Raw genomic sequence first — 54,825 nt, 5'->3', positions numbered from 1 at the left:
GGCCGGTGACCTCCCCGAGGGCCAGCACCATCCGGCCCCGCCCGTCCCGGGGCTGCACGGCCAGCGCGGCCACCCGGGGCGGCACGGCGCCCTCCTCGACCGGCACGATCAGCACATCGCCCTGGCGGTACATCAGTCCTCCCTCGCCGTACGACCGGACCCGGCGGACGCCGTAATCCCGGGCTCCGCCACACCACCTGCGGTCACGCTCCGGAGCCACGACCAGAACGTAGGGCAAGGGTCTGACAACGCGCCCGGCCGACCACCCGGCCACCGGATTGTCGGACCCGGCTGGTAGACACGTGTTCGGCCCCGACCCCTGAGGAGCAGCGCATGACCGTCAACCAGCACATCGAGCAGTTCCACGGTCTCCCGGTCTTCGACTTCGTCCAGGCCATGGACGAAGCCGCCGGCGACGGCGACACGGCGGCCTCGCGGTTGCCGGAGCCCGCGGCCGCCGCTTGGCGGATCGGCCTGAACTACGAGTCCGAGGAGGCCTTCACCGAGCGCTGGCAGCAGTTCCTGGACACCGTCGAGACCGAGCACGTCACGGCCGTGGTGATCGGCCCGTGGTTCTCCGAGGAGCCGGAGGGGCTCGACGCCGCCCTGGCCGCGATCACCGGTGCGGCGGACCGGCTGCCCGCGCTGCGGGGGATCTTCCTCGGCGACGTCACCTACGAGGAGAGCGAGATCTCCTGGCTGGAGATGTGCGACGTCACCCCGCTGCTGACGACCTATCCCCGGCTGACCGAGCTGGTGGTGCGCGGCGGCAGCGGCCTGGAGCTGAAGCCGGTGCGCCACGAGGCGCTGCGCGCGCTGCGCTTCGAGGCGGGCGGCCTGCCGGCCTCGGTGGTGCGGGCGGTGGCCGGCTGCGACTTCCCCGCCCTGGAGCGGCTCGAACTCTGGCTCGGTGTCGACAACTACGGCGGCGACGCCACACTCGGCGATCTCGCGCCGTTCCTGGACGGCACGCGATTCCCCCTGGTGCGCCATCTGGGCCTGGAGAACAGCGAGTTCGAGGACGAGATCGCAGCCGCCGTGGCGCACGCGCCGGTGGTGGCCCGGCTGGAGTCGCTCAGCCTCGCCATGGGCGTGCTGACCGACCAGGGCGCCACCACCCTGCTGGAGGGCCAGCCGCTCACGCACCTGCGCGCCCTCGACCTGCACCACCACTACCTCACCCAGGAGATGCAGCAGCGCCTGCGGCAGGCCCTGCCGGGCGTCGAGATCGATCTCTCCGAGGCGGGCAAGCCCGACGACCAGTGGCGCTACGTCGCCGTGGCGGAGTAGCGGTCCTCGACCGCGTACGTCCACGACCGAGCCCCACCGACCCAGCCAATCCACCACACCCATCCCCCGGAGCCGACATGGCCGTCTCCCGCCACATCGACCGCTTCCACGACCTGCCGATCCATGACTTCACCCCCGACGACGGCACCCGCGCGGTGCCCGCCGTCGGCTCGGTCGCCTGGCGGCTCGCCCTGGAGTACGACGCGAAGCACGACTTCGCGCAGCTCTGGCAGAACTTCCTCGACACCGTCGACCCAGCCGGGGTGCGCGCCCTGGTGATCGGCCCCTGGTGGCACGACGGCTACGTCTCCGTGACCGCCGCCGTCGCCGCCATCACCGCCGACGCCGCGCGGCTGCCCGCCCTGGAGGCGGTATTCCTCGGTGACGTGACCTACGACGAGTGCGAGATCTCCTGGCTGGAGATGGACGACGTCACCCCGCTGCTGACTGCCTTCCCCGGGCTGACCGAACTGGCCGTGCGCGGCGGGATGGACCTGCACCTCAAGCCGGTGCGGCACGACCGGCTGGCCGCACTGCGGTTCGAGGCCGGCGGCCTGCCCGCCTCGGTGGTCCGGGCGGTGGCGGGCTCCGAGCTGCCGGCGCTGGAGCGTCTGACGCTCTGGCTCGGCGTGGACGAGTACGGCGGCGACGCCACGATCGACGACCTCGCGCCCTTCCTGGACGGCGCCCGCCTCCCGAGGCTGCGCCATCTCGGGCTGGCCAACAGCGCGTTCCAGGACGAGATCGCCTCCGCCGTCGCGCACGCGCCCGTGGTGGCCCGGTTGGAGACACTCGACCTGTCCATGGGCGTGCTCTCCGACGAGGGCGCCGCCGCCCTGCTGGAGGGCCAGCCGCTCACCCACCTGCGCGCCCTCGACCTGCACCACCACTACCTCAGCGAGGAGATGCAGAAGCGGCTGACCGAGGCCCTGCCCGGGGTCGAGCTCGACCTCGACGAGGCGGAGGACGCCGACGAGGACGACGAGGACCGCTATGTCGCGGTCGCCGAGTAGGCGGGTGACGACACGATGACACTGCGGCTGACCGTCCTCGGCAATCCGGGGCACCGGCGGGTGGCCCTGTTCGCCGCTGCCACCCGGGCCGCCGGGCTGCCCGAGCCCGCCGTCCTGCCCTGGCTGGACGTGCTGCGCGGCGACTACCGGCTGCCCGAGGGCGGTCTGCTGCGGATCGAGTCGCCCGGTGAGGAGCCGCGGGTCGACGAACTGCTGCGCGGGCCGGCGCTCGGCCCGTCCTACACGCCGACCCGGGTCGAGGGCACGGCCGCCTGGTACGCGGGGATGCTGGCCGCGCTGCGCGAGCTGGCCGGGCGCCCCGGCGTGCGGCTACTGGGCGATCCGGAGGAGATCGCCGTGATGTTCGACAAGCGGCGGGCGCACGCGCTGCTCGCCGCCGCCGGGGTGCCGGTGCCCTCGGCGCTGGGTGGCGAGGTCTCCGGCTGGGAGCACCTGCGCGGGCGGCTGGCCGAGGCCGGCCTGCGCCGGGTCTTCGTCAAGCCCGCGCACGGCTCCTCCGCCTCCGGGGTGATGGCCCTGGAGTTCGGGCCGCGCGGGCAGGTCCTGGCCACCACTTCGGTCGAGCTGGCCGACGGACTGCTGCACAACTCGCTGCGGGTCCGCCGCTACCGCAGCGAGCGGGAGGTCGCCGAGATCGTCGACCTGCTGGCGCCGGACGGGCTGCACGTCGAGCAGTGGATCCCGAAGGCCGCCCAGTCCGGCCGCTCGGCGGACCTGCGCGTGGTGGTGGTCAGCGGCCGGGCCACCCACGCGGTGGTGCGCACCAGCGCGCAACCGATGACCAACCTTCACCTCGGCGGTGCCCGGGGCAGCCTCGACCTGGCCCGGGAGGCCGCCGGGCCCGCGTGGCCGACCATGCTGGAGACGGCCGAACGCGCGGCGGCCTGCTTCCCCGGCTCGCCGATGGTCGGCGTCGACGTCCTGCCCACGGCCGGCTGGCGGCGCGCCCTGGTCGGCGAGGTCAACGCCTTCGGCGATCTGCTCCCCAACCTCACCGGCCTGCCCGGCGGCCCCGCCGAGGGCCTGGACACCTACGGCGCCCAGCTCGCCGCCCTCACCGGATACGCCGACGGCCGCACCGGAACACCCCGCCCCGCCCCGACGGACCACCAGATCACGGAACCCTCCCGATGGACCACCAGACCTTCCCCCACGCCCCGGCCCCCGAGACCCCGGCCCCTGACACCCCGGCCCCGACCGGATCGCCGGCCCCCGACATGAACACCGTCGTGGGCACGCACGACCTGTTGCTCGTCACGCTCGACACGCTCCGCTTCGACGTGGCCGAGGAGTTGGCCGCCGCCGGCCGGATCCCCCACCTCGCCGCCTTCCTCCCGGGCGGCCGGTGGGAGCGGCGGCACGCGCCCGGCAGCTTCACCTACGCCTCCCACCAGGCGATCCTGGCCGGGTTCCTCCCCACCCCGGCCTCCCCCGACGGCCCGCACCCGCGCCTGTTCGCGGCCCGCTTCGCCGGCTCCGAGAGCACCGCCCCGCGCACCTGGGTGTTCGACGCACCGGATCTGCCGACCGCCCTCGCGGCGGCCGGGTACCGGACGGTGTGCATCGGCGGCGTGGGATTCTTCAACAAGCAGGGCCCGCTCGGCTCGGTGCTGCCAGACCTGTTCCAGGAGAGCCACTGGGAGCCCGGGATGGGCGTGCCCTCCCCGACGTCCTTCGAGGAACAGGTCGCCCGGGCGGAGCGGGTCGCCGCCGAACAGCCCGCCGGGCAGCCGCTGTTCCTGTTCCTGAACGTCTCGGCGCTTCACCAGCCCAACTGGTTCCACCTGCCCGGCGCCACCCGTGAGCACGGCGACTCCCGGGCCAGCCACGCCGCCGCCCTGGAGTACGTGGACGCCCACATCGGCCGACTGTTCGCCGCGATGAGCGCCCGCCGCCCCTGCTTCGCCATCGTCTGCTCCGACCACGGCACGGCGTACGGCGAGGACGGCTACACCGGGCACCGGATCGGCCACGAGGTGGTCTGGACCGTCCCGTACGCCCACTTCACCATCCCGGCAGCCCTCCCGCCGACCGATCCCGTCACCGCTCCGTCCACCCCGGCCACCACCACCGAGGAGCGCGCATGACCACGGCACCCCCGCGCCCCGACTCGCCCTACCAGTCCTACGTCTACGCCTACCCGCACAAGACCGCCTACCGCCCGCTGCCCGAGCGCCCGCGGCTGCACGAGCTGTGGGCCGGCGAGGCGCAGCACGCGCTCTCGCTCTACCTGCACATCCCGTTCTGCGAGGTCCGCTGCGGCTTCTGCAACCTGTTCACCCGGATCGGCAGCCCCGAGGGCCTGACCACCGCCTACCTGGACGCCCTGGAGCGCCAGGCCACCGCCGTCCGCGCGGCGCTGGACGCGGGCGCCCGGTTCGCGCTGGCCGCGTTCGGCGGCGGCACGCCCACCTATCTGACCGCGGGCGAGTTGGAGCGGCTCTGCGACATCGCCGAGCGGCGGATGGGCGCCGACCTGCGGGCGATACCGCTCTCGGTGGAGGCCTCCCCCGCCACCTCGACCGCCGACCGGCTGGAGGTGCTGGCCGCCCGGGGCACCACCCGGCTGAGCCTGGGCGTGCAGTCCTTCGTCGATGCCGAGGCCCGCTCCGCCGTGCGCCCGCAGAAGCGGGCCGAGGTGGAGGCCGCCCTCGGCCGGATCCGCACCGCCGGGTTCCCGGTGCTCAACATCGACCTCATCTACGGCATCGACGGCCAGACCGAGGCCGGTTGGCTGCACTCGCTGGACGCCGCGCTCGCCTGGCAGCCCGAGGAGCTGTACCTCTACCCGCTGTACGTCCGCCCGCTCACCGGCCTGGCCCGGCGCGGCGGGCAGGAGAGCCGGGCCGCCTGGGACGCCCGCCGACTCGCGCTCTACCGCGCCGGGCGCGACCACCTGCTGGCACACGGCTACCAGCAGGTGTCGATGCGGATGTTCCGCCGCGCCGCCTCCCCGCAGGCCGGGGCGAGCGAGTACGCCTGCCAGACCGACGGCATGGTCGGCCTGGGCTGCGGCGCGCGCTCCTACACCTCGCGGCTGCACTACTCCTTCGACTACGCGGTGAACGCCACCGAGGTGCGCGGAATCATCGACGACTTCGTCTCCACCGAGGACTTCCGGCACGCCGAGGTGGGGCACCGGATGAGCGGTGAGGAACCACGCCGCCGGCACCTGGTGCAGTCCCTGTTGCAGGCCGAGGGCATGCCGCTGGCCGACTACCGCTCCCGCTTCGGCGGCACCCCGGCCGAGGACTTCCCGCTGGAGCTGGCCGAGTTCACCGCCCGCGGCTGGCTCGCCGACGACCGGGACCACCTGGTGCTCACCCCGGAGGGCCTGGCGCACTCGGACGCGGTCGGACCGATGTTGTTCTCGCCCGAGGTCCGGGCCCTGATGACGGCGTACGAGGCGAAATGACCTTCCTCGGCCTGCCGTCCGCCACCCCGCCCGCGCCGTCCGCGCCTGCTTCGCCGTCCTCCCCGCCCGCGCCGTCCGGCCGGCCCACCGGGACCGACCGGGGGCTCGACCTCACCCTGCTCTACCGCGGCCCGCTCTCCTCCTGCGACTACGACTGCCCCTACTGCCCGTTCGCCAAGCGCCGCGACACGCCCGACCAACTGCGCACGGACCGCGCGGCTTTGGAGCGCTTCACCGACTGGGCCGCCGGGCGGGCTGGCAGCGGCGACACCCTCTCCCTGCTGTTCACGCCCTGGGGCGAGGGCCTGGTGCGATCCTGGTACCAGCGGGCGCTGGTCGAGCTGAGCCGGCTCCCGCACGTGCGCCGGGTGGCGATCCAGACCAACCTCAGCTGCCGCACCGGCTGGCTCGCCGAGGCCGATCTCGACACCCTCGCGCTCTGGGTGACCTACCACCCCGGTCAGGTCACCCGGGAGCGTTTCCTCGCCAAGTGCCGGGAGCTGGACGGCCTGGGCGTGCGCTACAGCGTCGGCGTGGTCGGCCAGCCCGAGCACCTGGCCGAGGCCCGCCGGCTGCGCGCCGAACTCGCCGCGGGCGTCTACCTCTGGGTCAACGCCGCCGAGGGCCGTACCTACACCGAGGCCGAGGCCGCCGACTGGGCCGCCCTCGACCCGCACTTCGGCTACAGCCGGCACGCCCATCCGAGCGCCGACCGCCCCTGCCGCACCGGCGAGTCCGTGCTGTCCGTCGACGGCGACGGCACCGTCCGCCGCTGCCACTTCGTCCGGGACGTCCTCGGCAACCTCTACGACGGCTCGTACCGCGCCCAACTCCGGCCACGAGGATGCCCGTTGCCGGTCTGCGACTGCCACATCGGCTATGTCCACCTGGAGACCCTGCCGCTGTACGAGCTGTTCGGCTCCGGCGTCCTGGAACGTATATCGCACGACTGGCCGCGGCTCCGCTGAAACCCGGTTGCCGGACGCCCGACAGGAGTGAAGGCGTGGGAACGACCGTGCAGGACCTCCGTGTTCCCGGAAACGGGCTCGCCATGACGGGCGGTGTGAGACATGCACCGACCTGCTCACGGCCGTGGCCGTCGCCGGCCTGCGGGTCCGCTCCCGCCTGGACACCCGTCCCCGGCACCCGCACGCGACACTCCCCGACCCGACAGGAGCCGACGCCGCCCTCACCGACCACCCCGCATGACCGCCCAGCCGCACCCCGGCACCCCGGCACCCGCCCGTACCTAGTGGCTTGGCTCGCATCGTTGGCCGGGTAGCGGGGACCACATCGGCCGCAATAGCGTGGTGGGTCGGGACAACGCTGGTCCGGCGAGAGAGGCGACATGGCCAGGACGGATTTGCGGTTCGCCGCCTACTCTCCGAACCCGGCCGAGCGGCATGCTCCGGTGACCGCGGTGGTGGCGGAGGCAACCGGGGAGGACGTGCCGACGCTGGCCATGATGCAGGCTCGGGCGCGCGGTGGTTCGGCGGGCGAATGGGCAGACCGCATCCACCGGGCGCTTCACCGTGAGCGCAGCCTGGTGATCACCGCGAAGGTATCCGGTGCAGCCGTCGGGTACGCGAATGCGGCGTTTCTGCCCGAGCATGCTGTGGACGGTGCCCCAGCCGGCTACTACCTGACCGGTGTCACGGTGGACCCTGACTGGCGGCGTCGTGGCATGGCGACGCTGCTGACCCAGCGGCGGATGGAATGGGTCTGGGAAAGAGGCTCGGCAGTCTGGTGCTTCATTTCCGCCAGGAACCGCGCCTCGCTCGACCTGCACCGGAAACGCGGGTTCAACCAGGTGACGTTCGGTGTCTCCTTCCAGGGCATTGAGTTCACCGGTGGTGAGGGTTGGCTTCTGCGGGCGGGCCCGCCGCGACCGTGACGGGGCGGCTGCTGCCCCGCCCGCCCAGCACGAGCGGACGGGGCGGCAGCCCGAGCGGCCTCAGACCAACCGCACCAGGCTCGCCGCCCCCGGTGGCGAGGTGGGCCGGCCTCGCCTTGACTGGGTCGGACCATGGCCCGGCTGCGGGAGGACCGAGGGATGAGGTCGGTGCGGAAGGCCTCCGGCCGCTGGAGGGAGCGGCTGGCCCGGGGGCGCAGGCAGGTGGAGCGGATGCGGGCCGAGACCGAGCGGCGCTTCCCGGTGATCACCGAGCTGACGGCCCGGCTGCTCTCCCCCGGTCTGCTGGACGCCGCCACCCGGATGGCCTCCCAGGTGTTCCTGACCTCCGTGCCGCTGCTGTTCGCGGTGGGCGCGTTCGCCCCGGTCGGCGTGCGGGACCAACTGGTCGCCTCACTCCGCTCGCTCTTCGGCATCTCCGGCGCCACGGACCAGCAGTTGCACCAGTCGCTGTACGGCAACGGCGACCTGCGACAGACCACCGGGTTCATCGGCGTCCTGATGGCGCTGCTGTCGGCGACCAGTTGCAGCCGCGCGGTGGCCCGGGTCTGCGAGCGGGCGTGGCGGCTGCCGAAGGCCCGCACCCGGGTGGCGGCGTGGCGGTGGCTGCTGTGGGTCGTCTCCTGGCTGGCCGTGCTGCTCTTCCAGGGCCCGCTGCGGGACGGCTTCGGCACCGGCTTCTGGCTCGGCCTGCCGCTCACCTTCGCCGCATCGCTCGTCGTCTGGTGGTGGACCACCCACCTGCTGCTCAGCGCCCGGGTCGGCTGGCTGCCGCTGCTGCCCGGTGCGCTGCTGACCGCCGCAGCGGCCACCGCGATGTCGCTGACCGCCCGTGTCTACATGCCGGGCGCGCTGAACCGCGCGCTGGCCCAGTACGGTTCGCTGGGCCCGGTGCTGATGATGCTGTCCTGGCTGATCGCGCTCTGCGCCGCCGTCACCTTCTCCGTCACGGCCGGGGCGGTGCTGGCCCAGGAACCGCCGCTGAACGCCTACCTGGGAGCGCCCGCCAAAGACTCGCCCGCGCCGAGTACGACCACCCCGGGCACGACCACCCCCGGAACGACCACCCCCGACGATCCGAGCACCCGCTGACCCGTCACCGCCGACGGAGCCGCCGACGGAGCCGCCGACGGACGCGCCGGCCCGTGGCGACCGGGTCCCAGGAGCCGGGGCGGCTCCGGGTCAGCGGGTAGCAGGCCAGGCCGATCAGCACGGCGCTGAAGTGGCCGATACTGGTGTAGTCCCGGCTCTGCGCGACGCCCAGGCCGTAGAAGAGCAGCACACCGGCGACGTACGCGTACCGCCACGGCCGCACGATCAGGTAGGTCAGCACGGCGATCACTCCGGCAAGCGCGTAGCTGACGCCGTAGTCGAGGGTGTAGACGGCCTTCGGCGGGGCGATGCCGCGGTGGATCGCCCAGCCGAGGACGCCCTCGCTGAGGTAGGTGGCGCCGACGTGCGCGGCCATCGCGACCGAGATCCAGCGCAGGGTCCCGAGCCAGCGTTCGGCGGGCACGTGGAAGAGGTTGTAGAGCACGAAGTAGCTCAGCCAACCGCCGCCCGCGATCCACAGCGCGCTGGTGACCAGCACGCGCGCCGGTGATACCTGCAGGTGGTGCAGGTTGGTCGAGCGCCGTTCCAGGATCCGGTCGGCGGTCGCGGTGTCGACGTGGTGGATCACCTGCGTGGTGGCGAGCAGGATCGCCAGCCACACGTAGGTGCCCGGCGCGTGGCGGACGCAGGCCCAGACGGCCAGGACGAGGCGCGCCCACCAGGGGCGCCGGTCCGTTCCGGTCGCGTTGGTGATGCCACCGGTCATCGGCGCCTCCTCGTCGTTCCCTTCACCCTCACCCGGGGCGTCCCCCGGCGCGTCGACGCGCTGCGCCCTTCGAGTGATCGCGGGCTCACGGGCCGGGCAGCGGCAGTTCGGGCCGGTCGGTGGCGATCGCGTGGGCGACGGCGTCGCCGAGGTCGACGTCGAGGTCGAGGTCGAGGTCGTCCTCGGCGAAGGGCGCTGGCAACCTGCTGCGGCTCGACGGCCAGGCCCGTTGCCGCGATCGGGCGAACTCGCGGGCCGCCTATACTCCCTCTGCCGACAGCAGGGGGAAGGGCGGAACGCGTGGACACGATCCTCAGTGTGGACCTACCGGTCGTGCTCGGCGTGGCACTGGTGGTGCGGCTGGTGAGCCTGCCACTGCTGCGGCGCTATCACCGGGACGTCCGGCAGCGGGCGTCGGCGGCCCGGGAGGGCGGCGGTGGCCCGAAGGGCCTGGCGTCGCTGTTCGGCGAACTCGCGGTGGGGCTCGCCTGCGGCGGCGGGCTGATGGCTCTGCTGACCTTCGTGAACATCGTGGGCGCCCGCGTCCTGCGGTTGCCGATCGACCCGGCCAACTCCCGGTATCTGGCCCTCGACATGCACCTGAGCCGCGGCGTCGCGCAGACCTACTACCTCGTAGCGGTGATCGCGGTCCTGGTGCTCTGGCTCCTGCTCTGGTTCCTGACCCAGCACCGCCTGCTGCGGGCCGGCATGCCGCCCGAGGTGTGGTCGTCCGGCTCGACCCGGCTCCGGCTGGCCGGCGGGTTCGTCCTGCGCGCGGTGCTCGGCGCGCTCGTGCTGCCGGTCGGACTGATCCTGGCCGCCCTGGTGTTCCAGATCGTCGCGACCGTGGTCAGCGGGCGTCACCGTCCCGTCGTCCCGGCCACACCGCCGGCCCCACCCGCGTTCACCCCCGTGTTCACGCCCGCGCAGCCCACCCCGTACACGCCGACTGCCGCGTACCAGCAGCAGCCCCCGGCGTACGTCCCGACGCAGGCCGGCCCGGTGCCCGCCGCGCCGCTGCGCACCGGGCCGGTCGCGCCGCTCGCCGCCGCCGGCGCGATCCCGCACCATCCGCTGCACCCGGGCGAACCGCGCACCATCGGCGGCTACCAGCTGCTCGGCCGGATCGGCTCCGGCGGGATGGGCACCGTGTACCTGGCCCGGCGCGAGGGTGCGGCGACACAGGTGGCGCTGAAGACCATCAACCTCGAACTCCTGGACAACGTCGAGCTGTTGCGCCGCTTCGAGCGCGAGGCGGAGGTGCTGGCCATGGTGCCCGGCGCCTACACCGCCCGGGTACTCGACGGCGGCGTGGACGGCGGTCGGCCGTACCTGGCGATGGAACTGCTGGACGGCCGTCCGCTGGACGCGTATCTGCGCGAGCAGGGGCCGGTCCGCTCCCCCGAGGCGCTGCGGGCCCTCGCGCTGGCGCTGGCCGTCGCGCTGTCGGGGGTGCACCGGCTGGGGCTGATCCACCGGGACCTCAAACCGGCCAACATCATGCTGACCACCGCGGGCCCACGGCTGCTCGACTTCGGCATCGCGGCGCTGGTGGACGGCACCCGGCTCACCATGACCGGCGGCGGTCCCGGCACCCTGACCTACATGGCGCCGGAGCAGTTCGGCGAGGACCGGGTCGGGACGGCCGCGGACGTCTGGGCGTGGGCGTGCTGCGTGGTCTGTGCCGCGCACGGCGCCAGCCCCTTCGCGGCGACCAGTACGGGCGCGGTGATCCGGCGGATCGTGGACACCGGCCCCGAGCCCGCCGCGCTGGCGGCGGTGCACGCCCTGGACCCGGCGCTGGCCGCCGTCGTGGTCCGCGCGCTGAGCGCCGACCCGGCCGGACGCCCGGCGGACGGTGCGGCGCTGCTGGAGTTGCTGACGACCCGTCCGGCACCGGGCGTCCCGGCACCGGACCCGGGCGCCGTCCGTGAGGAGATCACCCGCGGCTGGCGTACGCTGGCGATCTGACCGCCCGGGGCGGGCCGCCGGGGGCGACCGGGCGGCACCACCGGGAACTGCACAGCGAGGGCGACAGGCACGATGAGGGAGCGCGGCGCAGCGACCGCATCTGCGGGTATCGACGTCGGCACCACCGCCCGGCACCCGGCGCTGCGCGTGGCGGCCCGGCTGCGGCTCACCACGGTGTACGTACTGCTGCTGACCGCGACGGCCTGCTGGCTGGCCGGCCAGGGCCACGCCGCGCGGGCCCGTTTCGTCCGGCACAACAGCAGCAACGTCCACCACATGGAGGTCGGCAAGTGGTGGACGATGTTCACCAGCGGGTTGGTGGTCGACGGGGTGCCCGCCTGGGCGGGCATCGCGGCGGTGGCCGTGGTACTGGGCCTGGCCGAGTGGCGTTGGGGGCCGGCCCGGGCCGGCGCGGTCTTCGTCTTCGGGCACCTGGGAGCCACTCTGCTCACCGAGGGCGCCATGTGGGTGATGCTCACCGTCCGGATCCCGGGGGCGCTGTCCCGGGCGCGTGACGTCGGGATCAGTTACGGGCTGGTCGCCACCGCCGGCTGCCTGCTGGCCCTGGGCCCGGCCCCGCTGCGCCGGTTCGGCCTACCCGCGCTCGCGGTGGGACTGGCCCTGGCCTGGGCGCTGGACCAGCAACTGGCCGACGCCGGACACCTGGTGGCGCTCGGCCTCGGCGTGCTGGCCTCCCGGACGGCCTGGCTGCGCGCCCGTGCCCGCACCCCGGGCCCGCGCTCCGCCGTGCGCTGACGGCCGCGCGCCGGCCGTCCTGCGCTGCCGGCCCGGCACCCCTTCTCCTCCGGTCTCGCCGGGGTCTTGCCATCCTTTCCACGCCGAGTAATGCTGATTACATGATTACAACCTCGCCCGAAGAGCTCCGGGGGTGGTTCACCGGCCGCCTCCCCGCCGACCTGTTCACCGAAATCGTCGACATCACCGCGGACCGCGAGGAGATCACCGTCGTCGGCCGCATTCCCGAACCGGCCCTCGACGGGGCGGCCCCGGACGCCGAGCGCGAAGCGGCGTTCGAGGGCCGGATCGCCGAGTTCCGCGACCGGACCAGGGACGCCCGGATCGCCGTCGCCCGCGAGGCCGAGCGCCGATACGGCCGCAAGGTCTCCTGGGGCGCCGAGTGCGGCGACCTGCGGGGCATGTTCACCACGGTCTCCGCCCCCGTCATGACCCGGCTGCGCCAGCCCGAACGGCAGGTGCTCGACACACTGGTGGAGGCGGGCGTCGCCCGTAGCCGCAGCGAGGCGCTCGCCTGGTGCGTCCGGCTGGTGCAGCGCCACTCCGACTCCTGGCTCACCGAACTGCGCGAGTCGCTGGAGAACGTCCGCCGCCTGCGCGCCCAGGGGCCGGACGCCGACAGCGCCTCCTGACGACCCCACCGCCCGGCCGGGCCCCACCCCAGCACACTCCCGGGGTGGGGCCCGGCCGTCGCACGTTCCCCACGCCGGGCCGCCCCCCTTCCGCACCGGGGCCCGCGGCGGCGTCCAGCTCCTCGGCCCGGCCGGCCCGACCGGCCCGACCGACCCGACCGACCCGACCGACACGACCGACACGACCGACCGACCGACCGACCGGGCCACCCAACACCCTGGCCAAGCAGGCCAACACCCTGTCCAAGCACGCCACTTGACGGCGCCTACGGTCGATCGACCGCGGCGGGAGGCGGCGACACCGGCAGCCGCCCCCACCGACACGATCGTATGCTCTTGCGGTACTCTGCAAATCTATGCCAGAGTGCGGGCATCGGATACGCCGAATCCCCTCACACGTCGCTAAGTCAGGAGCCCGCGCCGCCGCGCGGGTCAAGGGTGCATGCATGTCGAAGGTCTTGAGCAAGCTGCCGGTCGGTGAACGGATCGGCATCGCATTCTCCGGTGGATTGGACACCTCCGTCGCCGTCGCGTGGATGCGCGAGCACGGCGCGGTCCCGTACGCCTACACGGCCGACATCGGCCAGTACGACGAGCCGAACCTCGCCGACGTCCCGGCCCGCGGCCGCGCCTACGGTGCCGAGCAGGCCCGCCTGGTCGACTGCCGGGCGGCACTGGTCGAGGAGGGCCTGGCCGCCCTCGCCTGCGGCGCCTTCCACATCCGCTCCGCCGGGCAGACGTACTTCAACACCACCCCGCTCGGCCGCGCCGTGACCGGCACCCTGCTGGTCCGCGCGATGCACGAGGACGAGGTGTCCATCTGGGGCGACGGCTCCACCTACAAGGGCAACGACATCGAGCGGTTCTACCGCTACGGCCTGCTCGCCAACCCCAGCCTGCGCATCTACAAGCCGTGGCTGGACCAGGCGTTCGTCGCCGAGCTCGGCGGCCGCAAGGAGATGTCCGCCTGGCTGTCCGAGCGCGACCTGCCGTACCGCGACTCCGCCGAGAAGGCCTACTCCACCGACGCCAACATCTGGGGCGCCACCCACGAGGCCAAGCGGCTGGAGTACCTGGACACCTCGATGGAGATCGTCAGCCCGATCATGGGCGTGGCCTTCTGGGACCCGGCCGTCGAGATCCGGACCGAGGACGTGACGATCGAGTTCGAGTTCGGTCGTCCGGTGCGCATCAACGGCCGGGAGTTCGCCGACGCGGTCGAGCTGGTGCACGAGGCCAACCGGATCGGCGGGCGCCACGGCCTGGGCATGTCGGACCAGATCGAGAACCGCATCATCGAGGCCAAGAGCCGCGGCATCTACGAGGCGCCCGGCATGGCGCTGCTGCACACCGCCTACGAGCGACTGATCAACGCGATCCACAACGAGGACACCGTCGCGACCTACCACACCCAGGGCCGCCGGCTCGGCCGGCTGCTCTACGAGGGCCGCTGGTTCGACCCGCAGGCGCTGATGCTCCGCGACAGCCTGCAGCGCTGGGTCGGCCAGCCGGTCACCGGCAGCGTCACGCTGCGGCTGCGGCGCGGCCAGGACTACTCCGTGCTGGACACCCAGGGCCCGAACCTCAGCTACCACCCCGAGAAGCTGTCCATGGAGCGCAGCGTCGACGCCGCGTTCGTGCCGAACGACCGCATCGGCCAGCTGACCATGCGCAACCTCGACATCGCCGACTCCCGCAGCAAGCTGGAGCACTACGCGGTGCACGGCCAGCTGGCGCCGTGGAGCGGCCTGATCGGCGAGCTGGCCCCGGGCGGGGCGGCGCCGATCGCGGCTGCCAGCCTCAGCGCCGAGGCGGTCGCGGCGGAGTCCACCGCGCTCGACAACGCGGCGATCGAGTCGGGCAACGACTGATCCGATGCCGTGACCACGCCGGAGGGCCGCCGCACCACACCGGTGCGGCGGCCCTCCGGTGTTCCCGGGTTACAGGGGTCGTTCCCGGGTTACAGGGGCCGTTCCCGGGTCGCAGGGGTCGTTTCCAGGTCGCAGGAGCCGTTCCCGGGTCGCAGGGGTGCGGCCGCCTCACCCGCATGGCGGCGTCGACCGCGCGGGGCGGGCCCGGCCGTCGCTGAATGGGGAGGGCGTGCGTTCAGCGGAGCGCGCCACGCCGGGCGGCACCTTCTCCGGACACGCGAGGGCCGCCGCGAGGAGGCGGGAGCGGGGATGGGCGAGGCGGTCGGTCCGATGCTGGCGTCGGCGGTGGGTATCGCGATCAGCCCGCTCACGCTGGTCGCCGTGATCCTGATCCTGGCCACACCGCGCGGCCGGGCCAACGGGCTCGCCTTCGCCTGCGGCTGGGTGGTCGGTCTGGCGGCGGTGGTGGCGGTCGTGGTGGCGGCGGGCAGCGCGCCGGGTGCGGGCGACGGCTGGCCGGACTGGTCATCCTGGCTCAAGCTCGCGCTCGGTGTCCTGCTGGTGCTGATGGCCGGGAGGCAGTGGCGCGACCGGCCGCGCGAGGGGCACGTCACCGCGCCTCCGCCGTGGATGCGGACGGTGGACCGCTTCACCCCGGGCAGGTCCGCCGCTCTGGCGGTGGTGCTGGCCGTGGCCGACCCGAAGAACCTGGTACTGGCCGTCGGCGGCGCGGCCTCCATCGCCACCAGTACGGCCGGCGACGGGGGCAAGGCGGTGGCCGCCGCGCTGATGGTGCTGGTCGGCTCGCTGTGCACGCTGGTGCCGCTCGGGGTCCACCTGCTCGGCGGGGGCCGCTCGGCGCGGGTCCTCGGGGAGTGGAAGGCCTGGATGGCCACGCACAATGCGGCGATCACGGCCACGGTGCTGGCCGTACTCGGGGCCGAGTACCTCGGCGACGCCATCACCGGGCTCACCGGAGCCTGAGCCCGACCCTGAGCCCGAACCCGACCCTGAGTCTGAGTCCGCGCAGCTCCACCGACGGACGGCCACCGCTCCCGACCGCCCCGCTCATCGGATGCGCACCACCCCTCTCCCCCGCACCGACCGCACGCCCAGCCGCCCGCCGTCCGCCCCCGGCCGGACCGCCAGCACGTCCCTGAGCGTCATCAGGATCTCGCCGTCGTAGCACTCCAGCTCCCGCGCCAGCTGCGCGGCGCCGCCCGGCCCGGCGTCCGGGGCCAGCGCGGGCAGGCGGCCGGGGGCGCTGAGGTCCTGGGCCTGGGCGGCCCAGCGCGCCGCGTCCCGGGCCTCGCCCTCGGCCGTGTAGTGGACGGCCAGGCAGTGCACGGCCAGTTGGTCGCCGTACTGGGCCGCGATCCGCCACCAGAAGACGCCGTCGGCGGTCCGGCCCATGCCGTAGAGCAGGCAGCCGAGGGTCCGGAAGGCCGTCTTCTCGGCGAGTTCGAGGTCCAGGGCCAGTTCCCCCGGTTCCACCGCGCCCGCCACGGTGGCGCACAAGTGCCGCAGGTCGCGCCGGAGTTCGGACCGGCCGCCGACCCACGGGGACTCGCCGAAGGCGTGCGGCGGACGCGCGGTGGCAGGCGGGCGGGCCGGCCGTTCGCGGGTGGCAGGAGCCGGCCGGCGGGCCGCGGCGAGCCGCTCGGCCAGCCGACGGGTGAAGGCCGCCGGGTCGTGGTCGCGGAACTCGCGCTCCAGCAGGGCGGCGTCCGCCCGCAGCAGTTCGGTGACCTTCACGGCGTCTGCCCGTCATCCGGCTGTTCCAGCAGGTACTCCAGGTGGCGCCGCCCGAGGCTGTAGTAGGTGCGGGCGGTGGTGTGCGCGATGCCGAGGGTGCGGCCGATGTCCGGGTAGGACAGGCCCGCCTGGCGCAGCCGGACGACGTCGGCCTGGACCGGTGCGGCGCGCGCGAGCTCCTCCATGGCCCAGTCCAGGGCGTCGAGTTCGGCGAGCTGGTCCAGTTCGTCCTGGCTGGTGTCGGGGCGGCGCTGCGCGAGGACGCGCTGCCGTTTGCGTTCGGCGCGGCGGCGCTCGCGCAGGAGGTCCACCACCGCGTCCTTGACGATCTTGAACGCGAAGGCCTGCGGGTCGGCGCTGGCCAGGGCGCGGCGCCAGTTCTTGTAGAGCGTGGCACCCGCGTTCTGGACGGCGTCCTGCGCGTCCTCGCGGTGTCGCAGACGCTGCTGGGCGTACCGGAGGTAGCCGGGGTTCTCGCGAGTGAAGAAGGCCTCGAAGTCGGCCGGCAGGTCGCCGAGCGGGTCCGCCCGCAGGCCCCGCTTCTCGCCCGGCCCGGGGGTGTTCAGCACACGCGCCCCCCTTTCGTGGGTCAGCTGGCCGGCCCACCGGGTGGCACGCCGACGGCCCCTGGGGGCTCGTGGTGTAACCGTCCGGGCGGCGCGGGTTGTTGACCGGATCGGGCGGACAATTGGCGACCGCTTCCGTTCAGTTTCGAACAGCGGCGCTGACCTGCCGGTTCGACCACGGCGGACGTCCGGAATCCAGCGGCACGTGACCCACATCACAGGTCGCGGACCGCCGACTTGACAAGGCCGGCGCCACCACGGCGCCGCCGGAAAGCCGCTACGGCACCGCCGTGACACCACTACGGCGCCGGCTCCACCACCGCCGAGTCCAGCGCGACGGTCACCCGCTCCAGCAGCGTGCGCAGCGCGGCCAGGTCCTCCACCGGCAGCCCGGTCGCGGTGAGCAGCCGGCGTGGCACCTGTCCGGCCCGCTCGCGCAGCGCCGAGCCTTCGGCGGTGAGGCTGACGGTGACCGACCGTTCGTCCTCCGGGCTGCGCTCGCGCCGCACCAGCCCGGCCGCCTCCAGCCGCTTGAGCAGCGGGGAGAGCGTGCCGGAGTCCAGTCGCAGGCGCTCGCCGATCCGTTTGACGGGCAGGTCGCCGTCCTCCCAGAGCACGAGCAGGACGAGGTACTGGGGATAGGTGAGTCCGAGGTCACGGAGCAGCACCCGGTAGACGCCACCGAAGGCTCGGGAGGCCGCGTTCAGCGAGAAGCAGATCTGCTGGTCGAGGCGGAGCAGTTCCTCGTCCGCCATGCCGGGAAGCGTGGTCATGGCCCCATGGTACCGATCGCGTTCACGCCACTTAGTTGTGCGCAATTGAATTGCGTGCTCTACTTGTCTCCGGAGGCGGCCGGGCGGCCGCCGCAGGACACGAAGGGAACGGATCATGGACGCGCTCTACACCGCAGCCGCCACCGCCAACGGCCGGGAGGGCCGCACCGTCAGCTCCGACGGGCAGCTGGACCTCGCGCTCGCGATGCCGCCCGCGCTCGGCGGCAACGGCCAGGGCACCAACCCCGAGCAGCTGTTCGCGGCCGGCTACGCGGCCTGCTTCGCCAGCGCCCTCGGCCTGGTCGGCCGCCAGGCCCGGGTCGACACCGGCGAGATCTCGGTCACCGCCGAGGTGTCCATCGGCAAGGACGGCGCCGGCTTCGGCCTCGCCGTCGTGCTGCGCGTCGAGCTGCCCGAGGCGCTCGCGGGCGAGACCGGCGAGCAGCTGGTCAAGCAGGCCCACGAGGTCTGCCCGTACTCCCGCGCCACCCGCGGCAACATCCCGGTCGAGCTGGTCGTCGAATAAGCCGGACAAGCCGAACACGTCGAACGGGTCGAGCAGTTCTCGGGCCGGACAGGCCCTGGCTGTTCCGACCCGCGACCGGGGCCCGCCGCACACCACCCGTGCGGCGGGCCCGCCGCCACCCCGGGTCAGCCCTCACCCGGCCCGTTCACCGAGCGGAGCGTGTCGAGCCTGTGCCGGTACTCCTCCGCGTCGATCTCGCCGCGCGCGAACCGCTCCGCGAGCAGTTGCTCGGGCGCCGGCCCGGCCACCGGCCCCGGCGGCCCGCCCGCGCCGGACCACGCCGCACCCGGAGTCGCCGGACCGTGCGGAACCGCCCGCGATGAGCGCGACACGTACCGGAACAGGGCGATGACGACGAGCACCAGCAGCGCCAGGAGCAGCAGCGCCCCGATCGCCATCACCCCGATGCCCCAGCCGCTCAGGGCGTGGCCGTGTCCGTGCCAGTACCTCATCAGGACCTCCTGCTCCGGCCCCGCAGCCGGGGCCCGCCGAGGCGATCGGCGCTTCACCACCATCGTGCGCCGCCACCGGGCCGAAGCGCTCTGAAGGAAGCCTGAGAAAACGTTCCGGCGCTCCGCGACCGGCCCGCCGGGGTAGCGTCTTCGTCCATGAACCAGCACCCGCGGGCCGACGACCGCTCGCCCGAGCAGCTCGTCGCGGCCGGGGTGCTACGGCGCCACGAGGACCGCCGCCCCCACCCGGCGCTCGGCCACTCCCCGATCGGCTACGTCTCCACCGCGCTCTGGGCCGAGCTCACCGCCCTCGCCATCGCGCCGCCCGCGGCCGACACCACCGCCACCGCCCTGCTGCACGCGATCGCCGACCGCGCCGTGGACGCCGCCCTGGCCCCCGGCAACGAGCGCGCCCCGCGCGACGACCTGTACGTGACCCACCCCGCGCACATCGGCGCGCGCCGCCGGACCGTCTGGTTCCAGCGCTCGGGCCCGCGCGGCCCGATCACCGCCGGCTTCGCCCCGTGAGGCGGGCGCTCAGCGCTCGACCTGAAGGCTGTGGCAGACCCAGCTGAGCCGGTCCGGCCCGCCCAGCGGCGGCCGGTCGTGGTACGTCCCGTCCGAGACCGACAGGTTGACGATCAGGTACGCGTGCCAGCCGGGGCCGACTCCGTGCAGGTCCGCGAAGACCAGCTCGTCCTCGACGTACCAGTCCACCGAGTTGGCGCCGAGCACCACCCGCAGACCAAAGGTCGCCCCCGGCGCGATCCCCGCGTCGGCGCCGTGCCAGTACCGGAACCCTCCCCGGACGTGGTTGGAGATCTCCAGCAGGTCCGGGTGGTCGGGGTGGTACTCGAAGGCGTCGACCTCGTTGCCGCCGTCCCGCCAGGTCCAGATCGCCGGCCAGGCACCCAGCTCGACGGGCAGCGTGATCCGTGCCGACAGCTCGTCCCCGGTGCGGACCTGGAAGCCGTCCGGACTGCCCTCGGTGGTGAGCAGGCTGCAGGTCCAGAGCCCGCCGACGGGTCGGCGGGTGGCGCTGAACACGCCGCCCGGGCAGTAGGCGCGGCCGAGGTAGTCGAGTTTGTGGTCGCTCCGGTTGGTCGGCCCCATCCGGGGATAGGCGCTGCTGCGCCCGGCGACCCACTGCCTGGTCGAAGTGAAGTCCGCGTCGAACACGACTGCCACGGCCGCCTCCCCAATGCTCCGGCGCCTCGACAGTCCGACCCGCCAGGCACACAGAGTGATTTACCCGATACGGTCCGCAGTATGCGAAGCGGTCCATCCGGGTCCGAGCCGGGCGGCGGTCGGCTCCTAGAACCGGCCGATCAGCCGACCTGCGCGGCCGCCCCGCCCGCGTCGAGCCGGTCGGTGACCGAGACCACCCCGTCCACCGAACGGCACAGGTTGAGCACGATCGACACCAGGTGCGCCTCCGGCACCGTGCCGCTGAGCACCACCCGGCCCTGGTCGACCTCGACGCCGATCTCGGCCGGGCTCACGCCGTCGATCCGGCCGAGCACCTCCTCGACGATCTCCCGCCGGATCACCACGTCCTCGCGCAGGAACACCCGCAGCAGGTCCCCACGGCTCACCATGCCGATCACCCGCCGGCCCTCGTCCAGCACCGGCAGCCGCTTCAGCCCGTGCCGACTCATCAGCCGGGCCGCCGCGACGATGCTGGTGTCGGGGGTGGTGCAGACCGGCTGCGTGGTCATCAGGTCGGCCGCGGTGACGGCGCCGCCCGGGCCGGCCGGCGCCGACTCGGGGGCGGGCAGCAGGGCACCCGGGTCCTCCTGCGCGGCTAGCGTGCGCAGGAGGTCGGCCTCGGAGACGACGCCCAAGGGCCGTCCGTCGGCGTCCACCACCGGCACCCCGGTGATGTCGTACTCGGTCAGCAGGGCCACGATCTCCCGGAAGCCGGTCTCGGGCGCGACCCGAACCACGGGGCTGGTCATCACTGATTCGACGGTGGCATGCCGCACGCCGGTTCACCTCGTCCACGACGCTGGTCCGGCCGCGCGCGGATCGTCCCGGCCGGTACCGGCAGCATCGCGCCCGGCGGCCGTGATCGCCAGGGGCCAACGGGCTGAACGGCCGGGACCATGGGCCCTGCTCTCCGAACACGGACCCGACATCCGTCCCCCGGTCCGGCGCGGGCCAGGCCGTCACCGGGCCCGGTCGACCCGCCACCGGCCCGGTTGGCGCACCTGGCGCTGCCCGCCGACCGGCCCGCCCCTGACCACACGCTCGCCGTCGAGCGCCCGGCGCGGGCGGCCGTCCAGGTGGAGGCGGTCCCGGACGGCGGCGCCCGGATCAGCCCGCCGCACTGAACCGGCCGGACGACTCGCCCGCGTAGTCCGGCAGTTCGACGCTGGAGACCTGCTTGCCCAGCGCCAGCATCCGGTCCAGGACCCAGCGCCGGTTCAACAGGCCGTTGCGCACCCGCAGGCCGGTGGCGGTGCGCGGCGCCAGGAACGGGCCGGTGCGATCCCCGCCCTTCTGGCACCCCTGGGCGTAGCGGCGCAGCAGCCCCTCGTACCGGCCGAAGGCGGTGCGGTGGTCCCCGCAGGCCCGGGCCAGCTCGCCCGCCAGGACGTACGCGGCCACCACGGCGGTACCGGTGCCCATGCCGCCGATGGTGGCGCCGCAGGCCGCGTCGCCGAGCAGGGCGATCCGACCGCTGGACCAGGTGGGGACGTCGGCGCGGCTGATCGAGTCGAAGTACAGCTCGGGGGCGCCGCGCAGGCTCTCCAGCAGGCGGGGCACCTCCCAGCCGAGGCCCGCGAAGGCGTCCCGCACCAGCGCCTTCTGCTGCTCCACGTCATGGCGGTCGTAGCGCAGTTCGGGTGAGGCGAAGAGGCAGAAGGCGCCCGCCCGGGTCGGGTCGCGGTGGTCGGCGCCGACCGAGACGAGCCGCCCGGGGACGTTGAGGCCGACCGAACCGGGCGGCAGGCCGAGGCCGCCCGGCAGCTGCCACGTGGCCGCGTAGTAGCCGAGGTGGCGGACGTAGCGCTGCTCGGGGCCGAAGGCGAGCCGGCGGACGTTCGAGTGCAACCCGTCGGCGCCGATCACCAGGTCGAACTCGCGCGGCGCGCCGTGCCGGAAGGCGACCCGCACGCCGCCCGGGGCCTCCTCCAGGACGGTGATCGAGTCGCCGAAGACGTACTCGGCGCGGGAGAGGCTGTGCCGGTACAGCAGTTGGGCGAGCTCGCCGCGCGGGATCTCCAGCTCGCCGCCCGCGAACTCGGCGGGCAGGTGCAGGAGTCGGCGGCCGTCGGCGCCCAGGAAGGTCATCGGGCTGCCGCCGGTGTCGAGCGTGCGCAGTTCGTCGAGGACGCCCATCCGCTCCAGCACGGAGAGGTGGGTGCGGCCGCGGAAGTCGACGTTCTGCCCGCCGCCGCGCAGCGCGGGGGCGAGTTCGACGACGGTGACCTCGAAGCCGTACCGGCCCAGCCAGTGGGCCAGGGCGGGGCCGGCGATGCTCGCGCCCGAGATCAGGACCTTGGTGCTCATGGGACCACTCCGTCCGAGGGGATCGATAAACTGTGTCCAGCGGACACTGTTTGTTGCTGTGTACGGTAGACACAGTTGGGCCGGACAGGCAACCCCAGGACGGGAGCGGAATGTGAGCGAGGCGGCGAACGACACGGTGCGGCTACTCTGGGGCCCCGCGGCCAAGCCGACCCGGGGGCCGAAGCCGGCCCTCAGCCTGGAGCGGATCGCGGCGGCGGGCGTCGAGATCGCGGACGCCGAGGGCCTGGGCGCGGTCTCGATGCAGAAGGTCGCCGGGCTGCTCGACTTCACCAAGATGTCGCTCTACCGCTACGTGCCCGGCAAGGCCGAGCTGGTCGCGCTGATGGTCGAGGCCTCCGTCGGCGAACCCCCGCAGGACCGGGGCGCCCTCGACTGGCGGGATCAACTCACCGCCTGGGCCCACCAGTTGGCCGAATCCTTCGTCCGCCACCCGTGGCTGCTGGACGCCACCGTCGGCCCCCGGGTGCTCGGACCCAAGGAACTCTCCTGGCTGGAGCGGGTGGTGGCCGCCCTCGACGGCCACGGACTGACCGGCCCCGAGCGGATGGACGCCGCTGTCCTGCTCGCCGGGCACGTCCGCGGCATCGCCGAGCACTCCCGCGCCGCCGGGCCGGACGGCTCCCCCGAGGCCGAGCTCCTCACCGCCTTCGGCCTGATGGTGCACCGGCACGCCGACCGCTACCCCGCCCTGGCCGCCGCCATGGCCGACGAGGGCGGGCGCGACCAGGCGCTGGACTTCGGCCTGGAGCGGATCCTGGACGGCCTGGCCGCACTGATCGACCGCCGGACGGGCACCGCGTAGCCCGCCGGTCGGGCCTCTGAACTGCTTCTTCACCCGCCGACATGCCCGTTCGGCCGATCCGGGCGATCATGAGACGAACCGCGTCTTCGGCGATACGGCGCACCGGTGCCCTCCGGCCGCGCCCGGAAGGTGGACTGCGATGTTCCAGCTCCTGTGGATTCTGCTCATCGGCTTCGTGCTGGGCGTGCTCGCCAAGCTGATCCTGCGCGGACCGCAGTCGATCCCCTGGTGGCTGACCATGCTGCTCGGTGCCGCCGGGGCCTGGCTCGGCAACGCCGTCTCCGGGTGGATCGGCGTCCGCCACACCTCGGGCATCGACTGGATCCGTCACATCCTCCAACTCGGCTTCGCCGTCGCCCTGGTGGCCATCGTCGCACCGGCCTGGACCAAGTCCCACCCGAACCGCTGACCCGCGCCGCCGGCCGGTCGGCCTCCGGCCGGCGGGGCGGGTCCGGTCAACCGACGTGGACGGCCGGACGGCGACTGCGGTCGGGTTCGGCCTCGCGCAGCACCTCGCGGGTGACGGGGGCGATCTCGCCCTGGCCGAAGAGGAAGAACCTGAGGAACTGGGCGAAGGGGTTGCCCTCGGTCCACTCGAAGTAGATGTGCGGCTGGTGCCCGGTGAGGTCCCGTACCCGCAGCAGCAGGGCGGCGAGCGCGTTGGGCACGCTGGAGCTCTGCAGCGTCAGCACCCGGTAACGGTCGTGCAGCACCTCGCCGCGCACGGTCAGTGCGGCCTCAAAGTCGGACGGGTCGAGCACGGTGACCTCGACGAACACCAGGTCGTCCTCGGCCGGGATGTCGTTGTCGGTCCGGATCTGGCGGATCTTGTCACGGTACTCCGCGAGGTCCCGGCTGTTCGGCTCGTTGGCGATCAGCCGCAGCGGGCGGTACGTGTAGTCCCGGACGAACCGCTCCGCGACGTCGTCCAGCACCACGTCGGTGACGCGCAGTTCGAAGGCGCGCTTGAGCCGGGAGAGGAACGAGACCAGCATGATCCCGGCGATGAAGCAGGCGCCGATCTTGACGCCGTCCGGCCGCTCGGCGATGTTCACGGCCGTGGTGTAGAGGAAGACGGCGGCGATCACCGCGAAGCCGACCCTCCGACGGCGCTGCCCGGCCTTGTGGGCGGCGATGGTGACCGCGATGGCGGCCGAGCTGATCAGCACCAGCACACCCGTGGCGTACGCACCGCCCTGGGCGTCCACACTGGCGTCGAACAGCCAGGTGACCAGGAAGGCGATCAGGGTCAGCACGATCACGGTGGGGCGCACCGCGCGGGCCCAGTGCGGGGCCATGCCGTAGCGGGGCAGGTAGCGCGGCATCAGGTTGAGCAGTCCGGCCATGGCGGAGGCGCCGGCGAACCAGAGGATGGCGATCGTGGACAGGTCGTAGATGCTCCCGAAGGTGTTGCCGAGGTTCTCGTGGGCGAGGTAGGCGAGCGCCCTCCCGTTGGCCTGGCCACCCGCCTTGAAGGCGTCGGCGGGGATCAACAGGGTGGTGATAAGGCTGGTGGTGATCAGGAAGCAGCTCATGATTGCGGCCGCGGTGGTGAGCAGCTTGCGGGCGCCGCGGATCCGGCCGGTGGGCTTCGCCTCGGTGTCCTCCGGGTCGCCCTCGATGTGCGGCATCACGGCGACGCCGGTCTCGAAGCCGGACAGGCCGAGCGCGAGTTTCGGGAAGACGATCAGTGCGACGCCGATCATCGCGATCGCGTTGCCGTGCTCGGCCGTGAGCGCGTCGGTCCAGTCACCGACGACGTGCGGGGCCTTCGCCACGTGCCAGAGACCGTTGGCCACCACCACGACGTTCAGCGCGAGGTAGACCGCGACCAGGACGACGGCCAGGCCGATCGCCTCGCCGAAGCCCTTGAGGAAGACCCCGCCGAGCAGCGCGATCAGGATCAGCGTGATCAGCACCTGCCTGCCGGTCAGCACGCTGTGCAGATGCGGGTTCTCCACCAGGTGCGCGGTCGCGTCGGCGGCGGACAGCGTGATGGTGATCATGAAGTCGGTGGCCGCGAAGCCGAGCAGGGTCAGCACGAAGAGCTTGCCCTGCCAGAACGACAGCAGCCGCTCCAGCATGGCGATCGAGCCCTCGCCGTGCGGGCTCTCCTGGGCGACCCGCCGGTAGACCGGCAGCGCGCCGAACAGGGTGACCAGCACCAGCACGATGGTCGCGATCGGCGACAGCAGGCCCGCGGCCAGCGCCGCGATGCCCGGCTGGTAGCCGAGCGTGGAGAAGTAGTCGAGGCCGGTCAGGCACATGACCCGCCACCAGCGCTGGCCCTTCACGTGCGGCGCCTGCGCGTGCGGGCCGGGGTGCTGCTTGGCCATGTCCGACAGGCCTTCCAGCAGCCAGGCCCGGAACCTCGTGGCGCGGGTCGCGGGTGCCACCCCTGGATCGGCCGAACCCGACGAAGCCACGTGCACCCCTGTCCACGAGTCGGCCGGCCGCGCGCGGCTTCCGGGCCCCCAAGGCCGCCGGACGGCGGGCCTGGTCAGGCTAGGGGACCGGATCCGCGCAGCCGGGCAACCGTCCGTCCGGACACGCCAGGGTGCCCCGGACGGCCCTCAGCGGTGGCGGGCGACGCCCCGCCGTGCCGGCGGTCCGGCGCGGCGGGCCCCGCCGGGTCCCCGGAATGGGTGAGGATGTCCGCGCGAATTGACGCACGTGCCCATATCCGACAGAGACGGACACCAGGGAGGCCGCGGTGGCGGAACCGAGCCGACGGGGGATTCTGGGCCTGGGCCTGATGACGGCGGCCGTCACCTCCTGCGGCAACCGCGCCGCGGGCCCCGACCCCGCCCCGCACCCCTCCCCCGACGCCGGCGGTCCGACCGGCGCCCAGCACGTGGGCCCGCCGGCGGAGGGTTCCCTCCCCGGCGCGCCCGACTGGGAGATCACCAACCCCGGCCCCTCCGACGCGATCGAGGGCTTCGCCGACCGGGTCAGCGTGCTGCCCGGCGAGCCGTTCGGCCTGCACGTCTCCACCCCGGCCGCCGCCTTCACCGTCTCCGCGTACCGCCTCGGCTGGTACGACGGCGCCCGCGCCCGCCTGGTCTGGCGCCTCGACCACGTCCCGGGCGGCAGGCAGCCCGCACCGCACGTGGACCCCGTGACCCGCACCGTGCTGACCGGCTGGCAGCGCACCCTCGCCGTGGACACCGCCGGTTGGCCCGAGGGCGCCTACCTCCTGCGCCTGGACGCCGAGGACGGCTCCGGCCAGCGCTACGTCCCGCTCACCATCCGCTCCGCCGCCACGGCGGGCAGGACGGTGGTGATGAGCGCCCCCGCGACCTGGCAGGCGTACAACGAGTGGGGCGGGTACAGCCTGTACAACGGCCCCACCGGCGGGCTGGCCACCCGTTCGCTCCGGGTCGTCTTCGACCGGCCGTACGACTACGACCACGGCGCCGGGCTCTTCCTGGTGTACGAGGCGCCGCTGGTCGCGCTCGCCGAGCGGCTCGGGCTGCCGCTCGCCTACACCACCGGGATCGACGTGGCCCGCGAGCCCGGGTTGCTGCGCGGTGCGAGCGCCGTCCTGTCGCTCGGCCACGACGAGTACTGGTCCCCCGAGCAGCGCGCCCAGGTGGTCGCGGCCCGGGACGCCGGTACCAACCTGGCGATCCTGGGCGCCAACTGCTGCTTCCGCCGGGTCCGCTTCGAGCCCTCGGAGCTGGGACCGGACCGGACGGTGGTCTGCTACAAGGACGCCTGGGCGCAGGACCCGGGCCACCGGGCCGGCGCCCCGGCGACCACCGACTTCCGGGCCGTCCCGAACGCGGACCCGGAGAGCGCGATGCTCGGCGTGATCTACGACGGCTACCCGGTGGACGCCCCGTACGTGGTCGGCTCGCCCGAGCACTGGGCGTTCGAGGGCACCGGCGTCACCGTCGGGGCGTCCTTCCCGCACCTGGTCGGCGTCGAGTACGACCGGGTCGACACCGCCTTCCCCACCCCGCGCCCGATCGAGGTGATCGCGCACTCCCCCGTGGTCTGCGAGGGCCGCGCCTCGCACTCCGACACCGCGTACTACACCGTGCCGAGCGGCGCCGGGGTGTTCGCCACCGGGACGATGCGCTGGGTGGAGGCCCTGGACGCGAACGGGCCGGGCGGCGGCAGCGCCGACCACGGGATCGATGCCCGGGCCGGCGACCTGGTCCGCAAGGTCACCGAGAACGTGCTGCGCGCCTTCGCCGCCGGCCCGGCCGGCCGCACCCACCCGGCCCGGGACAACCTCGCGGCCGTCTACGGCGGGGCGTAGCGGGCCGGTCGGCCAGGGGTCCAGGTGGTCCTACCGCCCGGGCGGTTGCCCGGGTCGCAGCCTCCGGGTCGAACGCCCGGGGGGAGGGGCGCTCTGCCGCACCGATACACTCACACGGTCTCACTACACAGTAGGTCGTCTAGGACAACCGTCCGGCGTGGCACGGGTGCCGGCCGGACAGGGCACGAGGGAAACAGAACATGGTCGAGGCCTCCCCGAAGGTCGTTGTCGTCGTCCCCACGTACAACGAGCGGGAGAACCTTCCGGTCCTCGCGGGGCTGCTCGCAGACCTCCCGGTACCGAACCTGCACCTGCTCGTGGTCGACGACAACTCGCCGGACGGCACCGGCGAGATCGCGGACAAGCTCGCCGCGGACTCCGGCGGCACGGTCGGCGTGCTGCACCGCACCGAGAAGAACGGCCTCGGCCGCGCCTACCTGGCCGGCATGGCCCGGGCCCTGGACGAGGACGCCGACATCGTGGTCCAGATGGACGCCGACCTGTCGCACCCGGCCTCGGCGATACCCGCGATGGTGCAGGCCCTGACCGACGACGACACCGCCGTCGTGCTCGGCTCCCGCTACGTGCCCGGCGGGTCGACCGCCGCGGAGTGGCCGTGGCACCGCAAGGCCCTCTCCGCCTGGGCCAACCTCTACGTCAACACCATCCTCGGCCTGGGCGTCCGGGACGCCACCGCCGGTTTCAAGGCCTGGCGGGCGAGCACCCTGCGGGCCATCGACCTGCCGACCGTGCAGAGCAGCGGCTACTCGTTCCAGGTCGAGATGAACTACCGGGTCGTCAAGCGCGGCCTGACGATCCGCGAGGTGCCGATCCGCTTCGAGGAGCGGATCGAGGGCGCCTCGAAGATGAGCATCGGGGTGCAGGTCGAGTCCGCGCTGGCGCCCTGGAAGCTGCGGCTGAACCGCCACGACGCGTAGCGCGCGACGGGTGGCGGTTCCTCCGCCCGGAACCGGCATACGGGTGCCCGGAGGGCCGCCCGGCGGTGTGAACGGCGGCTGCGGGGAAAGAAGGGCGACATGGCCCTTCTCCCGGAGTCACTCACGGCCCTGATCCGCCGTGGCGCCCGAGAACCATTCGTCGTCCAGACCGTGCGGGCCACCGTGGCCGCCACCATCTCGTACGCGGCGGCCACCCGGCTCAGCAATGAGCCGGTCCCGCTGACTGCTCCGCTCACCGCGCTGCTGGTGGTGCAGGTCACCGTCTACTCGACGCTCAAGACCAGCATCCGCCGGGTCAACTCGGTGGTGGTCGGCGTGCTGATCGCGACCGGCTTCAGCGCCGTGGTGGGGCTCTCCTGGTGGAGCCTCGGGCTGATCATCCTGGCCTCGCTGGTCGTCGGCCGGTTCGTCCGGGTCGAGGAGTTCGTCCAGGAGGTCGCGATCAGCGCGATGCTGATCCTGGGCGTCTCCGGGCTCGCCTCGCAGGCCTGGGACCGGGTGCTGGAGACGCTGATCGGCGCCGCCGTCGGCCTGCTGTTCAACCTGGTGTTCGCGCCACCGGTCTGGGTGGACACCGCCGGGGAGTCGATCGAGGACCTCGCCCGGCGGGCCCGCCACCTGCTGCTGGACATCGCCGAGGAGTTGGACGGGCCGACCCCGGTCGCCCGGGTCGCCGAGCGGCTGCACGAGGCCCGCCGGCTCGACCAGGCCATCGTCGACGTGGACGCGGCGCTGCGCCAGGCGGAGGACAGCCTGCGGCTCAATCCGCGGATCAGCGAGGGGCTGCTGTCCCGGCTGGTGCTGCGCACCGGGCTGGACACCCTGGAGATCTGCGTGGTGGTGATCCGGGTGCTGGCCCGCTCGCTGACCGACCTCGCCAAGCGGCGCGGGCCCGGCGAGCGGCTGTTCCCGGCCGACGTCGCGGTGGGCCTGGAGGAACTGCTGGCGCACGTCGGCGGGGCCGTGGTCAGCTTCGCGGTGCTGGTGACCACCCAGGTGAGCCGCAACGCCGAGGAGGCGGAGCGGCGGCTGACCGCCGAGCTGGCCGCGGCCTGGACCTGCCGGGAGAACGTCGCCCAGGCTCTGCTCCAGCAGGTGCGGGAGCACCCGGAAGCGTGGCAGCTGCACGGTTCGATACTGGCCGAGGTGGACCGGATCCTGGACGAGCTGGACCTGGAGCACCGCAGCCGGCGCCTGATGGAGGAGCTGGACCGGGCCTCGGTGGCGAGCCGGGAGCGGTTCTCGCGGTTCGCCGGAGTGCGCCGGTTCGTCCGTGGCGAGCGGCGGCGCCGGGCCCGGCCGAGGCGGGGGCGCCCGGCGGCGGGGGCCGGGCGCTGACCGCATCGCATTGTCGGATCATCGGACGTCACGGCACCGGCGCCAGGACACCGGAGTCAAGGCACCGGCGTCAAGGCATCGACCAGGGCTCCTGCGGGAGCGGGTGGCCGGTCTCCAGGTAGGTCTTCAGGTTGGACAGCACCGCCGACCAGCCCCGCTCGGTGTCCGCCCGCTCGGCCTCGTCGGCGAGGTCGTCGTGCGTGACGGTGAGCCGGGTGAGTTCGCACCAGCCCTGGATCTCGAAGGTGACCCGGGACGGCCCGCCCGGGCGCCGCTCCTGTGTCCCGGCCCAGGTGGTGACCAGCCGGTGCGGGCGGTCGGCGGCCTCGACGACGCCGATCACGTCGGCGATCCCGGAGCCGTCGGCGCGCTGGTGCTCCCAGGGCGCGCCGGGCAGCCAGGTGGAGACGTTGCGGTGCCCCCAGTAGAGACCCGACTCGTCGGCGTTGGTGAGGGCGTGCCAGACCCGCGCGGGGGTGGCACGGAGGTAGAGCGTGCTGCGGACGGCGGACGCGGCCATGGCCTCAGCCCCTGGCCGCGTCGAGCAGCTGCCGGACGTCGATCTTCTGCATCCGCAGCATCGCGGCGGTCACCCGGTCGGCCTTGGCCCGGTCCGGGTCGGTGATCAGCTCGTTGAGCACGCGCGGCACGATCTGCCAGGAGAGGCCGTAGCGGTCCTTGAGCCAGCCGCACGGGCCCTCCTGGCCGCCGTCGGCGGTGAGCTTGGCCCAGAGTTCGTCGACCTCCTGCTGGTCGGCGCAGTCCACCTGGAGCGAGATCGCCTCGGAGAAGGTGAACTCGGGGCCGCCGTTGAGCGCCACGTACGGCTGGCCGACGAGCTCGAAGACCACCGTCATCACCGAGCCGGCGGAGCCGGGGCCGGCCTCGCCGTAGCGGTTGACCTGGGTGATACGGGAGTTGGGGAACAGTGAGGTGTAGAAGGCGGCGGCCTCTTCGGCCTGGTCGTCGAACCAGAGGAAGGTGCTGATTTTCTGCATGCGCCCGACGGTAGCCCCGGGCGCCGCCCGGGCCGCCGAGCCACGGCCGGGGGTCACCGGATCGGCGCCCCCGGGCCGCGGCCCGGTGCCGCTAGTGGACCCAGCCCGCGTAGCGCTGGGTGAAGCGGCGACCGGTGTGGGCGGTGACGACGACGTCGTAGCGGCCCTGCTTGTCCAGCGGCCAGGCCAGGTTGACCTGCTTGCCGGGGCGGACCCAGACGGTCTGCGCGGTGCCCGCGAAGTCGTTGGGGGCGGCCGTGTAGGCGAGGTCGGTCAGGCCGTCGTTGACGAGCTGGAGGGTCAGCCGGCTGCCGCGCAGGTCGGCGGTGACGATCGGTACGGCGACGTCGTTCTGGCCGTCCCGGCCGTCGCGCACCACGGTGCCGGCGAAGCGGCGCACGAAGCCGTCCGGACCGTGGACGGTGAAGTCGTAGCGGCCGTTGGTGGCGGCGGCGTCCCAGACGTACTGGGCGGTGGCGCCGGGGGCGACGGTGTACGGGGTGCCCGCGAACGGGAACGCGATGTTGGGGTAGACGGTGTACGGGAAGGCCACCGAACCGTCGTTGCTCAGGGTGCAGACGACCTTCCCGGTCTTGCGGTCCACGTCCACGTCGGCCCACGGCTGGTAGGGCAGCGGGCGGTGCGGGCGCTCGCCCCGCTCCTGGACGGGCATCGACTGGGCGCCGACGGCCGGGAGGACGACGCCGGGCAGTTTGGCGCCCGCGTCGGCCTTGGCCATCAGGGCGGTGGTGTCGGGCAGCGACGGGATCGACGTGTTCGGCGCGGCGAAGTCGAAGCAGCTGGTGAGGTCGCCGCAGACGGCCCGGCGCCAGGCCGAGATGTTGGGCTCGGCGACGCCGGTGACCTGCTCCATGAAGCGCAGCACCGAGGTGTGGTCGAAGACCTGGGAGTTGACCCAACCGCCGCGCGACCAGGGCGAGACGACCCAGAGTGGGACGCGGTTGCCGAGGCCGATGGCGCGGCCCTGGGTGAACTCCTCGGGGGTGCCGGGCTCGGGGGTGGGCGGGACCATGTGGTCGAAGTAGCCGTCGTTCTCGTCGTACATGACCAGGAAGACGGTGTGCTGCCACACCTCCGGGTTGGACATCAGTGACTGGAGCGCCTGGTTGACCCAGTGCGCCCCGTACGCCGGGCCGGCGTCCGGGTGCTCGGAGAACAGGTACGGGGCGACCAGCCAGGAGATGGTCGGCAGGGTGCCGTCCTTGCAGTGGCGGTCGAAGTCGGTCGGGTCGAACTTCGTCATCGCGTTGATGTAACGCGGGTCGGTGGGCGGGAAGTTGTGGAACTGCTTGAAGTAGGAGAGGGCGTTGTCGTCGTAGTCGCCGGTGCGGTCGTCCTTGCTGGGGTTGTGGTAGACCCGCCAGCTGACGCCGGCCTGCTCCAGGCGCTCGGCGTAGGTGGTCCAGTCCGCGACGGGGTTGTCGGTGACCGGGGTGTTGTCGATCCACGGCCCGGTGGTGCCGTCGCGGCCGGGGCCGGAGGTGCCGGTCCACAGGTAGAGGCGGTTGGGGTCGGTCGGCCCGGCGAGGGAGGTGAAGTAGGCGTCGCACAGGGTGAACGCGTCGGCCAGGGCGTACTGGTAGGGGATGTCGTCCCGGGTGAAGTAGCCCATGGTGCGCTCGCCCTTGGCGGCGATCCACTTGTTCATCGCACCGTTGTTGATCGCCTGGTGGCCGGTCGCCCAGTCGTGGGCCAGACCCCCGGCGTTCTGCGCGTTGTACTTCGAGGTGTCCATTCGGTACGGCAGCATGGCGCCGCCGTCGCTGCGACGGCTGTCCGGCTGGCGGAACACGTCGGCGCCGTCCGGGAACCGGAGCGCCTGCTTGTCGCCGAAGCCGCGGACACCGCTGAGCGTACCGAAGTAGTGGTCGAAACTGCGGTTCTCCTGCATCAGCACGACGACGTGCTTGACGTCCTTGATGGTGCCGGTGAGCCGGCCGGGGGCGGCGTCGGCGGAGGCGGCCTCGACGGGGCCTGCGGCCAGGCCGGTCAGGGCGGTGGCGCCGACGGCCGCGGTGGCGCCGACGAAGGTGCGGCGGGAGAGCTCGGGCATCGTGAACTGGCCTCTCAGAGCTGGAAGGTGGCGACGGCGGCGGCGGTGTCGGAGGGCCACTCGTTGGCGGCGTCGTTCGGCTCGGGCTGCGGCCAGTCGGCGACCAGGGTGTGCGCCTCGACCAGCTTCAGCGGGCCGGCGTACTGGACGTAGTCGATGCGATCCTGCGGCTCGGGCTTGGTGCCGCGCTGCCGGCGGGTGGGCGACCAGGTGGCGCCCGGGAACTTGACCGGGTCGCGGTTCTCCTCGCGGAAGCTGTCGGTCAGCCCGGCGCCCTGAAGAGCGAGGCTGACCGGCCAGTTCAGCGCCCCGACACCGCCGTGCGCGGTGGCGGTGGCGGCCGTCCAGTCCAGGTGGGACGGCGAGGAGAGGGCGCCGGCGAGCACCACCGGGGTGTGCCGGGCGATGTCCGCGCGCACCGCGGCGGCCAGCGCCTTGGCCTGCTTCAGCCGGAGCGAAGCGGTCTCGGCGGCCTCCGTCTGGGCGGCGGTCCGACCGTCCTGGAGCGCGTACGGGCCGTAGTCCGCCTCGTCGAGGTGCGCGGCCCAGAAGCGGACGGTGCGGCCACCGGCCAGCTGCAGGGTGACCCCGGCGGCGGGCAGGTCGGCGGTCACCGGGGTGACGTCGACTAGCGGGTGGCGGCTCAGGATGCCGACGCTGCCGGGGCTCTGGTAGGCGTACCAGCCCAGGGCGTCGGCGAGGGTCTTCGCCCGCTCGCCGGCGGTCTCCTGCAGGGCGAGCACGTCCAGGCCCTGGGTGAGGACGACGCGCAGTTGCTTCTCCAACGCGTCGGTGTAGCCGGCGCCCGCGTCGTGCAGGTTCCAGCTGGCGGCCTTGAGGCGCGGCGGCGCGGCCGGATCGACGACGGGGACGAGGACGGTGACGGTGTCGGTGGCGCCCGCGCTGTCCTTGACGCCGACGACGGCCACCTCGGGGGTCTTGGCCGCCGGGGGTGCGGTGCCGGTGAGCGTCCCGTCGGCGGCGACGGTCAGCCAGGACGGCCCGCTGACCTTGCGGAAGGCGGCCGTCCCGGCCGGGTTGCCGGCCGGGCGGGACCAGAGGCCGCCGAGCTTGACGGACACCGCCGCGCCGGGGGCGACGGGCGTGGTGGTGACGGCGTCCACGGCGCTGTGCGGACGGACGACCGCGGGCTTGGCGCGGAAGCTGAACGGGGCGCTCTGGGCGAGGATGCCGTAGCCGTCCTTGGCGAGCAGGTAAGCGGTGTACGGGCCGCCGGTCAGCGCCGAGGTGTCGAGCTGGAGGTCGCCGGAGGCGGCGGGGGTGTACTTCCAGAGGAGGGAGGAGCCGGTGCCGGGACGGCGGTCGCCGTCGTAGATGCCGACCCAGTTCTTGGCGTCGGGGGCGTCGGTGCTCCAGTGGAAGGTGAGCCGGTCGCCTTCGGTGGGGTTGGCGGAGGAGGTGAGGGTCAGGGCGCTGCCTGCGGCCACGGTTTTCCTGTCCGCCGCCCGGGGCCCGGTCCGCCGGGGGTCGGCGCCGGGTCCGCGCGCGGCTGGTCACGGAGGCTGGGGAGGGTTGACGCCGCAGTTGGCTGTACAACTGCGGGCGGCCCTCATTCATCCGAAGGTCAGCGACCGGAACATGAACGACGCATGACGGAACATCGGGCGGTTCGGGAACTCCGTGACCGGCGGCGGGGAATCCCCCTCCCGGAACGCCGGAAAGGGCCGCGGCGGAGATCCGCTGCGGCCCTGGTGCTGCTCTGCTGCCCTGCTGCCCTGCTGCCCGACGGTCAGGCCAGGGCGAGGAACAGCTTCTCCAGCTCGGCCTCGCTCATCGGCGCGGCGTCCTCGTCGGCGGCGGCCATGCACTGGCGCATGCCGCTGGCCACGATCTTGAACCCGGCCCGGTCGAGGGCGCGCGAGACGGCGGCGAGCTGGGTGACCACGTCCTTGCAGTCACGCCCCGCCTCGATCATCGCGATCACCCCGGCCAACTGACCCTGGGCGCGGCGCAGCCGGTTCAGGACCGCGCCGACCGACTCCTCGTCCACCTGCATGTCCGGGCCGCCTTTCGCGTCGACTGTCGAGTGACAACTGTACCCGGTGGGGTATCCATTCCAGGGCGGGGCGATGCTCGCCTCGGGGCAGGCGCGCAGGCAGGCAGGAGCGCAGGCCTGCGGGCAGGCGGACAGGAGGGGCTCAACGGCGGGCGAGGCGGCGCTCACCGCCGGCGCCGGTCTCGTACGGCAGCCCGTAGTGCGCGAACACGGCGGGTTCGTCCTCAGCGGGCAGGACATCGTCGGTGCCGATCGCGGGGGCCTGCTTGACCTGGCTCTTCGGGAAGGCCACCCGAACGTAGCCCGGTCCGACCACCGCCCCGTCGAGCGGGACGAACACCAGGCGACGCCTGCCCGCCAGGCCGACCGTGACGGTGGCGACGAACGGCTGGTCGGTGGCCGTCTCCACGTAGACGGACTCCAGCGAGCCGATGCGATGGCTCTTCTCGTCGACCACCGGATGGCCGCGCCACTCGCGGATGTCTGCCATAGCGATCACCACGGCATCGACCTCCCGTCTCCCGTCCGGCATCTGCCTCCGCCGTCAACGTCTTCCGGCACCGGTTCACCGCCGGGACCTCCCATCCTCCGCCGGTACGCGCGGGGGCGCACGACGAACGGCGGGACGGACGGCGGGACGGACCGCAAGAGGTTGACCGGGCGGCGGTCGACCGGCCGAAAAGGGACATACAGGGGTGACCCGACCAACCGGCACGCGGGCCGTGACCTGCGCTTTACGCTGTCGCCCGAGGGAGTCACAAGCAGATCATCCGATCGTCAGCAGATGGGGGCGGCAACCGTGGGACACACGAGCATGTGGGAGCCCGGCGAGCCCGGGATCCCCGCCGACCTGAGGCCCGACATCCCGCACCCGGCCCGGATGTACGACTACTACCTCGGCGGGAAGGACAACTTCCCCGCCGACCGTGCCGCCGCCGAGAAGGCGCTCGCCGCCAACCCCGAGTTTCGCTCCACCGCGCGGGCCAATCGAGGCTTCCTCACCCGCGCGGTACGCTGCGTCGCCGATCTCGGCATCGACCAGTTCCTCGACATCGGCACCGGCATCCCCACCGCCGGCAACACCCACGAGATCGCCCGGGCCGCCAGCCCGGGCACCCGGGTCGTCTACGTCGACAACGACCCGATCGTGCTCAGCCACGCGCGCGCCCTGATGTCCGGCGCCGGCCCTGGGCGGACCGCCGTCCTCCAGGCCGACCTCCGCGAACCGTCCGCCGTGCTCGCCGTCGTCGAGGTAGAGGGGCTGCTCGACCTCTCCCGACCGGTCGGCCTCGTCCTCGCTGCCGTCCTGCACTTCCTGCGCGACGAGGACAAGCCGCACCAGGCGGTCGGCACCCTGCTGGACGCGCTCCCCTCCGGCAGTCACCTGGTCCTCTCGCACGGCACCGCCGACTTCATCCCCGCCGAGATCCGCGACCGCGTCACCGGCATCTACGACAAGGCCGCCGCACCCCTCGTCGGCCGCACCCGCGACGAGGTCCGCACCTTCTTCGACGGCCTCGACATCCTCGACCCCGGCGTCACCACCGTTCCGCTCTGGCGCCCCGACACCACCCCCGCCCCCGGCGCCGACCGCGTCAGCATGTACGGCGCGGTCGGCCGCAAGCCCTGACGCCTCCGGCAAGGAATATACCGACCGGTCTACTGATTTTCTGGTCGACCAGGCAATGGCCCCTGGGCGCCGATCGGCGATTCCTCCGGCGCGGACGGTGTCGCCGGTGCGATGGCGGCCGGGGCTGCGCCCGGCGGGGTCTGCGCTGGTGAAAGTGGCTTGCCGGGCGTGACGCCGGATGGGTAGCGTCGCCGACCATGACCCCGACTCTGCACACCCGGCGCCTGCTCCTCGCCCCCTACGTCCCCGCGGACGAAGAGGACTTCGTGGCCCTGTTCCAGGATGTGAGGGTGTCGCAGTGGATGGGTGACGGCCCTGCTTCCGAGGAGGCGGACCGGGCCCTGTTCGGGCGGATCTTCACGAAGGTCTACGCCCAGGACCTGTTAGATGTCTGGGCTGTTCGCAGGGACGGTGTGATGATCGGGCATGCCGAGATCAAGCCGACCGATACGGTCGCGGGCCACGAGATCGTCTACGCGCTCACCCCGGCGGCGTGGGGATCGGGCCTGGGGACGGAGTTGGCCCAGGCCCTCGTGGCCTACGGCTTCGACGCTCTCGCGTTGACCGAGGTGCACGCCACCGTAGCGGCATCGAACAACGCCTCGCTGACCTTGCTGGACAGGATCGGCTTCGAGCACGTCCGGGACATCAGCGAGGACGACGGCACCACCACGCGCGTACTGACCCGCCGCCTGGCCGCCACGGCCGGGTCCCCGCACGCCCGGCAGGGGTGAGCGGATCCCGGCCCGGCGGGAGGCTCGACGGATTGATCGAGGAGAAGCGCCGCCACCCTGCCGACGACCTGCTGAGCGCCCTGATTCGGACCACCGACGAGGATGCGGACCGGCTGACGCACACCGAGCTGCGTGCCACCACGTTCCTGCTGCTGGTGGCGGGCCACGCGACAACCACCAACCTGATCGCCAACGGTGTCCTCACCTTGCTCCACCATCCGGAGCAACTGCCCGCGCTGCGTGCCGACTGGACACTTCTGCCGGGCGCGGTCGAGGAGATTCTGCGCTATGCGGGCCCGCAGGTCTTCTCCACCCGCAGGTTCACCACCACACCCTGGCGGGTCGGCGAAACGGATGTCGTGATCCCGGGCGGTGGCGAGACCGTCATGGTCGCTCTGTCCGCGGCCGACCGAGACCCCGCCCGGTTCCCCCGCCCCGACACCTTCGACATCCGCCGACCCTCGCCCTCCCACATGGCCTTCGGCCACGGTATCCACTACTGCCTGGGTGCGCCGCTCGCCCGGCTGCAGGCCGCGACCGCTCTGAACTCCCTCTTCACCCGTTTCCCAGCTCTCGCTCTCGCCCCCGGTGCGGACCGGACGTGGCGCCGCAGTCTCATCACCCGCGGCCTCACACGGCTTCCGGTCCGCGTAGCGGGGTAGCTCGCCACCGTTCTTTGGGGGGGTTAATACCACCGACCGGGGCCACCACGCGCGGTTACTGTCGTCGGGACGGCCCCGGACAGGGGCGGTCAGCACGGGCCATCGCGCGGCAGACGCGCAGGACATGGGGGGACGAACATGGGCAGGTACCGCCGCTACGCAGGGGCACTCGTGGTCGCCGGGCTCGCCGCCGGGGTGCTCAGCGCCTGCAACCCGGTCGGGACCAGGTTCAGTGACGACGCGACCGTCTCGGACAAGATCACCGCCATCAAGCTGGACACCTCCGCCGGGGACGTCACCGTCCACGGGAAGGCCGGCGCCACCCAGGCCGCCGTCCACCGCGACATCGAGTACCGCAGCGGCAAGCCCGGCGCGACCACCCGGGTGGACGGCGGCGTGCTGGTGCTGAGCGGCTGCGGGCGCAACTGCTCGGTGGACTACACCGTCGAGCTGCCGCCGGGGCTGCCGATCAGCGGCGGGACGTCCTCGGGAGGGGTCAAGCTCTCGCAGGTCGGCGAGGTCTCGGTGCACACCAGTTCCGGCGACATCACGCTCGACGACGTGGCCGGGCCGGTCGACGTGCGCACCGACAACGGCGAGATCAAGGGCACCTCGCTCAAGGGCGACCGGGTCAGCGCCAAGACCGACAACGGCGGGATCAAGCTCACCCCCGGCAAGGCCCAGGACATCACGGCAAAGACCTCGAACGGCGAGATCAACGTGACCGTGCCGACCTCCTCCTACCACGTCACCGCCTCGACCGACCTGGGCGAGAAGCACATCGGCGTCCAGAGCGACCCGAACGGGAAGTACCGGCTGGACCTCGGGACGAACATCGGCGAGATCACCGTCAAGACGGGCTGACCCGGTCCGCCGGCAGGAGGCCCCGACGCGTTCGTCCCACGGCCCGCCGACCGGGGTCCGCGCTTCCCCGGCCCCGCCGGGGTGTGGCGGGGCCGGGGGCGGTCAGAGCCCGACCTGGATCTCGGCGCGGTGACGGATGTACTCGTCCGGGTGCGAGCGCGCGATGGCCACCGCGGCCTCCACCAGGTCGTGCAGTTGCGGCGGGTAGGCGCGCGGCACGAGGGGCAGCCCGGGGAGGATGCAGCGCCGGACGTCCAGGTCCTCGTTGGCGACGAACTCGCGCAGCGCGGCCTCGTACCAGGCGTCCCGGACGACCGACCCCTCGTCGGCGGCGGCCGTGTTGCGGCCGTCCCCGACCGACAGGGACGTCCAGTACCAGGCCCGGGCGGCGCCGGCCCGTTCCGCGTCGGTGCCGGTGTGCAGGTAGCCGAGCAGGGTCAGCCGCACCCGGCGCTGACCGAAGGCGAGCAGGGCGGGCTCGACGAAGCGCCGGTTGAAGCTCGGGTTGGGGTCGTAGACCGCCGCCTCCAGCAGTGCCTCGAAGTACTCCTCGGGCAGTTCGGTGCGCCCGGAGAGCGCCTTGTGGACCTCCCACCGGGCCGCACTCGGAAAGTCCGGCCCGTGCGCGGCGTCGACCCCGAGCAGGCGGAGCAAACGTGTCAACCGCAGGTCGAACGCCTGCGATCCGTTGGCCGTGCGCCCGGGCAACGGCTGGAGAATCCGCACCTCGCCTGCCGTGTCCTTCGTTTCCACGAACACCCCTCCTCATTCTGAGTCATCGGCAGACTACTCGCTGATACACCAGTTCGGAGGTCGTTTTCGGGCAGGCTGGAATTCAGATCCTCGATATATGGCCGGAGTTTGACGGTTGCCCAGGGCTGCTACCGCCTCGGACGGCGCGAGGTGGGCCCGGCCTGGCTGAACCGGTTCGGGCCAGACCAGGCCGGTTCGGTTCGGTCGAACCGGTCCCGTTCGGTCAGGCCGGACGGCCGGGCGGGACCAGGCCGGACTGGTAGGCGATGGCGACGAGTTGGGCCCGGTCGCGGGCGTCCAGCTTGGCCATCGCGCGGTGGACGTGGGTCCGGACGGTGAAGGGGCTGACGAACATCCGCTCGGCGATCTCCTCGTTGGTGAGCCCGGTGGCGGCCATGGACATCACCTCGCGCTCGCGGGCGGTGAGCACGGACAGGCGCTCCGCCGCGGCGTTCGCGCCGGCCGCCGGATCGGGCTGGGCGAGGAACTGGTCGATGACGGCCCGGGTGGCGGCGGGCGAGAGCAGGGCGTCCCCGGCGGCGACGGTACGGACGGCGGAGAGCAGTTCCGCCGGGTCCGCCCCCTTGCCGAGGAAGCCGCCCGCGCCCGCGCGCAGCGCCTGGGCCACGTACTCGTCGATCTCGAAGGTGGTGAGGATCAGCACCCGGGTGCCGGCCAGCTCCTCGTCGCCGCAGATGGCGGCCGTCGCGCCGAGGCCGTCGGCGCCGGGCATCCGGATGTCCATCAGGACGATGTCGGGACGGGTGGCGCGGGCGAGTTCGACGGCCTGGCGGCCGTCGACGGCCTCGCCGACCACCTCCATGTCGTCCTCGGCGTCGATCAGGACCCGGAAGGCGCCGCGCAGCAGCGCCTGGTCGTCGGCGAGCAGTACCCGGATGGTCATGTGTGGTCCTTGTCGTCTCGGGCGCCGGTGCGCAGCGGAAGTTCGGCCGTGACCAGGAAGCCCCCGTCGGGGCGGTGGTCGGCGGTGAACCGGCCGCCGACCGCGCCGGCCCGTTCGCGCATGCCGATCAGCCCGAAGCCGCCCTCGCCGGGGGCGGGGTGGGGCAGCAGGGCCTGTCGGGGGCGGGCGCCGGCCGGGGGACGGCCGTTGGCGACGCTGACGGCGACCCGGCTGCCGCTGTAGGCGAGGGTGATCTCGGCGTCGGCGCCGCGGGCGTGCTTGGCCACGTTGGTGAGCGACTCCTGGACGATCCGGTAGGCGGTGAGGTCGACGCCGGGAGACAGCGCGCGGGCCTCGCCCTCGACGGTGAGCCGGACCGGCAGGCCGGTGCGTTCGAAGGAGTTGATCAGGTCGGGGAGCCGGTCGAGGCCGGGGGCCGGTTCGAGCGGGGCGGGCTCCTCGGCGCGGCGCAGCAGGCCGACGGTGGCGCGCAGCTCCTGGAGCGCGGAGCCGGTGGCGTCGGTGATGTGGCTGAGCACCTCGCGGGCCTGGGTGGGGTGACGGTCCATGAGGTAGACGGCGATGCCGGCCTGGGCGTTGGCGAGGGCGATGTGGTGGGCGACGACGTCGTGCAGGTCGCGGGCGATCCGGATCCGCTCGTCGGCGACCCGGCGGCGGGCCTCCTCCTCGCGGGTGCGTTCGGCGCGTTCGGCGCGTTCCTCGATGGCCGCGAGGTGGGCTCGGCGGTTGCGGATGGAGTCGCCGAGGGCGCCGGGCAGCAGGGCCCAGGCGAGGACGCCGAGCCGTGCGCCGATCGGGCCGCCGCCCTCGCCGATCAGCGACGTGCCGGTGAGCAGGACGGCGGAGGCGATCGAGGCGCGCAGGGCGGTGGAGCGGTCGGTGCGGACGGCGAGGAAGTAGAGCGTGAGGAGCAGCGGGGTGGCCAGCCCGGGGGTGAGCCGGGGGGTGGTGGCGACGAGTGCCATCGTGCAGATCAGCGTGATGACGACCACCAGGCGCGGGTAGCGGCGGTGGGCGAACACGGCGACGGCGGAGACCAGCGCGATGGCGCCGCTGAGCGGCCGGAAGGGGATGACGTGGCCGGTCTGGTCGACGTTGGCACCGGCGAAGGTCATCGCGACCAGCACGACGCCACCGACGGCGTCGAGCAGCCGAGGGTGGTCGCAGCGCAGCCGCTGCCAGGTGTCGCTCATGGTGGTGCTCTCCGGGTCGGGGGTGCCCTGGCGGCACCCTCGCCGGGTTCTGCCAGTTCGTGCCGAACCGCGCCCTGCCGGGCGGGGTGGGCCGGGTCGGGGGCCGCCGTGCGCGTGGCGGACCCCGACAGCAACGGTAACGGTAGGGATCGAACCATTGTCCAGGGCGGGGCCCGCCCCGTTGATCGGGACGGGCCCCGGCTGGTCCGCGGGACCGGCCTTACACGCCGACGGACTCCCGGACCGGAGCCGGTTCGGGGGCGGCGGTCTGCAGCTTGCTGCCCTCGACGTCGATGTCCGGTATCAGCCGGTCCAGCCAGCGCGGCAGCCACCAGGCGTGGCGGCCGAGCAGCGCGAGGACGGCCGGCACGATGGTCATCCGGACCACGAAGGCGTCGAAGGCGACGGCCGCGGCGAGGCCCAGGCCCATCATCTTGATCATCGGTTCGCCCATGCCGATGAAGCCCGCGAAGACGGCGATCATGATGAAGGCGGCGGCCGTGACCACCCGGGCGTTGTGCCGGAAGCCGGTGACGATGGCCTCACGGGGCTGCTCGCCGTGGACGAAGCCCTCGCGGATCCGGGTGACCAGGAACACCTCGTAGTCCATGGCGAGGCCGAAGACCACGCCGACCATGAAGATCGGCATCATGCTCATCACCGGACCGGTCTGTTCGACGCCGATCAGGTTGGCGAGCCAGCCCCACTGGAAGACCGCGACCACGGCGCCGAGCGCGGCGGCCACCGAGAGCAGGAAGCCGAGCGCCGCCTTCAGCGGGACGAGCACGGAGCGGAAGACCACCAGCAGCAGGACGACGGCGAGGCCGACGACCACGGCGAGGTAGGGCACCAGCGCGTCGGTGAGCTTCTGCGAGACGTCGATGTTCATCGCCGTCGTGCCGCTGACCAGGATCGTCGCCCCGGTGGCCGTCTTGAGGCCGGCGGCGTGGCCGCGGATCGTCTGGACCAGGTCCTTGGTCTCGGCGGCGCTCGGGCCGGTGGCCGGGACGGCGTTCAGCAGGGCGGTGTCCCCCGCCTTGTTGAACATCGGCGGGGTGACGGAGACCACGCCGGGCAGCCCGGAGACGGTCTTGGCGACCTCGCCCGCGGCGGCCTTCGGATCGGGCGTGCCCTTGGCGTCCACCATGACGGTCAGCGGCCCGTTGAAGCCGGGGCCGAAGCCCTCGGACAGCAGGTCGTAGGCCCGGCGCTGGGTGGTGGAGGTGGGCTTGGACTCGTCACCGGGCAGGCCGAGCCGCAGGTCGAGCGCGGGAGCCGCGAGCACGCCGAGGCCGATCACGGCGCCGAGCAGCACGGCGAGCGGGCGGCGCAGCACGAACCGGGCCCAGCGGGAGCCGCCGTTCTCCTTCTTCGGCCGGACGACACCGTTGCGGGCCTTGCGGGGCAGCACCCGACGACCGATGAAGCCGAGCAGCGCGGGCACCAGGGTGAGCGCGACCAGGACGGCGATGACCACGGTGCCGGCCGCCGCCATGCCCATCTTGGCGAGGATCGGGATACCGACCACGGAGAGCCCGGCCAGGGCGATCACCACGGTGAGCCCGGCGAACACCACGGCGGACCCGGCGGTGCCGACGGCCCGGCCGGCCGCCTCCTGCGGGGTGCGGCCCTCGGCGAGCTCGGCCCGGTAGCGGGAGACGATGAACACGGCGTAGTCGATGCCGACCGCGAGGCCGAGCATCATCGCGAGGGTGCCGGTGGTGGAGGACAGGCCGAGCGTGCTGCCGAGCGCGGTGATCAGGGCCATGCCGAGGCCGACCCCGATCACGGCGGTGAGCAGCGGCAGCCCGGCGGCGACGAGCGAGCCGAAGGTGATCACCAGGACGACCGCGGACAGCGCCATGCCGACCATCTCGCTGCTGCCGCCGGCCTCGGGCTTGGCCATCAGCGCGTTGCCGCCGACCTCGACCTTCAGACCGGCGTCCCGCCCGTGCTGGGCGGCCTGCTCCAGGGCGTCGGTGGCGCCCTTGGACAGCTCGCCCGCCTTGACGGAGTAGCTGACGGTCGCGTACGCGGTGGTGCCGTCCTTGGAGACGGCGCCGGCCTTGAACGGGCTGACCGCGCCGGTGACCTCCTCGCCGTGGGCGAGTTCGGCGACCGTCCGCTCCACCGCCTGCTCGTTGGGCGCGGCGGTGATCTTCTGCCCGGACGGGGCGACGAACACCAGGCGGGCCGAGGCGCCGTCGGCGTGGCCGCCGGGGAAGCGCTCGTTCATCAGGTCGAAGGCCTTCTGCGCCTCCGTGCCGGGCATCGCGAAGCCGTCGTCGGGTGCGGCGGGCGCCTTGGCCGCGAGGACTCCGCAGACGGCCAGCACGGCGACCCAGAGCAAGGTCACCAGCCGGCGTCGTGCGAAGGCCAAGCGGCCCAGGCGGTACAGGAACGTGGCCACGGGAGAGTGGACTCCTTCGGATCTCGGTCAGAGTGCGCGCCGCGGCCGGGCCGGCGCCTTTCGACGCGGACCGCCCGCAGCATGACCCATCCTTGATCGCCGGACCCTGCTCCGTCGTCGTCCCTGCGCAGGCCGTTTGCGTACTGCGGACGCAGTACGGCCCCTCCCCGAACGGCGGAGCGCACGGCCTGCGGCGGGAGCAGCCTGGTGTACTTCCGCGGGCGGCCCCGGCCGGCTCGACGGGGCCCGGCGCCGTCACCCGGGCGGGCGGTGACGACGGGCCGCGGGCTGCCGGGCGACGTAGCGTGGGCCCGACCCTTTTCGCATGGTTCAGGCCGATCCGACCCGATCGCCGCCGATCCAGCCCCGCCGCCGGAGGTACCCATGGGCGTTCCCGCCGCCCGCATCGTGTTCGACGAATCCGACCGCGCGGCCGTCGCCGACGCGGTGACGGAGATGCTCGCCACCGGCGCCCTCACCCTGGGCCCGTGGACCGAGCGCTTCGAGCAGGCCTTCGCCGCCGAGCACGGCGCCTCGCACGCCGTCGCGGTGAGCAGCGGCACCGCGGCGCTGGAGGTGATCCTGCGCACCGTCGACGTCCGGGGCCGCGACGTCGTCGTCCCTGCCGTCACCTTCTACGCGACCGCCGGCGCCGTGCTGCACGCCGGCGGGCGTCCGGTGATCGCCGACGTCGACCCGGACACCCTGGCACTCTCCCCCGAGACGCTGGAGGCGGCCCTCACCCCGGATACCGCAGCCGTCGTACTCGTCCACATCGGCGGCCTGGTCACCCCGCAGGTCGGCGCGCTGCGCGCGATCTGCGACGACCGCGGCATCCCGCTGGTCGAGGACGCCGCGCACGCCCACGGCAGCAGCCTCGACGGGCGCTCGGCCGGGACGTTCGGCCTGGCCGGGGCCTTCTCGTTCTACCCGACCAAGGTCATCACCAGCGGCGAGGGCGGCCTGATCGTCACCGAGTCGCCCGAGCTGCGCGACGAGGCCCGCACCTACCGCGACCAGGGCAAGGGCTCCTTCACCACCAACCACCACGTCCGGCTCGGCTACGCCTGGCGGATGAGCGAGCTCAGCGCCGCCGTCGGCGCCGTGCACCTGCGCCGGCTCAAGGAGTTCATCGAGACCCGCCGGGCCGTCGCCCGCCGCTACGACGCGGCGCTGGCCGGGCTGGACGGCCTGGAGCCGGTGCTCGAACCGCCCGGTTGCCGGAGCAACTACTACAAGTACGTGGCGCTGCTGCCGCCCGGGGTGGAGCGCGCCGCGTTCAAGCGGGCGGTCGCCGAGGAGTACGGCGTGCGGCTGTCCGGCGAGGTGTACGACCTGCCGCTGCACCTGCAGCCCGTCCTCGCCCCCTACCGGCGCGAGGCACTGCCGGTCGCCGAGGACGTCTGCGCGCGGCAGGTCTGCCTGCCGGTCCACTCCGACATGACCGAGGACGAGACGGAGCAGGTCATCGAGGCCGTCTCGGCGGTGCACCGGCGACTCGTCGGATAGCCGGGTCCGCCCGGCCGGGCAGGCCCAACCGGAGGCACGACCGGAGGCACGACCACCGGAAGCTCGACCAGGAGCACGACCAGGAGCTCGGCAAGGAGAGAGAACGTGCGGGTAGCCGTCACCGGGGGATGCGGATTCATCGGCTCACACGTCGTGGACCACCTGCTCGCGGCCGGCCACGACGTCCTCGCGGTGGACACCACCGACAAGTACCTCAACCCCGACGCCGAGCACGCCCGGCTCGACGTCCTCGACCTGGCGGCGCTCACCTCCGCGCTGGCCGGCAGCGAAGTGGTGTACCACCTCGCCGCGATGGCCGACGTCGAACAGGTCTCCGCCGACCCGGTGCGGGCCGTGCGGACCAACATCGACGGCACCGAGGCCGTCCTGGAGGCCGCCCGGCGCAGCGGGCTGAGCCGCACCGTGCTGGCGAGCACCGTCTGGGTCTACGGCGCCGCCCTCACCGACGACCAACTCGACGGCGGTGAGCAGGAGTTGGACGAACGCGTGCCGATCGAGCTGGAGCGCAGCGGCCACCTCTACGTCGCCACCAAGCTCGCCTCCGAGCTGCTGGTGCACAGCTACCGCGAGCTGTACGGGCAGCACTTCACCATCCTGCGCTACGGCATCCCGTACGGGCCCCGGATGCGCGACGAACTGGTCGTCGCCCGGTTCGTCCAGGCGGCGCTCGCCGGACGGCCGATCACCATCGCCGGCGACGGCCGGCAGAGCCGCAACTTCGTCTACGTCGAGGACCTCGCCGACGCCCACGTCCGGGCCCTCTCCCCCGCCGCCGAGGACCAGACCTTCGCCCTGGAGGGCTCGACCGCCGTCTCGGTGCGCGACATCGCGGACACCGTCGACACGCTGCTGGGGCCCGTCAGCATCGAGCACATCGACGGCCGAAAGGCCGACTACGCCGGCCGGCGGATCTCCTGCGCCCAGGCCAAACGGCTGCTCGGCTGGTCTCCGCACACCAACTTCACGGACGGCGTGCGGCGGTACGCGGACTGGTACCGGACCGACACCGCCGCCTCCGCCGCCTCCTGACCGGGCCGCCCGATGCCGCACGCGCTGCTCGTCTCCGGCTCCCTCGGCCAGGGCCACGACGTGATGGCCCAGGCCTGCGCGGACACCCTGCGGGCCCGCGGCTGGACCACCAGCACCGTGGACGCGATGGCGCTGCTCGGGCAGCGCTCGGGCGCCGCCGGGGAAGCCGTCTTCCGGCGGCTGCTCGACCTGCCCGGCGTGTACGACGCCTTCCACTTCTCGGCGTTGCGGCCGGGCGCCCGGCTCGCGCTGCTCGCCGACGCGGCGGCCCGCACCCGGCTCGTCCCGGCCCTGCGGGAGCTGGTCGCGGCGCAGCGACCGCAGCTGGTGGTCTCGGTGTTCGCCACCGCCACCTCGGCCGTCAACCGGCTGCCGAACAGGGACTTCCGGCACTTCGTGTTCTGCACCGACGTGACGCCGCACCGGCTCTGGGTGCAGGAGGGCACCGACCTCTTCCTGGTCACCTCCGAGGTCGCCGCCTGCGCCGTCCGCCGCTACCGGCCGGACGCCGCCGTCACCGTCCTGCCCGCGCCGCTGCGGGAACCGTTCTACCGGCCGCCCGGCCGGGCCGAGGCTCGTGCCGGCCTCGGTGTCCCGGCGGGTGCCGCGTGCGTGCTGCTGATGTCCGGCGCCTGGGGGCTCGGGCCGCTCGCCCGCACCGCCGCCTCGCTCGCCGCCGCCGGGCCGCACGTGCTCGCCGTCGCCGGGCGCAACCGGGAACTGGAACGCAGACTGCGGGCCGCCGCCCGCCGGGAGCCGCGCCTGCAGCCCTTCGGCTACACCGACCGGATCCCCGCGCTGATGGCCGCCGCCGACCTCGTCGTCACCAGCTCCGGCGACACCTGCAGCGAGGCCCGCGCCCTCGGGCGGCGGCTGCTGCTACTCGACGTCGTCCAGGGCCACGGCCGCGACAACCTCCAGCACGAGCTGGAACTCGGACACGCCGACGTCGCCTCCGCCCACCCCGCCGAGGTGGTCCGCAACGCCCTCGCCGCCCTCGCCCGCCCGGAGCCCGCGCCCTCCCCCGGCGCCACCCCGGAGCGCTGGCGCACGGGGTTCACGGGCGCCCTGGAGCAGGTGGGGTTGGCGTAGGGCATCGGGCGGGGACTACCGCGGTGCGCGGCGCGGCACCGGACGGACCGGGGGTTCAGGACGGCCAGGGGACGGCATGGTCGCGGAGCGGGCCGAGGGTCAGGGCCCGGGTGCGGCAGTGGGCGGCGATCAGGGGAAGCGCGGCGAGGGTGGCGCGCCAGGAGTCGGGGGCCGAAGTGCAGTCGGAGTCGTGCAGGAGCAGGGTCGCACCGCCGGTGAGGCCGGGGCGGGCGGTCGCGTAGACGGACGCACCGGTCGCCTCCGCCGTCCAGTCCCGGCCCCAGGCCGTCCACAGGACGCTGCGCAGGCCCAGGCGGCGGGCGGCCAGGGCCGGGCCGGCGGTCAGCACGCCGTACGGCGGGCGGTACCAGTGCGGGCGGGCCCCGCACAGCTCGGTCACCGCCTCGGTGGTGCGGCACACCTCGCGCAGGTCGCGGACCGGGGCCGGGTACCACTGCGGCCGGTGGTACCAGCCGTGGACGGCCACCTCGTGCCCGCGCAGCACCAGCTCCCGGCCGAGGGCGGGAGCGCGCTCCAGCATCGAGCCCAGCAGGAAGAACGTGGCGCGCACACCGCCGAGCCCGTCCAGCGCGTCCAGGACGTACGGGGTGCTGCGCGGGTCGGGGCCGTCGTCGAAGGTCAGCGCGACGTGGAGCGGGTCGGCGCCGAGGCCGGCCGTCCGACGGGCCAGCGTGCGGCGCAGCACCGGAAGGCGCACCGCCGCGGGGGCCAGGTGCGCGAACTCGGCCGCGGCCGCCACCGTGAGCGCCCGGGTGGCCGTGTTCACCCGAAGCGGGCGGCCATCCGCCGGAACACCCCCGGCGCCACGCCGTGGATCCGGGCCGGGAGGCCGAGCCAGTGCGGCACGTACAGCCGGTCGCGCTCGGTGGTGATGGTCGCGACCACGGTGTCGGCGACCCGCTCCGCCGAGACGGGGCGCGGCCGCTCGCGCTGGTAGGGCGTCCCGCGCCGTTCGAAGAACGGGGTGTCCACCGGGCCCGGCAGCACCAGGCGCACCCCGACCCCGGTGCCGCGCAGCTCGTACCAGAGGCTCTCCGCGAACATCGCCAGCCCGCCCTTGGTCGCCGCGTAGCCCGACTCGTCGCGCACGCCCACCTGGCCGGCCATCGAGCCGAGCAGCACGATCCGGCCGCGGCGGCGCTCCAGCATGCCCGGCAGGAGGAGGCGGACCAGCCGCAGCGGGGCCGCGAAGTTGACCTCGACCATCCGGTCCAGGACGTCCGCAGGGGTGTCGACGAACGGTCCGCGCCAGCCCAGGCCCGCGCTCGCGACCAGTACGTCCACCCGGCCGGCCGCCGCGAGGGCCGCCTCGGCGAGGCGGCGCGGGCCGTCCGGCTTGCTCAGGTCCTCGGGCAGGGCGCGGCCGCCGGTGCGGGCGGCGACCTCGTCGAGGCGGGCCTGGTCGGTGCCGGACAGCAGGGTCCGCCAGCCGGCGTCGGCCAGGCGGGTGGCGGTGGCCAGGCCGATCCCGGAGGAGGCGCCGGTGACGAGCACGACCGGGCGGTCGGTGGGCCCCGGGTGTCGAGGGCCCGGCTGGGCTTCGTCCGCCATCGCGTACCTGCCGCTCCGTGGGCGTGTCGCCGTCCGTTTTGTCCGGCAAGTCACCTTCGCACGGCGGCATCGTCCGGGCTACCGGGGCGGGGCGGCCGACTCCGCCTCGGTGTCCGGGCCCGAGGTGTCCGGGTTCGAGGCGTCCTGGTTCGAGGCGTCTCGGTTCGAGGCGCTCGGGCCCGCGCCGGACGGATCCGAGCCGGACGGATCCGAGCCGGACGGGTTCGCGCCGCACAGGGCCGCGGCGGCCTCCGCGGACTCCCCCTCCAGCTCGCCGAACCGGGACAGCAGGAAGGTGCCGCTCACCGCCACCGCGAACCCCGCCAGCGCGCACCACTCGAAGCCCGGCCGGGCCGCGTCACCGAGCGCCGCCACCCCGACCAGGGCCGGGCCGAAGGTCTCGGCGACCGTCCCGGCGGCGGTCGCGGCCGTCACCGTGCCGCGCTGCAGGGCCAGCGCGTACGCGAGGTAGCCGCCCAGGCCGCCGGCCGCGAGCGCGTAGGCCGCCGGGTCGGTGAGCACGGCCGCCGGGCTCGACGCGTCCAGCACCCGCACCGCCAGGCTCGTCACCCCGAACCCCACCCCCGCCAGCAGCCCCAGCCCGGCCGCCGCGACCGTGCCGTCCCGGCGCACCAGGACGAGGGTGAGCAGCAGCATCAGGGCGGTGGTCGCGAGCAGCGCCCAGTGGAACACGGCCGGGGCGTACTCGCGGCCCTCCCGGCCCGAACCCGACGCCAGCAGCGTCAGACCGACCACCACCGCGAGGATCCCCGCCACGTCCCCCCGGCGCAGCCGGGCTCCGAGCAGCCAGACGGCGGCCAGCGCCGTCACGGCCAGGCTCGCGTTGGTGACGGCCTGCACGAGGAACAGGGGCAGACTGCGCAGCGCCACGATGCTCAAGCCGAAGCCGATGATGTCCAGCGCCGTGCCGAGCAGGAACTCCCACGACCGCACCAGCGCCGCCAGCAGCCCCGCCCGCACCCGGTCCGCCTGCGGCGCCGACCGCGCGCCACGGGCCTGGAACACCGCCCCGAATCCGAAGCAGACGGTGGCGGCCAACGCGGTGGTGAGTCCCAGCAGCATGCCTCTCCCAGCCTCGCGGGCAGCATCGATCTCCCACCAGTCTGTGCCCGGGACGATACCGCCGCACGGGTGGGACGGCACGACCACACGGCACGACCACGTCGCCGACGGCAGAGCGTACGGGCCGACTTCCCTGGCCTGCCGAAGGGCGGTGATGAGGGGGCGCTCGGCGCCCGGCACCGGCGTGCGATCGGCCGGGCCTACCGCACCAGCGCACTCGCGCCCTCGCGCCCCGCCTCGGCCGCGCGGAGCATCGGGCTCCCCGCGCCGGCTGCCGTGCCGGAAGCGGCGGCCGTGTCGGGAGCGGCGGCCGGCGACCTGGCCGCGCGGAAGGCGCGTCAGGGCTTGAGGGCCACGGCGGCGTACGCGGAGGCGTCGGAGGCGGTGGTGGGCGGGTCGGCGGGGGTGGGACGCCAGTGCGGGGTCGGGACGACGCCGGGGGCGATGAGGGTCCAGCCGTCGAAGAAGCGGGTGAACTCGGGGAGGGTGCGGGCCTGGGCGGCGGTGCCGGCGGATTCGTAGATGCGGACCAGGCGGGCGATCTCCGCCGGGGCGAATTCGGGGGTGACGTGGGTCATCACCAGGGCACTGCCGGGGGCGAGGGCGGATTTGAGGTGCTCGACGATCTCGTGGGCGCCGTGACCGTCGGGGACGAAGTGGAGCAGGGCGTTGAGGGAGAGCCCGACGGGGCGGGTGAGGTCGATGGTGTCGCGCAGGCCGGACGAGGCGAGCAGGCGGGCGGGGTCCGTGACGTCGGCCTCGACGTAGGCGGTGCGTCCCTCGGGGGTGCCGGTGAGCAGGGCCTGGGCGTGCGAGAGCACGATCGGGTCGTTGTCGGCGTAGACGACGCGGGCGCGCGGCTCGACGCCCTGGGCGACCTCGTGGAGGTTGGGCGAGGTGGGGATTCCGGTGCCGATGTCGAGGAACTGGTCGATGCCGGCCTGGGCGAGGGTGCGAGTGGAGCGATGGATGAACGAGCGGTTCGCGCGGGCGGCGGCGCGCAGCCAGGGCGCGACGGCGAGGGCGTGTCCGGCGGCCTCGCGGTCGGCGGCGAAATTGGTGAAGCCGCCGAGGTAGTAGTCGTACATCCGGGCCGAGTGCGGCATGTTCAGCCGCAGGTCGACCCCGTCGTAGAGGCTCATCGCATTCCCCCTCGCCGTCGCGGGCACCTGCCGATCGGTGCCCAGCGTATCCGTGCGCCAATCGCCGTCACCGCGCCACAACTAGTCGGTAGATCCTACGAGATGACAGTCCGTATTCGGTGGGCAGCCTGGAGTGACAGGCCTGATGGAATGAGGATAGGCGCAGACAGCCCGACCCTCGGGTGGCCCGGCGAGCAGTCGGCGGCCACGGAAAGCAGGCTCGATGACGATCGACAGGGGCGCCCCCGTGCGCGGGCACCTGGAAGGGCCGGCGGTGGAGCGCACCGGAACGGCGGGGGCGGACCGGGGGTTCGGCGGCGACCTCGGCCTCCGGCGGGACCTCGCCTACGCGGCGTTCTGCGAGACGAATGAACCCGCCTGGTACGCGCTCGCGTTGACCAGGATAGGCGGCCAGGCGGACGCCGCGCTGGTGGTCGAGGCCGTGAAGACGGACCTGGCCCGCTGCTGGCCGCAGATCCTGCGGTTCGAGGAACCGGCCGCGTACGCCTGGCGGTTGGCGAACCGGCACGTCTCCGACTGGGTGGCCGCCGAGGAGCCGGTCACCGTGGAGGCCGTCACCTTCGCGGCCGTGATCGGCGCGTTCAAGCAGGTGGCGAACGGGCTGCTGCACAGCGAGGCCGACGAGGTGCGGCTGTACGCGGCGATCCTCGAACTGCCGGACCGACAGCGGGACGTGATCATCCTGCGCTACCTGCTCGGCCTGCACGTCAAGGTGATCGCGGCGTACCTGGGGCGGCCGGTGGCGACGGTGCACTCCAACCTGCGGCACGCGCGGGAACGGTTGGCGCGCCGGCTCGGGGTGGGCGAACTGCCGGACCACACGGGTGAGCTGTGACGGCCCACCCCGAGACCGACCCGCTCGACGGGACGGACTCGCTCAACGGGGCGAACGCGAACGATGAGGCGCACCCGAACGATGGGGCGCACGAGAGCGACCGGGGGCGCGCGGCGTTCCACGTGCCCCGGCCGGAGCGCGCGCACGCCGAACGCATCGCCGCACTGCGCCAGGCCCGGCTGACGGCGGCGCCGACGCACCTGTCGTCGGAGCACGAGCAGGCCGCCTTCGAACTCGGCCTGGTGGTGGCCCTGGTGCTGGGCGCGCCGGACGCCTCCCGGGGGCTCGACCTGCTGGTGAACGCCCGGCGGATCCAGCCCGAGGGTGCGGAGGTGTTCGCCGCGCTGCTGTACGCCACCGGGCGGGAGGAGGGCGCGGAGTTCTGGTGGCGCTTCGCCGCGGGCTCGGGGTGCGGGACGGCCGCGTACTGCCTGCACCTGCACCATCTGAAGCTCGGCGAGAACGACGACGCGGACTACTGGCGGGCCTGGTCCGACCAACTGGCGTCGGCCGAACGCCCTCCGGGGTCACGGCCGTTGCGGATGAGCAGGCCGCTGCTGCCGGACGACGTGCGGCGCGACATCCTGTCCCGGGTCCACCACGGGCTGGCGCCGCAACTTCCGCCGCGGCTGGTGGCGGTGATCGACCGGCTGCCGCGGCAGGGGGACGAGGAGGAGGTGCCGAGCCCGTGGGGGCTCACCTCGGGCGCGACGTCCGCGTGTTCGTGGGACGTTCGCGGGGAGGGCGAGGACCCGTTGGAGTGATGCCACCCGCGCCTGCCCGCGCTCCTCCCTTCAGGTGAGCCCGGCCCTTCAGGTGAGCACCGCCTGCCGGGCGGCGATCTCCGGGTCGCGGCCGCTGCCGGAAGTGACGTGCTCCGCCCCGGGGCCGGCGCGCCGGACGATGTAGTGGTGCGGGGCCATCGCCGTGTCCCGGCCGGAGAGTTCGGCGACCACCGCGCGGTGCGCGACGACCGGGGTGAGTCCGTCGCCCCCGACCAGCGGCCGGGCGGTCAGCCGGGCGGTCAACACTCCGTCGTCCAGGGACAGTTCGATGTCCGCCCGGGCGCCGAGGGCGGTCTCCAGCAGGGCGCGGACGGCCGCCAGATCGATCCAGGAGCCGTCGATCAGCCGCCACTCACCGCTTCGTTCGGGGGGCGGCACCTTCGCGAGTCCGGGCAGTTCGCGAAGCGGAACCGGCCTGCGGGCGGCGGCGGCGAGGACGGCGAGCAGCGCCCGCGCGAACCGGTCGGTCTCGTCCGGGTCGAACACCTGCGGGCAGGCGATGAGGGCGAAGTCGAGGCTGCCGGTGATCCGCAGGATGGTGAACATCAGCCGGACCGGCAGCGGCGGGGCGGGCACGCGGGTCAGCTCCGGGTCGGCGGCCGGGGCGGGTTGGGCGTCGGCGACGGCGGCGGGGATGGTCAGGCTCAGGTCGTTGACCACGACCTGGCGGGGGAAGCGGCCGCCGCGCAGGTGGGCACAGTCCTCGACGATCCGCCAGACCCGCTCGGCGTCCAGGGTGCCGTGCCAGTAGGCGCTCAGCGAGGCGGACTTGGCCCGGCCGATCAGCTGGTCGAGGTCGGCCGCCCCGGTGTCGAGCAGGATCAGGGCGTCCTGCGCGAGGGTGCCGACGTGGTCGACCAGGGCGGCACGCTGGCGGTTCGCGGAGAGCGCGGAGATCACCAAGTCGGTGCGGCCGGCCCGGTGGGCGACCAGGGCGGCGAAGGCGGCGAGCAGGACGACGGACGGGCTCGCGCCGGTGCGGCGGCAGACGGTGGCGAGATCCTCGGCGGCGCCCTGCGAGCGGACGAGGACGGCGGAGAGGTCGCGCGGCGGGCCGGTGATCCGCGAGTCGGCGAAGACCACCTGCGGGCCGGCCGCGAGGATGCGCCCCCAATGCCGCAGCGCGGCCGCCGACTTGCGGCGACCCTGCGCACCCTGTTCCGCACCCGCGATCTGCAGCGGGGTCGGGGCGGTGACCGGCGGGAGGTCCTTTCCGGCGGCGAGGGCCAACCAGTCCTGGATCAGCACCGCGGTGGCGGCGCCGTCGGCTCCCGCGTGGCAGACCACCGCGACCAGCCGCAGCAGCCGCTCCCCGTCGGCGACCAGGGTGAGGCGAAGCCGTGGGGCGGCGTCCAGGTCGAACGCCACGGTCACGTCGGCCTGGCCCACCTCCGCCGCCAACCGGTCGAGTTCGACCTCACCACGGCCGCCGGCCTCGACCACGGTGACGGCGAACCGGCCCTCCGAGTGCACCACTTGGCGCTCCGGGAAGCCGTCCGCGCCAGGGCCCGCGGGGAAGGAGGTGCGCAGCGACTCGTGCCGTTCGACGAGGAGGCGCAGCGCGGCCAGCCCGGCCGACACCGAGGTGCCGTCCGGGACGGGCCAGGCGGATTCCTTGTTGATCTGCTCGGGGGCGTCACGCCGGATGCACCGGATCATGTTGTCCTGGCCGAGCGTGAGCGGCCCGGAGCCGCCGCCCGGGGCCGCGTACCGGACCTCGATCCGCCGGCTGGTCTGTGTCTCGCGGTACGGGATCACGTCGTACGCGCCTTTCGGCTCGCCGGGAAGGACTCAGCGGGGT

55 protein-coding genes (1 of these 55 cut by a window edge) are annotated in these 54,825 nt (G+C 73.6%); 30 read left to right on the top strand and 25 right to left on the bottom strand.

All coding sequences use genetic code 11. The features are described from left to right. On the bottom strand, positions 1–133 hold the 5' portion of the coding sequence (locus ACIO5E_RS11810) for a hypothetical protein (protein WP_400666221.1). The gene continues 194 nt to the left of window position 1, outside the view; the window shows 133 of its 327 coding nt (coding positions 1–133); its start codon is at positions 131–133; its stop codon lies beyond the left edge, outside the window. Positions 134–333: 200 nt separating this feature from the next. Here ACIO5E_RS11810 and ACIO5E_RS11805 point away from each other — a divergent pair, with 200 nt between their 5' ends. The 8 genes from ACIO5E_RS11805 (at position 334) to ACIO5E_RS11770 (ending at position 8,743) form a co-directional block, all read left to right on the top strand. Beyond that, positions 334–1,290: an STM4015 family protein gene (locus ACIO5E_RS11805; protein WP_400666219.1), complete on the top strand. Its 957-nt coding sequence runs from the start codon at positions 334–336 to the stop codon at positions 1,288–1,290. 77 nt (positions 1,291–1,367) lie between these two features. Next, complete coding sequence (locus ACIO5E_RS11800; protein WP_400666217.1) at positions 1,368–2,303, top strand: STM4015 family protein; 936 nt, start codon at positions 1,368–1,370, stop codon at positions 2,301–2,303. Positions 2,304–2,318: 15 nt separating this feature from the next. Then, positions 2,319–3,545, top strand: coding sequence for an STM4014 family protein (locus tag ACIO5E_RS11795; RefSeq protein ID WP_400666215.1), 1,227 nt, complete (start codon positions 2,319–2,321; stop codon positions 3,543–3,545). Continuing rightward, positions 3,542–4,411 carry an STM4013/SEN3800 family hydrolase gene (locus ACIO5E_RS11790; RefSeq protein ID WP_400666213.1) on the top strand — a complete coding sequence of 290 codons (870 nt, stop codon included), beginning with the start codon at positions 3,542–3,544 and terminating at the stop codon, positions 4,409–4,411. The genes ACIO5E_RS11795 and ACIO5E_RS11790 overlap by 4 nt, the downstream gene beginning before the upstream one ends. Next, a complete protein-coding gene (locus ACIO5E_RS11785; protein ID WP_400666211.1) occupies positions 4,408–5,739 on the top strand; it encodes an STM4012 family radical SAM protein in 1,332 nt (443 codons plus the stop codon). The genes ACIO5E_RS11790 and ACIO5E_RS11785 overlap by 4 nt, the downstream gene beginning before the upstream one ends. Further along, positions 5,736–6,707, top strand: coding sequence for an STM4011 family radical SAM protein (locus tag ACIO5E_RS11780; protein WP_400666209.1), 972 nt, complete (start codon positions 5,736–5,738; stop codon positions 6,705–6,707). The genes ACIO5E_RS11785 and ACIO5E_RS11780 overlap by 4 nt, the downstream gene beginning before the upstream one ends. Positions 6,708–7,087: 380 nt before the next feature. Further along, entirely contained in the window at positions 7,088–7,633 is a 546-nt protein-coding gene (locus tag ACIO5E_RS11775) for a GNAT family N-acetyltransferase (RefSeq protein ID WP_400666207.1), read from the top strand. A gap of 159 nt (positions 7,634–7,792) precedes the next feature. After that, the gene (locus ACIO5E_RS11770; RefSeq protein ID WP_400666206.1) at positions 7,793–8,743 is read left to right on the top strand and encodes a YhjD/YihY/BrkB family envelope integrity protein; all 951 of its coding nucleotides are present in this window, start codon (positions 7,793–7,795) and stop codon (positions 8,741–8,743) included. A 4-nt stretch (positions 8,744–8,747) separates the two neighbouring features. On the opposite strand, the gene ACIO5E_RS11765 is transcribed toward ACIO5E_RS11770, so the two are convergent. After that, on the bottom strand, positions 8,748–9,470 hold the full coding sequence (locus ACIO5E_RS11765; RefSeq protein WP_400666204.1) for a rhomboid-like protein: 723 nt from the start codon (positions 9,468–9,470) through the stop codon (positions 8,748–8,750). Positions 9,471–9,788: 318 nt separating this feature from the next. On the opposite strand from ACIO5E_RS11765, the gene ACIO5E_RS11760 reads away from it, so the two are divergent. The 5 genes from ACIO5E_RS11760 to ACIO5E_RS11740 all read left to right on the top strand — a co-directional run bounded on the left by ACIO5E_RS11760 (position 9,789) and on the right by ACIO5E_RS11740 (position 15,684). Next, positions 9,789–11,441, top strand: coding sequence for a protein kinase (locus tag ACIO5E_RS11760; protein ID WP_400666202.1), 1,653 nt, complete (start codon positions 9,789–9,791; stop codon positions 11,439–11,441). 72 nt (positions 11,442–11,513) lie between these two features. Next, positions 11,514–12,197 (top strand): rhomboid-like protein, encoded by a 684-nt coding sequence (locus ACIO5E_RS11755; protein ID WP_400666200.1) that lies wholly within the window; start codon positions 11,514–11,516, stop codon positions 12,195–12,197. 101 nt (positions 12,198–12,298) lie between these two features. Continuing rightward, positions 12,299–12,829 carry a hypothetical protein gene (locus ACIO5E_RS11750; RefSeq protein WP_400666198.1) on the top strand — a complete coding sequence of 177 codons (531 nt, stop codon included), beginning with the start codon at positions 12,299–12,301 and terminating at the stop codon, positions 12,827–12,829. Between the two features lie 446 nt (positions 12,830–13,275). Continuing rightward, positions 13,276–14,700, top strand: coding sequence for an argininosuccinate synthase (gene argG / locus ACIO5E_RS11745; protein WP_280680568.1), 1,425 nt, complete (start codon positions 13,276–13,278; stop codon positions 14,698–14,700). Positions 14,701–15,009: 309 nt separating this feature from the next. Then, the gene (locus ACIO5E_RS11740) at positions 15,010–15,684 is read left to right on the top strand and encodes a GAP family protein (protein ID WP_400666195.1); all 675 of its coding nucleotides are present in this window, start codon (positions 15,010–15,012) and stop codon (positions 15,682–15,684) included. 84 nt (positions 15,685–15,768) lie between these two features. On the opposite strand, the gene ACIO5E_RS11735 is transcribed toward ACIO5E_RS11740, so the two are convergent. The 3 genes from ACIO5E_RS11735 to ACIO5E_RS11725 form a co-directional block, all read right to left on the bottom strand. After that, on the bottom strand, positions 15,769–16,455 hold the full coding sequence (locus ACIO5E_RS11735; protein ID WP_400666193.1) for a hypothetical protein: 687 nt from the start codon (positions 16,453–16,455) through the stop codon (positions 15,769–15,771). After that, positions 16,452–17,024 carry an RNA polymerase sigma factor gene (locus ACIO5E_RS11730; RefSeq protein ID WP_400666191.1) on the bottom strand — a complete coding sequence of 191 codons (573 nt, stop codon included), beginning with the start codon at positions 17,022–17,024 and terminating at the stop codon, positions 16,452–16,454. Before ACIO5E_RS11730 ends, ACIO5E_RS11735 begins: the two co-directional genes overlap by 4 nt. 296 nt (positions 17,025–17,320) lie before the next feature. Continuing rightward, the gene (locus ACIO5E_RS11725) at positions 17,321–17,794 is read right to left on the bottom strand and encodes a MarR family transcriptional regulator (protein ID WP_280680572.1); all 474 of its coding nucleotides are present in this window, start codon (positions 17,792–17,794) and stop codon (positions 17,321–17,323) included. A 115-nt stretch (positions 17,795–17,909) separates the two neighbouring features. Between ACIO5E_RS11725 and ACIO5E_RS11720 the strand changes: the two genes are divergently transcribed. Further along, positions 17,910–18,320, top strand: a complete 411-nt coding sequence (locus tag ACIO5E_RS11720; RefSeq protein WP_280680573.1) for an organic hydroperoxide resistance protein — start codon at positions 17,910–17,912, stop codon at positions 18,318–18,320. 125 nt (positions 18,321–18,445) lie between these two features. Here the strand turns inward: ACIO5E_RS11720 and ACIO5E_RS11715 are convergent, their stop codons facing one another. Further along, positions 18,446–18,772, bottom strand: coding sequence for an SHOCT domain-containing protein (locus tag ACIO5E_RS11715; protein WP_400666189.1), 327 nt, complete (start codon positions 18,770–18,772; stop codon positions 18,446–18,448). Between the two features lie 156 nt (positions 18,773–18,928). Between ACIO5E_RS11715 and ACIO5E_RS11710 the strand changes: the two genes are divergently transcribed. Next, positions 18,929–19,300 carry a hypothetical protein gene (locus ACIO5E_RS11710; RefSeq protein ID WP_400666187.1) on the top strand — a complete coding sequence of 124 codons (372 nt, stop codon included), beginning with the start codon at positions 18,929–18,931 and terminating at the stop codon, positions 19,298–19,300. A 9-nt stretch (positions 19,301–19,309) separates the two neighbouring features. Here the strand turns inward: ACIO5E_RS11710 and ACIO5E_RS11705 are convergent, their stop codons facing one another. Next, complete coding sequence (locus ACIO5E_RS11705) at positions 19,310–19,960, bottom strand: beta-glucanase (RefSeq protein WP_400666185.1); 651 nt, start codon at positions 19,958–19,960, stop codon at positions 19,310–19,312. A 140-nt stretch (positions 19,961–20,100) separates the two neighbouring features. Beyond that, entirely contained in the window at positions 20,101–20,730 is a 630-nt protein-coding gene (locus ACIO5E_RS11700; protein ID WP_400666183.1) for a CBS domain-containing protein, read from the bottom strand. A gap of 243 nt (positions 20,731–20,973) precedes the next feature. On the opposite strand from ACIO5E_RS11700, the gene ACIO5E_RS11695 reads away from it, so the two are divergent. Then, the gene (locus tag ACIO5E_RS11695; RefSeq protein WP_400666181.1) at positions 20,974–21,105 is read left to right on the top strand and encodes a hypothetical protein; all 132 of its coding nucleotides are present in this window, start codon (positions 20,974–20,976) and stop codon (positions 21,103–21,105) included. Here the strand turns inward: ACIO5E_RS11695 and ACIO5E_RS11690 are convergent. Next, positions 21,089–22,288, bottom strand: a complete 1,200-nt coding sequence (locus ACIO5E_RS11690) for an FAD-dependent monooxygenase (protein ID WP_400666179.1) — start codon at positions 22,286–22,288, stop codon at positions 21,089–21,091. The genes ACIO5E_RS11695 and ACIO5E_RS11690 overlap by 17 nt on opposite strands. Positions 22,289–22,400: 112 nt before the next feature. Here ACIO5E_RS11690 and ACIO5E_RS11685 point away from each other — a divergent pair, with 112 nt between their 5' ends. Both ACIO5E_RS11685 and ACIO5E_RS11680 read left to right on the top strand, forming a co-directional pair. Continuing rightward, positions 22,401–23,111, top strand: a complete 711-nt coding sequence (locus ACIO5E_RS11685) for a TetR/AcrR family transcriptional regulator (protein ID WP_400666177.1) — start codon at positions 22,401–22,403, stop codon at positions 23,109–23,111. A 139-nt stretch (positions 23,112–23,250) separates the two neighbouring features. After that, positions 23,251–23,520: a GlsB/YeaQ/YmgE family stress response membrane protein gene (locus ACIO5E_RS11680; RefSeq protein ID WP_400666175.1), complete on the top strand. Its 270-nt coding sequence runs from the start codon at positions 23,251–23,253 to the stop codon at positions 23,518–23,520. Between the two features lie 46 nt (positions 23,521–23,566). Here the strand turns inward: ACIO5E_RS11680 and ACIO5E_RS11675 are convergent, their stop codons facing one another. Further along, positions 23,567–25,447, bottom strand: a complete 1,881-nt coding sequence (locus tag ACIO5E_RS11675; RefSeq protein ID WP_400666276.1) for an amino acid transporter — start codon at positions 25,445–25,447, stop codon at positions 23,567–23,569. Positions 25,448–25,866: 419 nt separating this feature from the next. On the opposite strand from ACIO5E_RS11675, the gene ACIO5E_RS11670 reads away from it, so the two are divergent. The 3 genes from ACIO5E_RS11670 to ACIO5E_RS11660 all read left to right on the top strand — a co-directional run bounded on the left by ACIO5E_RS11670 (position 25,867) and on the right by ACIO5E_RS11660 (position 29,675). After that, on the top strand, positions 25,867–27,378 hold the full coding sequence (locus ACIO5E_RS11670; RefSeq protein WP_400666274.1) for a N,N-dimethylformamidase beta subunit family domain-containing protein: 1,512 nt from the start codon (positions 25,867–25,869) through the stop codon (positions 27,376–27,378). Positions 27,379–27,578: 200 nt separating this feature from the next. Continuing rightward, positions 27,579–28,316, top strand: a complete 738-nt coding sequence (locus ACIO5E_RS11665; RefSeq protein WP_400666172.1) for a polyprenol monophosphomannose synthase — start codon at positions 27,579–27,581, stop codon at positions 28,314–28,316. Positions 28,317–28,415: 99 nt separating this feature from the next. Continuing rightward, positions 28,416–29,675 carry an aromatic acid exporter family protein gene (locus tag ACIO5E_RS11660; RefSeq protein WP_400666170.1) on the top strand — a complete coding sequence of 420 codons (1,260 nt, stop codon included), beginning with the start codon at positions 28,416–28,418 and terminating at the stop codon, positions 29,673–29,675. A 70-nt stretch (positions 29,676–29,745) separates the two neighbouring features. Here the strand turns inward: ACIO5E_RS11660 and ACIO5E_RS11655 are convergent, their stop codons facing one another. From ACIO5E_RS11655 to ACIO5E_RS11630, 6 genes are all read right to left on the bottom strand, one after another. Further along, positions 29,746–30,195, bottom strand: coding sequence for an SRPBCC domain-containing protein (locus tag ACIO5E_RS11655; protein WP_400666167.1), 450 nt, complete (start codon positions 30,193–30,195; stop codon positions 29,746–29,748). A gap of 4 nt (positions 30,196–30,199) precedes the next feature. Further along, positions 30,200–30,673, bottom strand: coding sequence for a VOC family protein (locus ACIO5E_RS11650; protein WP_400666164.1), 474 nt, complete (start codon positions 30,671–30,673; stop codon positions 30,200–30,202). A 91-nt stretch (positions 30,674–30,764) separates the two neighbouring features. Beyond that, the gene (locus tag ACIO5E_RS11645) at positions 30,765–32,747 is read right to left on the bottom strand and encodes a phosphocholine-specific phospholipase C (RefSeq protein ID WP_400666161.1); all 1,983 of its coding nucleotides are present in this window, start codon (positions 32,745–32,747) and stop codon (positions 30,765–30,767) included. Between the two features lie 14 nt (positions 32,748–32,761). Continuing rightward, entirely contained in the window at positions 32,762–34,195 is a 1,434-nt protein-coding gene (locus ACIO5E_RS11640) for an endonuclease/exonuclease/phosphatase family protein (protein ID WP_400666159.1), read from the bottom strand. Positions 34,196–34,497: 302 nt separating this feature from the next. Continuing rightward, positions 34,498–34,764, bottom strand: a complete 267-nt coding sequence (locus tag ACIO5E_RS11635) for a metal-sensitive transcriptional regulator (protein ID WP_280680590.1) — start codon at positions 34,762–34,764, stop codon at positions 34,498–34,500. Positions 34,765–34,906: 142 nt separating this feature from the next. Then, positions 34,907–35,263, bottom strand: coding sequence for a PRC-barrel domain-containing protein (locus ACIO5E_RS11630; RefSeq protein ID WP_400666272.1), 357 nt, complete (start codon positions 35,261–35,263; stop codon positions 34,907–34,909). A gap of 315 nt (positions 35,264–35,578) precedes the next feature. On the opposite strand from ACIO5E_RS11630, the gene ACIO5E_RS11625 reads away from it, so the two are divergent. The 4 genes from ACIO5E_RS11625 (at position 35,579) to ACIO5E_RS11610 (ending at position 38,654) form a co-directional block, all read left to right on the top strand. Then, complete coding sequence (locus tag ACIO5E_RS11625) at positions 35,579–36,394, top strand: SAM-dependent methyltransferase (protein WP_400666270.1); 816 nt, start codon at positions 35,579–35,581, stop codon at positions 36,392–36,394. A 197-nt stretch (positions 36,395–36,591) separates the two neighbouring features. Beyond that, complete coding sequence (locus ACIO5E_RS11620) at positions 36,592–37,128, top strand: GNAT family N-acetyltransferase (protein WP_400666156.1); 537 nt, start codon at positions 36,592–36,594, stop codon at positions 37,126–37,128. A 32-nt stretch (positions 37,129–37,160) separates the two neighbouring features. Continuing rightward, positions 37,161–37,790 (top strand): cytochrome P450, encoded by a 630-nt coding sequence (locus ACIO5E_RS11615; protein WP_400666154.1) that lies wholly within the window; start codon positions 37,161–37,163, stop codon positions 37,788–37,790. A 138-nt stretch (positions 37,791–37,928) separates the two neighbouring features. Next, entirely contained in the window at positions 37,929–38,654 is a 726-nt protein-coding gene (locus tag ACIO5E_RS11610; protein ID WP_400666152.1) for a DUF4097 family beta strand repeat-containing protein, read from the top strand. 102 nt (positions 38,655–38,756) lie between these two features. Here the strand turns inward: ACIO5E_RS11610 and ACIO5E_RS11605 are convergent, their stop codons facing one another. The 4 genes from ACIO5E_RS11605 to ACIO5E_RS11590 all read right to left on the bottom strand — a co-directional run bounded on the left by ACIO5E_RS11605 (position 38,757) and on the right by ACIO5E_RS11590 (position 43,935). After that, positions 38,757–39,407, bottom strand: a complete 651-nt coding sequence (locus tag ACIO5E_RS11605) for a hypothetical protein (protein ID WP_400666150.1) — start codon at positions 39,405–39,407, stop codon at positions 38,757–38,759. Positions 39,408–39,630: 223 nt separating this feature from the next. Next, complete coding sequence (locus tag ACIO5E_RS11600) at positions 39,631–40,311, bottom strand: response regulator (protein ID WP_400666149.1); 681 nt, start codon at positions 40,309–40,311, stop codon at positions 39,631–39,633. After that, positions 40,308–41,525 (bottom strand): sensor histidine kinase, encoded by a 1,218-nt coding sequence (locus ACIO5E_RS11595; RefSeq protein WP_400666147.1) that lies wholly within the window; start codon positions 41,523–41,525, stop codon positions 40,308–40,310. The genes ACIO5E_RS11600 and ACIO5E_RS11595 overlap by 4 nt, the downstream gene beginning before the upstream one ends. A gap of 220 nt (positions 41,526–41,745) precedes the next feature. After that, positions 41,746–43,935 (bottom strand): MMPL family transporter, encoded by a 2,190-nt coding sequence (locus ACIO5E_RS11590; protein ID WP_400666144.1) that lies wholly within the window; start codon positions 43,933–43,935, stop codon positions 41,746–41,748. A gap of 384 nt (positions 43,936–44,319) precedes the next feature. Here ACIO5E_RS11590 and ACIO5E_RS11585 point away from each other — a divergent pair, with 384 nt between their 5' ends. The 3 genes from ACIO5E_RS11585 (at position 44,320) to ACIO5E_RS11575 (ending at position 47,586) form a co-directional block, all read left to right on the top strand. After that, complete coding sequence (locus ACIO5E_RS11585) at positions 44,320–45,444, top strand: DegT/DnrJ/EryC1/StrS family aminotransferase (RefSeq protein WP_400666142.1); 1,125 nt, start codon at positions 44,320–44,322, stop codon at positions 45,442–45,444. A 105-nt stretch (positions 45,445–45,549) separates the two neighbouring features. Then, on the top strand, positions 45,550–46,494 hold the full coding sequence (locus ACIO5E_RS11580; RefSeq protein WP_400666140.1) for an NAD-dependent epimerase/dehydratase family protein: 945 nt from the start codon (positions 45,550–45,552) through the stop codon (positions 46,492–46,494). 12 nt (positions 46,495–46,506) lie between these two features. Beyond that, a complete protein-coding gene (locus ACIO5E_RS11575; RefSeq protein WP_400666138.1) occupies positions 46,507–47,586 on the top strand; it encodes a hypothetical protein in 1,080 nt (359 codons plus the stop codon). Positions 47,587–47,641: 55 nt separating this feature from the next. Here the strand turns inward: ACIO5E_RS11575 and ACIO5E_RS11570 are convergent, their stop codons facing one another. From ACIO5E_RS11570 to ACIO5E_RS11555, 4 genes are all read right to left on the bottom strand, one after another. Continuing rightward, entirely contained in the window at positions 47,642–48,373 is a 732-nt protein-coding gene (locus ACIO5E_RS11570) for a polysaccharide deacetylase family protein (protein ID WP_400666136.1), read from the bottom strand. Next, positions 48,370–49,158: an SDR family NAD(P)-dependent oxidoreductase gene (locus ACIO5E_RS11565; RefSeq protein ID WP_400666134.1), complete on the bottom strand. Its 789-nt coding sequence runs from the start codon at positions 49,156–49,158 to the stop codon at positions 48,370–48,372. Before ACIO5E_RS11565 ends, ACIO5E_RS11570 begins: the two co-directional genes overlap by 4 nt. 78 nt (positions 49,159–49,236) lie before the next feature. After that, positions 49,237–50,241, bottom strand: a complete 1,005-nt coding sequence (locus ACIO5E_RS11560; protein WP_400666132.1) for a hypothetical protein — start codon at positions 50,239–50,241, stop codon at positions 49,237–49,239. 338 nt (positions 50,242–50,579) lie between these two features. After that, the gene (locus ACIO5E_RS11555) at positions 50,580–51,383 is read right to left on the bottom strand and encodes an SAM-dependent methyltransferase (RefSeq protein WP_400666130.1); all 804 of its coding nucleotides are present in this window, start codon (positions 51,381–51,383) and stop codon (positions 50,580–50,582) included. Positions 51,384–51,606: 223 nt separating this feature from the next. Between ACIO5E_RS11555 and ACIO5E_RS11550 the strand changes: the two genes are divergently transcribed. Continuing rightward, a complete protein-coding gene (locus tag ACIO5E_RS11550) occupies positions 51,607–52,239 on the top strand; it encodes an RNA polymerase sigma factor (RefSeq protein ID WP_400666128.1) in 633 nt (210 codons plus the stop codon). Beyond that, the gene (locus tag ACIO5E_RS11545; RefSeq protein ID WP_400666126.1) at positions 52,236–53,003 is read left to right on the top strand and encodes a hypothetical protein; all 768 of its coding nucleotides are present in this window, start codon (positions 52,236–52,238) and stop codon (positions 53,001–53,003) included. Before ACIO5E_RS11550 ends, ACIO5E_RS11545 begins: the two co-directional genes overlap by 4 nt. Positions 53,004–53,051: 48 nt before the next feature. Here ACIO5E_RS11545 and ACIO5E_RS11540 read toward each other — a convergent pair whose 3' ends face one another. After that, positions 53,052–54,782: a condensation domain-containing protein gene (locus ACIO5E_RS11540; RefSeq protein WP_400666124.1), complete on the bottom strand. Its 1,731-nt coding sequence runs from the start codon at positions 54,780–54,782 to the stop codon at positions 53,052–53,054. Positions 54,783–54,825: the final 43 nt, after the last annotated feature.

Source organism: Kitasatospora sp. NPDC087314, from assembly GCF_044744365.1.
Taxonomy (GTDB): Bacteria; Actinomycetota; Actinomycetes; order Streptomycetales; family Streptomycetaceae; genus Kitasatospora.
This window is presented reverse-complemented; position numbering and strand designations above follow the sequence as displayed.

Bases quoted from the DNA above. Each gene is read 5' to 3' on its own strand.
- ACIO5E_RS11805 (WP_400666219.1), top strand. From the start codon at position 334: ATGACCGTCAACCAGCACATCGAGCAGTTCCACGGTCTCCCGGTCTTC.
- ACIO5E_RS11765 (WP_400666204.1), bottom strand. From the start codon at position 9,470: ATGACCGGTGGCATCACCAACGCGACCGGAACGGACCGGCGCCCCTGG.
- ACIO5E_RS11645 (WP_400666161.1), bottom strand. From the start codon at position 32,747: ATGCCCGAGCTCTCCCGCCGCACCTTCGTCGGCGCCACCGCGGCCGTC.
- ACIO5E_RS11725 (WP_280680572.1), bottom strand. From the start codon at position 17,794: ATGACCACGCTTCCCGGCATGGCGGACGAGGAACTGCTCCGCCTCGAC.
- ACIO5E_RS11675 (WP_400666276.1), bottom strand. From the start codon at position 25,447: ATGGCCAAGCAGCACCCCGGCCCGCACGCGCAGGCGCCGCACGTGAAG.
- ACIO5E_RS11560 (WP_400666132.1), bottom strand. From the start codon at position 50,241: ATGCTGCTGGGACTCACCACCGCGTTGGCCGCCACCGTCTGCTTCGGA.
- ACIO5E_RS11785 (WP_400666211.1), top strand. From the start codon at position 4,408: ATGACCACGGCACCCCCGCGCCCCGACTCGCCCTACCAGTCCTACGTC.
- ACIO5E_RS11625 (WP_400666270.1), top strand. From the start codon at position 35,579: ATGTGGGAGCCCGGCGAGCCCGGGATCCCCGCCGACCTGAGGCCCGAC.
- ACIO5E_RS11770 (WP_400666206.1), top strand. From the start codon at position 7,793: ATGAGGTCGGTGCGGAAGGCCTCCGGCCGCTGGAGGGAGCGGCTGGCC.
- ACIO5E_RS11720 (WP_280680573.1), top strand. From the start codon at position 17,910: ATGGACGCGCTCTACACCGCAGCCGCCACCGCCAACGGCCGGGAGGGC.
- ACIO5E_RS11715 (WP_400666189.1), bottom strand. From the start codon at position 18,772: ATGAGGTACTGGCACGGACACGGCCACGCCCTGAGCGGCTGGGGCATC.
- ACIO5E_RS11690 (WP_400666179.1), bottom strand. From the start codon at position 22,288: ATGAGCACCAAGGTCCTGATCTCGGGCGCGAGCATCGCCGGCCCCGCC.
- ACIO5E_RS11610 (WP_400666152.1), top strand. From the start codon at position 37,929: ATGGGCAGGTACCGCCGCTACGCAGGGGCACTCGTGGTCGCCGGGCTC.
- ACIO5E_RS11710 (WP_400666187.1), top strand. From the start codon at position 18,929: ATGAACCAGCACCCGCGGGCCGACGACCGCTCGCCCGAGCAGCTCGTC.
- ACIO5E_RS11565 (WP_400666134.1), bottom strand. From the start codon at position 49,158: ATGGCGGACGAAGCCCAGCCGGGCCCTCGACACCCGGGGCCCACCGAC.
- ACIO5E_RS11575 (WP_400666138.1), top strand. From the start codon at position 46,507: ATGCCGCACGCGCTGCTCGTCTCCGGCTCCCTCGGCCAGGGCCACGAC.
- ACIO5E_RS11585 (WP_400666142.1), top strand. From the start codon at position 44,320: ATGGGCGTTCCCGCCGCCCGCATCGTGTTCGACGAATCCGACCGCGCG.
- ACIO5E_RS11680 (WP_400666175.1), top strand. From the start codon at position 23,251: ATGTTCCAGCTCCTGTGGATTCTGCTCATCGGCTTCGTGCTGGGCGTG.
- ACIO5E_RS11595 (WP_400666147.1), bottom strand. From the start codon at position 41,525: ATGAGCGACACCTGGCAGCGGCTGCGCTGCGACCACCCTCGGCTGCTC.
- ACIO5E_RS11790 (WP_400666213.1), top strand. From the start codon at position 3,542: ATGAACACCGTCGTGGGCACGCACGACCTGTTGCTCGTCACGCTCGAC.
- ACIO5E_RS11740 (WP_400666195.1), top strand. From the start codon at position 15,010: ATGGGCGAGGCGGTCGGTCCGATGCTGGCGTCGGCGGTGGGTATCGCG.
- ACIO5E_RS11620 (WP_400666156.1), top strand. From the start codon at position 36,592: ATGACCCCGACTCTGCACACCCGGCGCCTGCTCCTCGCCCCCTACGTC.
- ACIO5E_RS11650 (WP_400666164.1), bottom strand. From the start codon at position 30,673: ATGCAGAAAATCAGCACCTTCCTCTGGTTCGACGACCAGGCCGAAGAG.
- ACIO5E_RS11555 (WP_400666130.1), bottom strand. From the start codon at position 51,383: ATGAGCCTCTACGACGGGGTCGACCTGCGGCTGAACATGCCGCACTCG.
- ACIO5E_RS11670 (WP_400666274.1), top strand. From the start codon at position 25,867: ATGACGGCGGCCGTCACCTCCTGCGGCAACCGCGCCGCGGGCCCCGAC.
- ACIO5E_RS11600 (WP_400666149.1), bottom strand. From the start codon at position 40,311: ATGACCATCCGGGTACTGCTCGCCGACGACCAGGCGCTGCTGCGCGGC.
- ACIO5E_RS11795 (WP_400666215.1), top strand. From the start codon at position 2,319: ATGACACTGCGGCTGACCGTCCTCGGCAATCCGGGGCACCGGCGGGTG.
- ACIO5E_RS11780 (WP_400666209.1), top strand. From the start codon at position 5,736: ATGACCTTCCTCGGCCTGCCGTCCGCCACCCCGCCCGCGCCGTCCGCG.
- ACIO5E_RS11635 (WP_280680590.1), bottom strand. From the start codon at position 34,764: ATGCAGGTGGACGAGGAGTCGGTCGGCGCGGTCCTGAACCGGCTGCGC.
- ACIO5E_RS11660 (WP_400666170.1), top strand. From the start codon at position 28,416: ATGGCCCTTCTCCCGGAGTCACTCACGGCCCTGATCCGCCGTGGCGCC.
- ACIO5E_RS11750 (WP_400666198.1), top strand. From the start codon at position 12,299: ATGATTACAACCTCGCCCGAAGAGCTCCGGGGGTGGTTCACCGGCCGC.
- ACIO5E_RS11775 (WP_400666207.1), top strand. From the start codon at position 7,088: ATGGCCAGGACGGATTTGCGGTTCGCCGCCTACTCTCCGAACCCGGCC.
- ACIO5E_RS11700 (WP_400666183.1), bottom strand. From the start codon at position 20,730: ATGACCAGCCCCGTGGTTCGGGTCGCGCCCGAGACCGGCTTCCGGGAG.
- ACIO5E_RS11655 (WP_400666167.1), bottom strand. From the start codon at position 30,195: ATGGCCGCGTCCGCCGTCCGCAGCACGCTCTACCTCCGTGCCACCCCC.
- ACIO5E_RS11800 (WP_400666217.1), top strand. From the start codon at position 1,368: ATGGCCGTCTCCCGCCACATCGACCGCTTCCACGACCTGCCGATCCAT.
- ACIO5E_RS11550 (WP_400666128.1), top strand. From the start codon at position 51,607: ATGACGATCGACAGGGGCGCCCCCGTGCGCGGGCACCTGGAAGGGCCG.
- ACIO5E_RS11665 (WP_400666172.1), top strand. From the start codon at position 27,579: ATGGTCGAGGCCTCCCCGAAGGTCGTTGTCGTCGTCCCCACGTACAAC.
- argG (WP_280680568.1), top strand. From the start codon at position 13,276: ATGTCGAAGGTCTTGAGCAAGCTGCCGGTCGGTGAACGGATCGGCATC.
- ACIO5E_RS11755 (WP_400666200.1), top strand. From the start codon at position 11,514: ATGAGGGAGCGCGGCGCAGCGACCGCATCTGCGGGTATCGACGTCGGC.